Annotated in this window: 66 protein-coding genes (1 of these 66 running past the window's edge); 59 read left to right on the top strand and 7 right to left on the bottom strand. The window is 31.4% G+C overall.

Annotated elements, in window-relative coordinates; translation table 11 throughout:
• The 4 genes from AC061E_RS11355 to tgt all read right to left on the bottom strand — a co-directional run.
• Positions 1 to 714: the 5' portion of an acetyl-CoA carboxylase carboxyltransferase subunit alpha gene (locus AC061E_RS11355; RefSeq protein WP_158730447.1), read on the bottom strand. It extends 240 nt beyond the left edge of the window; only the first 714 of its 954 coding nucleotides appear in the window; its start codon is at positions 712 to 714; its stop codon lies off the left edge, out of view.
• A gap of 115 nt (positions 715 to 829) precedes the next feature.
• Positions 830 to 1,717, bottom strand: a complete 888-nt coding sequence (locus tag AC061E_RS11350) for a DMT family transporter (RefSeq protein ID WP_478286340.1) — start codon at positions 1,715 to 1,717, stop codon at positions 830 to 832.
• The gene (locus tag AC061E_RS11345; RefSeq protein WP_478286339.1) at positions 1,704 to 2,792 is read right to left on the bottom strand and encodes an LptF/LptG family permease; all 1,089 of its coding nucleotides are present in this window, start codon (positions 2,790 to 2,792) and stop codon (positions 1,704 to 1,706) included. The genes AC061E_RS11350 and AC061E_RS11345 overlap by 14 nt, the downstream gene beginning before the upstream one ends.
• Before the next feature lie 73 nt (positions 2,793 to 2,865).
• A complete protein-coding gene (gene tgt / locus AC061E_RS11340; RefSeq protein ID WP_221917131.1) occupies positions 2,866 to 3,996 on the bottom strand; it encodes a tRNA guanosine(34) transglycosylase Tgt in 1,131 nt (376 codons plus the stop codon).
• A gap of 198 nt (positions 3,997 to 4,194) precedes the next feature.
• On the opposite strand from tgt, the gene AC061E_RS11335 reads away from it, so the two are divergent.
• The 4 genes from AC061E_RS11335 (at position 4,195) to AC061E_RS11320 (ending at position 7,434) form a co-directional block, all read left to right on the top strand.
• Positions 4,195 to 4,365, top strand: a complete 171-nt coding sequence (locus AC061E_RS11335) for a hypothetical protein (RefSeq protein WP_478286338.1) — start codon at positions 4,195 to 4,197, stop codon at positions 4,363 to 4,365.
• A 12-nt stretch (positions 4,366 to 4,377) separates the two neighbouring features.
• Positions 4,378 to 4,692, top strand: a complete 315-nt coding sequence (locus tag AC061E_RS11330; RefSeq protein WP_478286337.1) for a hypothetical protein — start codon at positions 4,378 to 4,380, stop codon at positions 4,690 to 4,692.
• Between the two features lie 18 nt (positions 4,693 to 4,710).
• Complete coding sequence (locus AC061E_RS11325; RefSeq protein ID WP_478286336.1) at positions 4,711 to 6,093, top strand: NAD-dependent succinate-semialdehyde dehydrogenase; 1,383 nt, start codon at positions 4,711 to 4,713, stop codon at positions 6,091 to 6,093.
• Positions 6,094 to 6,390: 297 nt separating this feature from the next.
• Positions 6,391 to 7,434, top strand: a complete 1,044-nt coding sequence (locus AC061E_RS11320) for a tyrosine-type recombinase/integrase (protein WP_478286335.1) — start codon at positions 6,391 to 6,393, stop codon at positions 7,432 to 7,434.
• A 292-nt stretch (positions 7,435 to 7,726) separates the two neighbouring features.
• Here AC061E_RS11320 and AC061E_RS11315 read toward each other — a convergent pair whose 3' ends face one another.
• Positions 7,727 to 8,158: a hypothetical protein gene (locus tag AC061E_RS11315; RefSeq protein WP_478286334.1), complete on the bottom strand. Its 432-nt coding sequence runs from the start codon at positions 8,156 to 8,158 to the stop codon at positions 7,727 to 7,729.
• Positions 8,159 to 9,520: 1,362 nt separating this feature from the next.
• Here AC061E_RS11315 and AC061E_RS11310 point away from each other — a divergent pair.
• The 3 genes from AC061E_RS11310 (at position 9,521) to AC061E_RS11300 (ending at position 11,443) form a co-directional block, all read left to right on the top strand.
• A complete protein-coding gene (locus AC061E_RS11310) occupies positions 9,521 to 9,727 on the top strand; it encodes a hypothetical protein (protein ID WP_478286333.1) in 207 nt (68 codons plus the stop codon).
• Positions 9,728 to 9,763: 36 nt separating this feature from the next.
• Positions 9,764 to 10,900 (top strand): DUF723 domain-containing protein, encoded by a 1,137-nt coding sequence (locus AC061E_RS11305; protein WP_502306422.1) that lies wholly within the window; start codon positions 9,764 to 9,766, stop codon positions 10,898 to 10,900.
• 291 nt (positions 10,901 to 11,191) lie between these two features.
• Complete coding sequence (locus AC061E_RS11300; protein WP_478286130.1) at positions 11,192 to 11,443, top strand: hypothetical protein; 252 nt, start codon at positions 11,192 to 11,194, stop codon at positions 11,441 to 11,443.
• Here AC061E_RS11300 and AC061E_RS11295 read toward each other — a convergent pair.
• Positions 11,426 to 11,638: a hypothetical protein gene (locus tag AC061E_RS11295; protein ID WP_478286131.1), complete on the bottom strand. Its 213-nt coding sequence runs from the start codon at positions 11,636 to 11,638 to the stop codon at positions 11,426 to 11,428. The two genes, AC061E_RS11300 and AC061E_RS11295, sit on opposite strands and share 18 nt — an antisense overlap.
• Positions 11,639 to 11,640: 2 nt before the next feature.
• The gene (locus tag AC061E_RS11290; protein ID WP_478286132.1) at positions 11,641 to 11,862 is read right to left on the bottom strand and encodes a hypothetical protein; all 222 of its coding nucleotides are present in this window, start codon (positions 11,860 to 11,862) and stop codon (positions 11,641 to 11,643) included.
• Positions 11,863 to 12,203: 341 nt separating this feature from the next.
• Between AC061E_RS11290 and AC061E_RS11285 the strand changes: the two genes are divergently transcribed.
• The 52 genes from AC061E_RS11285 to AC061E_RS11030 all read left to right on the top strand — a co-directional run.
• Entirely contained in the window at positions 12,204 to 12,503 is a 300-nt protein-coding gene (locus AC061E_RS11285) for a hypothetical protein (RefSeq protein WP_478286133.1), read from the top strand.
• A 619-nt stretch (positions 12,504 to 13,122) separates the two neighbouring features.
• A complete protein-coding gene (locus tag AC061E_RS11280; protein WP_478286313.1) occupies positions 13,123 to 13,851 on the top strand; it encodes a hypothetical protein in 729 nt (242 codons plus the stop codon).
• 174 nt (positions 13,852 to 14,025) lie between these two features.
• Positions 14,026 to 14,586, top strand: coding sequence for a hypothetical protein (locus AC061E_RS11275; protein ID WP_478286331.1), 561 nt, complete (start codon positions 14,026 to 14,028; stop codon positions 14,584 to 14,586).
• Positions 14,587 to 15,240: 654 nt separating this feature from the next.
• Positions 15,241 to 16,242 (top strand): IS30 family transposase, encoded by a 1,002-nt coding sequence (locus AC061E_RS11270; RefSeq protein WP_478286137.1) that lies wholly within the window; start codon positions 15,241 to 15,243, stop codon positions 16,240 to 16,242.
• A 179-nt stretch (positions 16,243 to 16,421) separates the two neighbouring features.
• The gene (locus tag AC061E_RS11265; protein ID WP_478286303.1) at positions 16,422 to 16,994 is read left to right on the top strand and encodes a hypothetical protein; all 573 of its coding nucleotides are present in this window, start codon (positions 16,422 to 16,424) and stop codon (positions 16,992 to 16,994) included.
• A gap of 187 nt (positions 16,995 to 17,181) precedes the next feature.
• A complete protein-coding gene (locus AC061E_RS11260; protein WP_478286128.1) occupies positions 17,182 to 18,102 on the top strand; it encodes a hypothetical protein in 921 nt (306 codons plus the stop codon).
• 727 nt (positions 18,103 to 18,829) lie between these two features.
• Positions 18,830 to 19,945, top strand: a complete 1,116-nt coding sequence (locus AC061E_RS11255) for a hypothetical protein (protein WP_478286330.1) — start codon at positions 18,830 to 18,832, stop codon at positions 19,943 to 19,945.
• A gap of 180 nt (positions 19,946 to 20,125) precedes the next feature.
• Complete coding sequence (locus AC061E_RS11250; RefSeq protein WP_478286329.1) at positions 20,126 to 20,584, top strand: hypothetical protein; 459 nt, start codon at positions 20,126 to 20,128, stop codon at positions 20,582 to 20,584.
• Positions 20,585 to 21,621: 1,037 nt separating this feature from the next.
• Positions 21,622 to 22,500 carry a hypothetical protein gene (locus AC061E_RS11245; RefSeq protein WP_478286328.1) on the top strand — a complete coding sequence of 293 codons (879 nt, stop codon included), beginning with the start codon at positions 21,622 to 21,624 and terminating at the stop codon, positions 22,498 to 22,500.
• A 168-nt stretch (positions 22,501 to 22,668) separates the two neighbouring features.
• The gene (locus tag AC061E_RS11240; RefSeq protein ID WP_478286327.1) at positions 22,669 to 23,271 is read left to right on the top strand and encodes a DUF6985 domain-containing protein; all 603 of its coding nucleotides are present in this window, start codon (positions 22,669 to 22,671) and stop codon (positions 23,269 to 23,271) included.
• 288 nt (positions 23,272 to 23,559) lie between these two features.
• Positions 23,560 to 23,913 carry a hypothetical protein gene (locus AC061E_RS11235; RefSeq protein ID WP_478286326.1) on the top strand — a complete coding sequence of 118 codons (354 nt, stop codon included), beginning with the start codon at positions 23,560 to 23,562 and terminating at the stop codon, positions 23,911 to 23,913.
• 235 nt (positions 23,914 to 24,148) lie between these two features.
• Entirely contained in the window at positions 24,149 to 24,652 is a 504-nt protein-coding gene (locus AC061E_RS11230) for a hypothetical protein (RefSeq protein WP_264564819.1), read from the top strand.
• Positions 24,653 to 24,964: 312 nt separating this feature from the next.
• On the top strand, positions 24,965 to 25,363 hold the full coding sequence (locus AC061E_RS11225) for a DUF3805 domain-containing protein (RefSeq protein WP_478286325.1): 399 nt from the start codon (positions 24,965 to 24,967) through the stop codon (positions 25,361 to 25,363).
• A gap of 169 nt (positions 25,364 to 25,532) precedes the next feature.
• On the top strand, positions 25,533 to 26,024 hold the full coding sequence (locus AC061E_RS11220; RefSeq protein WP_478286312.1) for a hypothetical protein: 492 nt from the start codon (positions 25,533 to 25,535) through the stop codon (positions 26,022 to 26,024).
• Between the two features lie 187 nt (positions 26,025 to 26,211).
• Positions 26,212 to 26,694, top strand: coding sequence for a hypothetical protein (locus AC061E_RS11215; RefSeq protein ID WP_478286324.1), 483 nt, complete (start codon positions 26,212 to 26,214; stop codon positions 26,692 to 26,694).
• Between the two features lie 154 nt (positions 26,695 to 26,848).
• Positions 26,849 to 27,340, top strand: coding sequence for a hypothetical protein (locus AC061E_RS11210; protein ID WP_478286312.1), 492 nt, complete (start codon positions 26,849 to 26,851; stop codon positions 27,338 to 27,340).
• Positions 27,341 to 27,520: 180 nt separating this feature from the next.
• Positions 27,521 to 27,751, top strand: coding sequence for a hypothetical protein (locus tag AC061E_RS11205; protein ID WP_478286323.1), 231 nt, complete (start codon positions 27,521 to 27,523; stop codon positions 27,749 to 27,751).
• Between the two features lie 4 nt (positions 27,752 to 27,755).
• Positions 27,756 to 28,094 carry an SMI1/KNR4 family protein gene (locus AC061E_RS11200; protein WP_478286322.1) on the top strand — a complete coding sequence of 113 codons (339 nt, stop codon included), beginning with the start codon at positions 27,756 to 27,758 and terminating at the stop codon, positions 28,092 to 28,094.
• Positions 28,095 to 28,322: 228 nt separating this feature from the next.
• The gene (locus AC061E_RS11195) at positions 28,323 to 28,967 is read left to right on the top strand and encodes a hypothetical protein (protein WP_478286321.1); all 645 of its coding nucleotides are present in this window, start codon (positions 28,323 to 28,325) and stop codon (positions 28,965 to 28,967) included.
• Positions 28,968 to 29,128: 161 nt separating this feature from the next.
• Complete coding sequence (locus tag AC061E_RS11190) at positions 29,129 to 29,566, top strand: hypothetical protein (RefSeq protein ID WP_478286320.1); 438 nt, start codon at positions 29,129 to 29,131, stop codon at positions 29,564 to 29,566.
• Between the two features lie 210 nt (positions 29,567 to 29,776).
• Positions 29,777 to 30,331 (top strand): hypothetical protein, encoded by a 555-nt coding sequence (locus AC061E_RS11185; protein WP_478286319.1) that lies wholly within the window; start codon positions 29,777 to 29,779, stop codon positions 30,329 to 30,331.
• Between the two features lie 187 nt (positions 30,332 to 30,518).
• Entirely contained in the window at positions 30,519 to 31,439 is a 921-nt protein-coding gene (locus AC061E_RS11180; protein ID WP_478286128.1) for a hypothetical protein, read from the top strand.
• Positions 31,440 to 32,149: 710 nt separating this feature from the next.
• Entirely contained in the window at positions 32,150 to 32,677 is a 528-nt protein-coding gene (locus AC061E_RS11175; protein ID WP_478286318.1) for a hypothetical protein, read from the top strand.
• 126 nt (positions 32,678 to 32,803) lie between these two features.
• Complete coding sequence (locus tag AC061E_RS11170; RefSeq protein WP_478286317.1) at positions 32,804 to 33,856, top strand: DUF4062 domain-containing protein; 1,053 nt, start codon at positions 32,804 to 32,806, stop codon at positions 33,854 to 33,856.
• A 1,599-nt stretch (positions 33,857 to 35,455) separates the two neighbouring features.
• A complete protein-coding gene (locus AC061E_RS11165; protein ID WP_478286316.1) occupies positions 35,456 to 36,061 on the top strand; it encodes a hypothetical protein in 606 nt (201 codons plus the stop codon).
• A gap of 166 nt (positions 36,062 to 36,227) precedes the next feature.
• Positions 36,228 to 36,539 (top strand): hypothetical protein, encoded by a 312-nt coding sequence (locus tag AC061E_RS11160; RefSeq protein ID WP_478286315.1) that lies wholly within the window; start codon positions 36,228 to 36,230, stop codon positions 36,537 to 36,539.
• A 22-nt stretch (positions 36,540 to 36,561) separates the two neighbouring features.
• Positions 36,562 to 36,897, top strand: coding sequence for a hypothetical protein (locus AC061E_RS11155; protein WP_478286314.1), 336 nt, complete (start codon positions 36,562 to 36,564; stop codon positions 36,895 to 36,897).
• Between the two features lie 192 nt (positions 36,898 to 37,089).
• Complete coding sequence (locus AC061E_RS11150) at positions 37,090 to 38,091, top strand: IS30 family transposase (RefSeq protein WP_478286137.1); 1,002 nt, start codon at positions 37,090 to 37,092, stop codon at positions 38,089 to 38,091.
• 149 nt (positions 38,092 to 38,240) lie between these two features.
• Positions 38,241 to 38,774: a hypothetical protein gene (locus AC061E_RS11145; protein ID WP_478286140.1), complete on the top strand. Its 534-nt coding sequence runs from the start codon at positions 38,241 to 38,243 to the stop codon at positions 38,772 to 38,774.
• 599 nt (positions 38,775 to 39,373) lie between these two features.
• Positions 39,374 to 39,952 (top strand): hypothetical protein, encoded by a 579-nt coding sequence (locus tag AC061E_RS11140; protein ID WP_478286310.1) that lies wholly within the window; start codon positions 39,374 to 39,376, stop codon positions 39,950 to 39,952.
• Positions 39,953 to 40,222: 270 nt separating this feature from the next.
• On the top strand, positions 40,223 to 40,522 hold the full coding sequence (locus AC061E_RS11135; protein ID WP_478286133.1) for a hypothetical protein: 300 nt from the start codon (positions 40,223 to 40,225) through the stop codon (positions 40,520 to 40,522).
• A gap of 162 nt (positions 40,523 to 40,684) precedes the next feature.
• Entirely contained in the window at positions 40,685 to 41,413 is a 729-nt protein-coding gene (locus AC061E_RS11130; protein ID WP_478286313.1) for a hypothetical protein, read from the top strand.
• A gap of 153 nt (positions 41,414 to 41,566) precedes the next feature.
• On the top strand, positions 41,567 to 42,058 hold the full coding sequence (locus AC061E_RS11125; RefSeq protein ID WP_478286312.1) for a hypothetical protein: 492 nt from the start codon (positions 41,567 to 41,569) through the stop codon (positions 42,056 to 42,058).
• 244 nt (positions 42,059 to 42,302) lie between these two features.
• On the top strand, positions 42,303 to 42,638 hold the full coding sequence (locus AC061E_RS11120; RefSeq protein ID WP_158730507.1) for a type II toxin-antitoxin system HigB family toxin: 336 nt from the start codon (positions 42,303 to 42,305) through the stop codon (positions 42,636 to 42,638).
• A 40-nt stretch (positions 42,639 to 42,678) separates the two neighbouring features.
• On the top strand, positions 42,679 to 43,242 hold the full coding sequence (locus AC061E_RS11115) for a helix-turn-helix domain-containing protein (RefSeq protein WP_478286311.1): 564 nt from the start codon (positions 42,679 to 42,681) through the stop codon (positions 43,240 to 43,242).
• A gap of 147 nt (positions 43,243 to 43,389) precedes the next feature.
• Positions 43,390 to 43,947: a hypothetical protein gene (locus AC061E_RS11110; protein ID WP_478286129.1), complete on the top strand. Its 558-nt coding sequence runs from the start codon at positions 43,390 to 43,392 to the stop codon at positions 43,945 to 43,947.
• 1,751 nt (positions 43,948 to 45,698) lie between these two features.
• Positions 45,699 to 46,277 carry a hypothetical protein gene (locus tag AC061E_RS11105; RefSeq protein WP_478286310.1) on the top strand — a complete coding sequence of 193 codons (579 nt, stop codon included), beginning with the start codon at positions 45,699 to 45,701 and terminating at the stop codon, positions 46,275 to 46,277.
• Between the two features lie 158 nt (positions 46,278 to 46,435).
• Positions 46,436 to 46,981 (top strand): hypothetical protein, encoded by a 546-nt coding sequence (locus AC061E_RS11100; protein WP_478286309.1) that lies wholly within the window; start codon positions 46,436 to 46,438, stop codon positions 46,979 to 46,981.
• Positions 46,982 to 47,142: 161 nt separating this feature from the next.
• On the top strand, positions 47,143 to 47,676 hold the full coding sequence (locus AC061E_RS11095; protein WP_478286140.1) for a hypothetical protein: 534 nt from the start codon (positions 47,143 to 47,145) through the stop codon (positions 47,674 to 47,676).
• Between the two features lie 186 nt (positions 47,677 to 47,862).
• Positions 47,863 to 48,297 carry a hypothetical protein gene (locus AC061E_RS11090; protein ID WP_211516865.1) on the top strand — a complete coding sequence of 145 codons (435 nt, stop codon included), beginning with the start codon at positions 47,863 to 47,865 and terminating at the stop codon, positions 48,295 to 48,297.
• Between the two features lie 21 nt (positions 48,298 to 48,318).
• Positions 48,319 to 48,699, top strand: coding sequence for a YbbC/YhhH family protein (locus tag AC061E_RS11085; protein WP_478286308.1), 381 nt, complete (start codon positions 48,319 to 48,321; stop codon positions 48,697 to 48,699).
• 170 nt (positions 48,700 to 48,869) lie between these two features.
• Positions 48,870 to 49,523, top strand: coding sequence for a hypothetical protein (locus AC061E_RS11080; RefSeq protein WP_478286307.1), 654 nt, complete (start codon positions 48,870 to 48,872; stop codon positions 49,521 to 49,523).
• Between the two features lie 160 nt (positions 49,524 to 49,683).
• Positions 49,684 to 50,427 (top strand): carboxypeptidase-like regulatory domain-containing protein, encoded by a 744-nt coding sequence (locus AC061E_RS11075; RefSeq protein WP_478286306.1) that lies wholly within the window; start codon positions 49,684 to 49,686, stop codon positions 50,425 to 50,427.
• A 181-nt stretch (positions 50,428 to 50,608) separates the two neighbouring features.
• Positions 50,609 to 51,118: a hypothetical protein gene (locus AC061E_RS11070; protein WP_478286305.1), complete on the top strand. Its 510-nt coding sequence runs from the start codon at positions 50,609 to 50,611 to the stop codon at positions 51,116 to 51,118.
• Between the two features lie 190 nt (positions 51,119 to 51,308).
• A complete protein-coding gene (locus tag AC061E_RS11065) occupies positions 51,309 to 51,872 on the top strand; it encodes a hypothetical protein (RefSeq protein ID WP_478286304.1) in 564 nt (187 codons plus the stop codon).
• Between the two features lie 659 nt (positions 51,873 to 52,531).
• Positions 52,532 to 53,533 carry an IS30 family transposase gene (locus AC061E_RS11060; RefSeq protein WP_478286137.1) on the top strand — a complete coding sequence of 334 codons (1,002 nt, stop codon included), beginning with the start codon at positions 52,532 to 52,534 and terminating at the stop codon, positions 53,531 to 53,533.
• Positions 53,534 to 53,712: 179 nt separating this feature from the next.
• Positions 53,713 to 54,285: a hypothetical protein gene (locus AC061E_RS11055; protein ID WP_478286303.1), complete on the top strand. Its 573-nt coding sequence runs from the start codon at positions 53,713 to 53,715 to the stop codon at positions 54,283 to 54,285.
• Between the two features lie 230 nt (positions 54,286 to 54,515).
• On the top strand, positions 54,516 to 54,854 hold the full coding sequence (locus AC061E_RS11050) for a type II toxin-antitoxin system RelE/ParE family toxin (RefSeq protein ID WP_478286302.1): 339 nt from the start codon (positions 54,516 to 54,518) through the stop codon (positions 54,852 to 54,854).
• Positions 54,855 to 54,858: 4 nt separating this feature from the next.
• On the top strand, positions 54,859 to 55,170 hold the full coding sequence (locus AC061E_RS11045; protein WP_078226418.1) for a helix-turn-helix domain-containing protein: 312 nt from the start codon (positions 54,859 to 54,861) through the stop codon (positions 55,168 to 55,170).
• Positions 55,171 to 55,382: 212 nt separating this feature from the next.
• Positions 55,383 to 56,384 carry an IS30 family transposase gene (locus AC061E_RS11040; protein WP_478286137.1) on the top strand — a complete coding sequence of 334 codons (1,002 nt, stop codon included), beginning with the start codon at positions 55,383 to 55,385 and terminating at the stop codon, positions 56,382 to 56,384.
• A gap of 152 nt (positions 56,385 to 56,536) precedes the next feature.
• The gene (locus AC061E_RS11035) at positions 56,537 to 57,073 is read left to right on the top strand and encodes a hypothetical protein (protein WP_478286301.1); all 537 of its coding nucleotides are present in this window, start codon (positions 56,537 to 56,539) and stop codon (positions 57,071 to 57,073) included.
• 181 nt (positions 57,074 to 57,254) lie between these two features.
• The coding region (locus AC061E_RS11030) for a hypothetical protein (protein WP_478286300.1) at positions 57,255 to 57,671 on the top strand (417 nt) is incomplete at its 3' end.

Genomic DNA, 57,671 nt, shown 5'->3' with positions numbered 1-57,671 from the left:
CTCCCAACTTTTCCATAAAATAGACGAACACGATTCTGGCGAAATAACAGAGTACCATGTATTTTCCATCATGTATACCTTGTCCCCTACTCCTATTCCTAATGCGCCACCTGATGCACCTTCACCTACAATAATAGTAATAATTGGCACTTTCAAGTTAATCATCTCAAAAATGTTTCTAGCAATAGCTTCTCCTTGTCCGCGCTCTTCAGCTTCAAGACCTGGATAAGCTCCTGGAGTATCAATAAGTGTTACCACTGGGATACCAAATTTCTCTGCCATTTTCATCAAGCGCAATGCTTTTCTATAACCTTCTGGATTTGCCATCCCGAAATTACGAAACTGACGCATTTTAGTATTGATTCCTTTTTGTTGACCAACAAACATAAACGATTGTCCATTAATTTGTCCAAGTCCACCTATCATGGCTTTGTCGTCCTTAAATCCTCTATCTCCAAAAAGTTCTAAAAAAGTCCCTTTGGTAAGATTCGTAATATGCTCTAGAACATAAGGCCTATTTGGGTGTCTAGAAAGCTGAACACGTTGCCAAGCCGTTAAATTTTTATAAATATTCTTTTTTGTCTCTTCTAGTTTCTTGCTTATTTGTTTGCAAGTATTCGTTACATCAACATCTGATTCTTCACCAATAATAAGACATTTGTCCAATTGCTCTTCAAGTTCTTTTATTGGAAGCTCAAAATCTAAATATTCCATAGGATTTTTGCGTTTTTGTTTTTATTTCGAACAGCAAATATAAAATTTTAAATCGTTCAAAAAGGTAAATTTACTATTTATGTGAAAAATTTTGATTCCTAAAGCATTACAAAAGCTATGCTGTTTTGGATTTCTGGTAGTGTTTGATCACTCCATTAAGTATCACAGTAATGACAATTATTATGGCGCCAATGTAAAACTCAAAACTCATTTTTTCTTTGCCACCCAATATAAAATATGCCAAGATTATCCCGTACACAGGCTCTAAATTTGTGGTAAGCATTACGGTATATGGCGTGAGTTTTTGCATTACTTTAACCGAGGCGGTAAAAGCATAAGCGGTACACACTGAGGCCAGTATTAATATTAGAATCCAATTGTTAACTGTCATTTCAAAAAAAGCGGCTGTAAACTTTCCTTGTATAAAAAAGTAGGCAGATATAAACACAACTCCAGCTACAAACTCATAAAAAGAAATAACAGAAGGATCATGGTTAGCGATTAATTTCCCGTTCATCAAGGTAAATAAAACACCTAGCAATATAGATACAAGTGCATACAGCATCCCATCAAGATAGTTGATTTCTACTTGCATAATTAAGGCCAATCCCGCTATAATTATGAGTCCAAAAAAAACTTCATACCACAAGACTTTTCTGCCATAAAACAAGGGTTCAAGTATAGATGCAAAAAAAGCACCAAGTGAAAACACCGATAATGTTATGGATACATTTGAGACATGAATAGCTTTAAAGAAAAAGATCCAATGCAAGGCAATCAACAATCCTACAAACATTAATTTCAATAACGATTTTACTGGAACTTTAAAAGATTTTTTTGAAATCACTAAAAAAGCTGCTATAAAAATCCCTGCAAATAACATCCTGAACCATACCAATGCATCAGCAGATATAGTAATTAAAGCGCCCAAAATGGCGGTGAAACCCCAGATAAAAACAATTAAATGGAGGTTTAAATAACTTTTTAAATTATCGTTTTGCATTGCGAAGTAAATAAATGGCTAAAATTCCAAAAACAATATTGGGCAACCATACGGCTAGTAATGGAGGAATGCTGGACTTCTCTGCTAGTACACCAAAGATTTTATCAAAAAACACAAATGAAAAAGCAAGTGCAATTCCTATGGCTAGATTGGTTCCCATTCCGCCTCTTCGTTTCATGGATGAAACAGCGACTGCAATAATGGTTAAAATAAATGCTGAAATGGGTACACTATATTTTTTATACAAGACTACGAGATATACATTTATGTTTGAAGAACCACGCTCGCGTTCTTTGTCTATAAAAGCATTCAGTTTACCTAAACTTAAGGTCTCTGCTATATACACTACTGGTGTTAAATCCTCTAAGTCAAATTCAAAAACGGCTTTCTTTTCTGGGAGTTTTACAATAACATCATTTAGTGGGCCTACCGTTCTTTTCGTATAATCATATAAGGTGTACGTGCTGTCTTTTGGGTTCCAAGTAATTCTACTGGCTGTAATTTTATGCACTAGTTTATCCTTTTTAAAACGCTCTAATGAAAAATTAAAAGCCGTTTTAGTCTCGGTATTAAAACTGTTTACATAAATAAAATCGGTATCATTTATTTGCCTGTACACATCAGTATTATCGCCTCTCATGGCTTCTTTACCGCCTCCTTTTAAGTACATGTACCTAAAATTATTAAATCCTTCACTAGCGGATGGAACCACAAAAAATCCCATCAACAAAACAAATACGGATACTATAGAAGCACCCATAATGTAAGGCCTCAAAAATCGTGTAAATGAGATTCCTGAACTCAGTATGGCAATAATCTCAGTATCATTGGCAAGTTTTGACGTAAACCAAATCACCGATAAAAACAAAAATATAGGAAAAAGAGAATTGGCAAAATAAACTGTAAAATTGTAATAATAAAGCGCTATTTCAACAATAGGAACTTTATTTTCAAGCAGTTTATTAATCTTCTCAGATACATCCACCACAATCCCTATTGGAATAAACAACAACAACATTACCGCAAATGTGGCTAAATATCTTTTAAGAATGTATTTGTCTATTATTGTAAGCATAATTTAAATTATGAATTATGAATTGTACATTATGAGCTACAGGCTAACTCATAATTTACAATTCATAATTATTTTATAGTCGTTGGCTCATGTTTTTAACCATCATCTCTTTCCAAGGCTTAAAGTCTCCTGCTAAGATGTGTTTTCTAGCCTCGCGCACTAACCACATGTAAAATCCAAGATTGTGAATGGTAGCAATTTGTTTTCCTAAGTATTCATTTGCTGCAAAAAGGTGACGCAAATAGGCTTTTGTATATTCAGTATCTACAAAGGTGATTCCCATTTCATCAATGACTGAAAAATCAGCTTCCCATTTTTTATTTTTAATGTTTATGGTACCATGAGCCGTAAATAACATTCCGTTACGGGCGTTACGTGTAGGCATCACACAATCAAACATATCAATACCCAACGCAATATTTTCAAGTATGTTAATTGGCGTTCCCACACCCATTAAATATCTTGGTTTATCCTCAGGTAATATTTCACACACTACTTCGGTCATGGCATACATTTCCTCAGCTGGTTCCCCTACAGATAAGCCGCCTATGGCATTACCTTGTTGGTTAGAATTGGCAATATATTCAGCTGATTGTCTTCGTAAATCTTTATATGTACTTCCTTGAACAATTGGGAAAAAAGTTTGCTCATACCCGTACTTAAACGGTAGCGTGTCTAGGTGATTGATACAACGGTCTAGCCAGCGGTGCGTCATTTTCATAGAGCGCTTGGCATAATTGTAATCACAAGGATAAGGCGTACACTCATCAAATGCCATGATGATATCAGCACCTATTGTTCGCTGAATTTCCATAACATTTTCAGGCGTGAAAAAATGGTAAGAACCATCAATGTGAGATTTAAACTTAACGCCCTCTTCCTTAATTTTTCTATTGGCACTCAAAGAATATACTTGGTACCCACCAGAATCAGTCAAAATATTGCGATCCCAGTTCATAAACTTGTGTAAACCACCTGCTTTTTCAAGAATTTCAGTTTGTGGACGCAAGTATAAGTGATAGGTATTCCCCAGAATAATATCTGGATTAATATCGTTTTTTAATTCCCTTTGGTGTACTCCTTTTACAGAAGCAACAGTACCTACAGGCATAAAAATTGGCGTTTCAATCACACCGTGATCTGTTGTAATTGTTCCCGCTCTGGCCTTAGATAGCGGATCATTTTTTAATAAATCAAACTTCATATAACTTTTTTACTGTTGGCAAAGATAACAGAATTACAATTTGGGAATACCGAATTCTGATTTTTTAATACTGAATTCTTGTTTTGAATGAATAATAGCACTTATGACAAGAATATTATAACTTAATTTAGAAATGCTGTAACACTCTTAAAGTAAAAAATACTGATCTTTGGAGTAGTATTAAAACACCCTAAAATCATGCAAACGGTACTCAAAAAAATCATTCCTTTAGTTCTAATCTCATTCTTTTTTACAAGTTGCTCGGTAATTGAAGGTATCTTTAAAGCAGGAATGGGAGTGGGCATATTTATAGTCATTGCCGTAATAGCAGTGATCGTTTGGATTATTAGCCGAATTACAAAAAAATAAAACATAGAAATCATGAAAAAGGATACCACTAAGGTTGCTGCCGAAAGTTCTAAAAGTACTATTGAGAAAAACCTGGAAAAATTAGAGTATCCAGCCACCGAAGATATTTTTGTTCAATTGGACCAAGATAAAGAAATGGATATAGATGCGATTCCAAATAATAAAAAATTAGAAAATAAACCAGAACTTTGGGACGAAAATGCGTTGCCAACACAAGGAATTGGTAGTGATTTAGACATTCCCGGTTCAGAACTGGATGACGCTCAAGAACAAGTGGGCAGTGAAGACGAAGAAAATAATTTTTACAGCGAAAGCGACACCAAATAATCCCTTAAAAACATAATTATGGCTATCAAATCCGTTAATCCATATACTTTAGAAACGCTAAAAACGTTTGACGAAATTACAGATTCTCAGTTAGAACAAGCAATTGACGATGCACATGACGCTTACCTAGACTGGAAAAAAACAAGCTACGAAGAGCGTGCAGCATTACTAAATAAAATTGCTGCTACCTTTCGATCAAAAAAGAAAGAATTATCTGAAATGATCACCACCGAAATGGGGAAATTAATTGGACAATCAGAATATGAAATTGAATATTGCGCCAATATTTTTGAATATTATGCCAAAAATGGAGCTGAATTTTTAGCCGATCAAAATATAACTACCGCAGTAGGTGAAGCCGTTTTGACCAAAGCGCCTATTGGTGTTATTCTTGCCGTTGAACCTTGGAATTTTCCTTTCTATCAAGTTGCCCGCGTGGTTGCTCCAAATTTAATGATTGGGAATACCATCGTACTCAAACATTCCTCAAACGTGCCGCAATGTGCCCAAGCATTTCAAGATATTTTTACCGAAATACAAGCTCCAAAAAGTTTATACACCAACTTGTTTTTATCTTCAAAAAAGATTGAGAAACTAATTGAAAATCCTAAAATTCAAGGTGCTTGTTTAACTGGAAGTGAAAAAGCAGGCGCATCACTAGCACAATTTGCTGGAAAAAACATTAAAAAATCAGTACTAGAACTGGGCGGAAATGATCCGTTTATTGTTTTGGAAGATGCCGATATTGACCGTGCAACCGACTTAGCAATTAAAGGCCGAATGATCAATAACGGACAAAGCTGCGTGGCTTCAAAAAGATTTATCGTTTTAGAGCAAGTAGCCGATGCGTTTTTAGAAAAATTCACTAAAAAAATGGAAGCCTTAAAACTGGGCGATCCCATGGACAAAGAAACACAACTGGGTCCATTATCCAGTCAAGATGCCCTAGACACCTTATTAGAACAAGTAAACACCACCATAAAACAAGGCGCAACGGTTATTACTGGTGGAAAGCAAGCAAATTTAAAAGGAGCTTTCATGCAACCTACCATTTTAACCCATTTAAAACCAGATATGCTCGCGTTTCAAGAAGAATTATTTGGTCCTGTAGCCAGTTTTTATCGCGTAAAAAATGATGAAGAAGCCATTGCATTGGCCAACGCTACTCGATTTGGTTTAGGAAGTTCCATTTTTTCAAAAGACATGGAAAGAGCAAAAAATATGGCCAAACAAATCGATTCTGGAATGGTTTTCATCAATCAACCCACAAAATCAAACGAAAGTTTACCCTTTGGCGGAACAAAAAGATCGGGTTATGGTAGAGAACTTTCAGCATTGGGGATGGATGAATTTGTAAATAAGAAATTAATTCATGCCGTTTCAGAAACCGACATCCTATAAATCAATCCACATTTTAAGAGTCCCACTTCGGTGGGATTTTTTTTGGTACTGGTAAAAAAACAAAATCCAAATCAAAAAACACCTTCCTACACTACATTCCCACAAAATAGCATTCATTTCCTTTTGGGTGTACCCCTACGTAAAAACTTCGGGTCGGGCTTTCGGCTTTATCTTTCCGTTACACTACAAGGATATCGCCTCTATCCCTTACACAAAAAAAAGACACCCCTTCATTCTACAAGATGGAGTACAAATCTTAAAAAAAATTGTATCTTTAAACCCCAAAAAAAAGACACAATGAACTGGAAAGCAGCACCCTTAATAAACAAAGACGAAAATAGAATTGCACTCTATTTTGAAAAAAACCAAGATCTTATTCAACAAGTCAAGCAAATAAGTGGCGCTAGATGGAGCCAACAAAAAAAACTATGGCACATACCCGATACTATTGAAAACAGAATCCAGTTTCAAGTACAACCAGACCCCACACAGCAAATTTCTCTAGAAGCAATTCATTATTTAGAAAAATTCAAACAATGGTTGCAATCCAAACGCTACAGCCAAAACACCATTACCACTTACTCTGAGGCCTTAAAAACATTTTTGCTCTTTTTTCCAGAAAAAAACATCCCCGACATTAACAATAATGATGTAATCCTATTCAATAACAACTACATCCTTAATAAAAAATTATCTGAATCCTATCAAAACCAAATTGTAAACGCCATCAAACTCTTTTTTAAAATAGTAATGGACACTAAAATTGACATTGACAAAATACATAGACCAAAACGCGCCAAAGTATTACCCAATGTACTGAGCAAGGCAGAAGTAAAACTAATTTTGAATGCCCACAGCAACCTCAAACACAAAACAATGCTTTCCTTGATTTATAGTTGTGGCTTACGCTGTGGTGAATTATTAGCACTGCAACCCGTTCATATCGATTCCAAAAGAAACTTGGTTTTACTAAAAAAAGCAAAAGGTCAAAAAGATCGCATTGCTCCATTGTCGCCCAAAATTTTAGAAATGCTTCGGGAATATTATATCATTCACAAACCCATGAAGTACTTATTTGAAGGACAAATCAAAGGTCAACCCTATGATGCCAGAAGTTTACAACTCATATTGAAACAGGCGCTTAAAAAAGCAGGAATAACAAAGCCCGCCACTTTGCACTGGTTGCGACATAGTTTTGCTACACACTTACTAGAAAGTGGTACCGATTTACGCTACATTCAAGAATTACTAGGGCATAGCAGCAGTAAAACTACCGAAATTTACACGCACGTAAGTACGAAAAGTTTGCAACAAATTAAAAGTCCGTTTGATGATTTATAAGAGAAATTTACTATATTTGAAAAAACAAAAAGCGAAACAAACCTTCGCCAATCTACCCAAATTTGGGTATATACACGAAAGTTTGTTTCGCATATATACTAGTTAGCAAACAGCTTGAGAAAATCCGAAGAAAACTAAAACGGAAAAATAGCAGTTTTATAGCGTTACTAAATAAAAAGTAACAGAAAATGAAACAGAGTGAAAAAACCCAAGCAGAAAATACTCGGGAATTAATTATTAAACCGTTACCTTGGTTTGTTACAGGTGGAAACCCTGTAGCAAAAGGGTTGTGCTATGACACTTTATTATACTCAGACAGAAAAGTATCAGCTATTAAATCCACATCCAAATCTATGTAAGTTAAAGGTAAACTAACACCGTTTGGAAAAGTTAAAACTACATCTTTTATATACTCTTTAACATAGTTTGCGTGATAACCTAAGACTTTTAGAAAATCTTCTTTAGAAAAATCTTTGGCGTGTATATTCACTTCAAAAGGCGAAACTATATCGAAACGACAAAAGTGTTCTGAATTATCAACAGAAACAGTATAAGAAGTTACAGCAGTGACTTGAGAATAGTTTTCAGAAGAGTTTTTCTCTTCAAAATCATAATCTCTTTTCTCATTAAACTCTGAAAAATTGGTTTGTGGAAAGTCGGATTTTAAATGATAGGTTGGTTGAGTATTTTTATCAACTGTTGGTAGGATAACTAATTTTGCCATAGTAAAATATTTTTTGCCAAAAGTACTAAAAAGAATTATATTTGGAAAGGAAAATAGTAATAAATAAAAAGCCGATTTGCTAACAGCGGTTTTGAGATAGTGGGGAATTAGTAATAAATTTAATGTCGGTTTTGTGTTTGGAAGATTAGTCTTGAACTGAATGTTTTTGGCTTTCTTTTCCCCACCATCACAAAGCCGCGGGACGTTAGCGTTTATTGCTCCGTGGAAATCGATCAATTTACGTTAATCAGAAATGAAAAATTGAAACTAATCTGCTCCTATCTACCGCCGAAAATCGAACGGAATTAATTGCGGATCTTCGAAGTCGAATTTCAAAATAGAATTTGAAAGTCGATTTTTTTTGCGGATTTTTTCTGTCGATTTTTTTGAGGTTTAAATGAACTTTATTCTCCAAAATTTGGTCTGATTGAAAGTGTTTTTTTGCGGTGGATTTTGAAAGTGGATAAACTTCCGCAATTGGAATAGAATATTTGAATAGATAATCAAAGGTGCTCAACCAGCGTGTCGCAACAATCGCTAACACACGCTACAAGCAATTTGGGCATTTGGCTTAATTTGAAATTGGTTTTGTATTTGGAAGATTAGGCAAATCCGAAGAATGGTCTTAATTTAGTCCCAAACTGCTTGTAGCGCGGGGACGTTATGGGTAAGTTGTGAAGAAAATCAGATTTTTCAAGACCTTTAGTTGAAAAAAAACTTGAATTTTATGCTTTGAAAATGAAAAGCAAAAACTTGAAATACTGAACTTGAATATTGGAGTTTCTAACTGAATCCGAAATGCAGAACTTGAAATTGAAAACTTGAGTTTCAGATTTTCTAAACTGAATTTGAAATTCAGAACTTGAAAAGCGAACTTGAATTTCGCAGTTTCTAAACTGAATCTGAAAAGTAGAACTTGAATATTGGAGTTTTAGTAGAAATAAAAAATCGTTTTGATTCTCAAATTGAGATGAAAAAGCGAGAATAAATTTGGCTGAAATTTAGATTCGAATTTGGCTTTTAATTTGCCAATAATTGGATGAAAATCGATTGAAAAAGGGAATGAAATTAGCTGAAATTTGGGCAAGAATTGGGTTTTGTGTCAGCCAAAAATAGGTTTAAAATCGATTAATAATTAGGAATATCGGCTAGAAACAACCTACCCATAACAGCCGTTTGGCGTGATTGGGGTTTTAGGCTGAATTTAAAGATGGTTTTGTACTTGGAAAATTTGTGTATAACCGAAAGATTACGCATCTTTATTCCCCAACCACGCCAAGCGCCAAGACGTTACCTGCAAGTCTGCCGAATGGGGAGAAGAGTAATTTTATTGAGAGATAATGTAACCTAAAAATAAATAATATGGAAAATTTTAAAAGTTTGAACAAATATTATGACGACCTGAAATCAGGTTATCCAAAACTAACGGATTTTGAATTGCTTGCGATTGCTGTCCAAATTCAACGAAACGATATCTTAATTGCAGGTCTAACCGTTTCACAATTAGATAAGCATCCATCGGCTTTGGAAAAAATCGCGATTTTGTTAGATGAAAAACAAGAAAACTAAACTACCTCTAATATTCAATTTCTAAGTAAATTGGTAATGTCAAAAAAAATAAATAGTGAGGAAATAATACTACGTTTCAAGCAAACTCATGGTAACAAATATGAGTATCACAATGTTTCATTTTCAAAGATGAAAGGAAAAGTTGAAATAATTTGCCCAATTCATGGATCATTTTGGCAAACTCCCGACCACCATATCCGCGGAACAGATTGCCCAGATTGTGGTCGGTTACAACAAGGGAAATTAAGAAAGGAAAATTCTGCTAAAAGTTTTATTTTGAAAGCAATTTCAGTTCATGGAGAAATTTATGATTACACGGATTTTGAATATAATGGCAACAAAACAAAAATAGAAATCATTTGTCCAACACATGGAACTTTTAAACAAACGCCAAGCAATCATCTTTCTGGATTTGGATGTCCTAAATGTGGACGAGAACGAACCGAAAAGTCCCGAAAATTAAGCATAGAGGATTTTTTCAATAGATGTAACGAAGCACATAATAATTTCTTTTCGTACCCAATCAAGGATTATATAAATCCAGAATCAATGATTTTAGTAGTCTGCCCAAAACATGGAAAGTTTTTGATTAAAGCCAGAAATCATTTGTGGATTAAGCAAGGTTGCAGTAAGTGTTTTGAAGAAAACCGTGGTATAAATACGCGAATTTCATGGTCTGAGTTTATTCAGGGAGCGATAAAATGTCACGGAAATACTTATCAATATGACCAATCATCTTTTCTAATGTTATCGGAACCTGTTCAGATACATTGCAAAAAGCATGGATGGTTCGAACAACGCGGTCATAGACATTTATCTGGCCAAGGATGTCCAACATGTGCTCGGCAACTACATCGTGGAAAATGGAAATCAGAGTTGTTACCACAAGAATTAAGAGATATTAATTGTAATCTCTACTATTTCCGTTTAACTGGTAATTCTGAGGACTTTTACAAAATTGGAATCTCGAATGATGTTCACAGAAGAAGAATGACAATTGAACGAGAATCGGGTTATTCCATAGAAGTCGTTTCTATTTTATCAGGTACATTGTATTCAGTCATGCAATTGGAAGAATCCCTTCATGAAGAATATGTTGAGTATTCTTATTTGCCAAAAAATCAATTCCCTGGATATACGGAATGCTTTTCAATAGATGTATTTGCCAAATAATGAGCTGTTTAAAAATTGAAAATTGCGACATTGAGAATATTTCAAGGACAAATAGTAATCAAATGACCTGCAGGTAACACACGCTACAACGGATTTGGGCAATTGGCTTAATGGAAAGTTGGTTTTGTATTTGGGATGATTTGGCAAATCCGAAGAATAGGCTTAATTTAGTCCCAAACCCGCTGTAGCGCGAGAACGTTAGCAAACAGCTTAAGAAAACCGTACAGAAAAGACTAAAACGGAAAAAATTAGCAGTTTGTAAAGCGTTACTAAATAAAAAAAAGTAACAGAATGGAATACAAACCAACAGAAGAGCAACTCCAAAAATGGGGCGAAAAAATTGCAAAGTCCTTGTATGGGTTTACTAAAGATGATTTAGAACCATTATTTGAAAAGTACGTTTTACCAATTTACATAATGTGCGCAAGAAAACCTAATCAGGAAAGTAAGTGGAAAATTGTAAACCGTGAAACAGGAGAAGAATACCCTTTAGAAACAGCTAGAAAAGAGTTAATAGAACAGAAATTAGTTAATTGGAAATAGTTCACTTTCAGGAATAGCAAATTCATCTTCTCCATCAGGGTATTCTTTATATAGCCAAGCGATTCTTTGAGCAGGTGTTCTATCCCAACGAGATATTAAAATAACTGTTGTTTCTAACTTTGAGTTAGGGTTTATAATTTTTAAAATATCTCCTTCTTGATATTTCGGTACTTTTGGTTCAGACTTTTTAGCCATAATTATTTTTTTAATTTTAATTCAGAGTGGTAGACTAAATATTCTTTTTTTGTTTCAACATCTCTAATCCAATAGTTTTCTATAAAAGGTCTATCTTCAAAACTTCCGTCCTTATTTGGTAGAACATCTATAACTTGATACGAAGCGTCAGAAAGGATACCATTACGGGAAGTGTAAGATACTAAATCATTAACAGTAAATTCACAAGAACCAAATTTATGCATAGTAAAAAAGTTTTGCCGAAAGTACAAAAATAAACTATATTTGGAAAGGAAAATAGTAATAAAAAAATAAAGCCGATTTGCTAACAGCGGTTTTGCAAGATGCGGACAACGGTCTTAAAACAAACATAATTTTGTACTTGCGAAGTACAGTGAAAAATATAAATAATAGGTAATGCGAGTTCCGCACCTCGCAAAGCCGCAAAACGTTGGCAGTAAGTTTACCGCAGAAGAAGAAAAAAAATGGAAATGGAAAATAAGAATTTTAAAAGAATATTTTTTTAAGTTTATTATTATGTTCAATAGCAGTAACTTATTTTTACTTTTTTTCTGCAAGAATTCAAGTGGAAGTTTATAATAAAACTGATTTTGATATTGACTCTTTGAAAATTGAAGACAAATATTACGAAATAACAAAGCGAAAATCGATAGTTATTAATTGTAGAAAATTAACAATACAAGACAATTTGCCTTTTGGAACTCCAGAAGGAATAATTAAAAATATGCAACGTGATACAATAACTTATCCTCTTTGTGGAACAGGAATTGAAAAAATAAGAAGTGGAAAATATAAATTTGACATTGAAGCTGAAATTGGAAAAGATTATTACAAACTTAATTGGAAAGAACATAAACAGCATTGAAAAAACCTACTGCCAACACACGCTACAAGCAATTTGGGGATTTGGCTTAATTTGAAATTGGTTTTGTATTTGGAAGATTTGGCAAATCCGAAAATAGAGCTTAATTTAGTCCCAAACTGCTTGTAGCGCGGGGACGTTGGGGAGCAGTTGTGCCGAAATTACGCAGATAAAAACAATTAGAAAATAAGCACACGTTCCGCAAGAAGTTTAAAAGCAGAAGCGTGAAAATTGGAATTTATCAGCAGAAACTTGAAAATTGTAATCTGAAAAGCAGAAGCGTGAAAGTTGGAATTTATAAGCAGAAACTTGAAAATTGTAATCTGAAAAGCAGAAGCGTGAAAGTTGGAATTTATAAGCAGAAACTTAAAAAGTTGGAACCTGAAAAGCAGAAGCGTGAAAAGTAGAAACTTGAAAAGCAAAAGTGTTATCACTTTGTGGATATTCGCAATTTCGACAAAACAACCGCTCCCCAACACACGCTACAAGCAATTTGGGCATTTGGCTTAATTTGAAGTTGGTTTTGTATTTGGAAGATTTGGCAAATCCGAAAATAGGGCTTAATTTAGTACCAAACTGCTTGTAGCGCGAGAACGTTAGCAGATATATTAAAAAAAACGAGATGTATAAAGAATCATTTAAAGATTTAGTTAATATTGCAAAAAATAAATCTGAATTACAGAGCAATAATTTATTAAATAAACCAAACCCTTTTTACATAGGTTTTGGTAATCCAAATTCTAAAATATTAATTGTAGGACAAGAAAAAGCTATAAGAGCAGAAAACGAAATTCAAATTAAAGCTGAATCTTCTGAAAATCCCAAACAATGGTATTATTTGATTGAAAATATGATTGAAAATTTAGATTATAAATTTTATTTTGATTATTATTTTAAAAATCCTTTACACCCATATGATGGAAAACCATCAAGAGGTAATACTTGGTTACAGTATCAAAAATTGATAAATCTTATTTTTCCCGAATATATTTCAGAAAGAAATAATAATTTTTTATTAAAGTCATTCATTACTGAAATTAATCATCAAGTTTCACCAAAGCAATTGGGAAATAAAGAGGACGAAAATAGAACGACAATTAACGAACATATTTTCTATAAAAGTTTTAATGTAACTATTTTAGCAATTGGAAGTTATTTAAAAAAATCTGAAATCGAAAATCGATATAACGTTAGTTTCTTGGAAGATTTGTCAAAACCAAGACAAAGATTTCTGTTATTCACAAATGAAAGTGAAAAAAGAATTGTTTTAAATATAAGACAATTAAGTAACGATATAAGTACAGAATATTTAGAACGTATATCAGAACAAATAAAAAAATACATCTGCTAACACACGCTACAAGCAATTTGGGTATTAGGCTTAATTTGAAATTGGTTTTGTATTTGGGAATTTTGGCTAATCCGAAAAATAGCGCTAATTTAGTCCCAAACCGCGTGTAGCGCGGGAACGTTGGCGGTAATTTTGCCTCCGAAAAGACCGAAATTGAATCAAACCAAATATGAAATGATAAAAAATTTAATAATATTCCTTTTAATTGTTTTTGAATCAAATATTCTTTTTGGACAAAATGAATGTGTTAACAAAACTGAAATTAAACAATTAGGTGTAGAATTTTGTTTGCCTGATAATAATTGGACAATTGAAGAAGAAGATGGATTAAAATTTATTTCATTACATAAATCAACTTTATACTCTGGAACTAAGACTTATTCACTTAAAATGGAAAAACTTACTAAAGATTTATCTGTAACAGAATATTTTGAAAAACAACAAGCAGATTACATTAACACAAAAGATTATAAAGAGAATGTTGTTTCGAAAGGGATAAAAGAAATTAAAGGCAAATCTTTTTACTATTCTAAAACACACACTATCTATAAAAGCAATAATATAATGAAAAACTCATATGCAGTTACTTATTATTATTCGGAAAATAAAATAGGCTATTCGTTAAGTTTAGTTGTTAGTGATGAAAATATAGATAGTTGGAACGAAACAGAAACTTTAAAAATTTGGGCTTCATTTAAAATAATATCATTGCCGGAAAATTCAGTAATGGAATAAAAAACTACCGCCAACACACGCTACAAGCAATTTGGGTATTAGGCTTAATTTAAATATGGTTTTGAATTTGGAAGATTTGGCAAATCCGAAGAATGGGCTTAATTTAGTCCCAAACTGCCTGTAGCGCGAGAACGTTATGGGCCAGTTGTGCCGAAATTACGCAGAAGAAAATAATCTGAAAAACAAGCGTTTAATTTATGTATAAACTTACAAAGCAGAAGCGTGAAAGTTCGATTTTGCCAGCAGAAGCGTGAAAAGCAGAAACTTCAGAGTTGGAAGCGTAAAAGTAGAAACTTGCCAGTAGAAGCGTGAAAGTAGAAACGCAGAAATCTGAAAGTTGAAGTGTAAAAACAGAAACTTGCCAGCAGAAGCGTAAAAATTGAAACACAGAAAATTACGAAACAAAAACGTTAAAACTTTGCGGAAATTCGTAATTTCGACAAAACAACCGGCCCATAACAGCCGCTACAAGCAAGCTGGGCATTTGGCTTAATTTAAAGATGGTTTTGTATCAGCCGAGATTAGTTTTTAACCGAAAGTTTTAGGATTTTTTAACCCCAGCCTGCGTGTAGCGCCAAGACGTTAGTAGCCATTATAGCGCAGAGTCAAGAATCTAACGCAATTTTATAACCAAAAAATGTATAAAATTGTAGTATGAAAACAGCTTACAAAAGACTCAATCGTGATCATAGAATTGAGATTGAAAAACTAATCGCTTTGGGCAAAAATAACAAACAAATTGCCACTACTCTATCGGTTCATCCAAGCACCATTTCCAGAGAACTAAAAAGAGTCAAAAATGAACCTTATGACAACCTAAAAGCAGAAGCAAATTATGTCTATAATCTAATGGATAAACGCTTAGGAACATCCAAAATTAACAGCAATCCAAAACTCAAAAATTTTGTATATTCACAGTTGGAATTACATTGGTCTCCAAAGCAAATTTCAGATGCTTTAAAACAATTTTATCCCTTTGATCCAACTATGCAAATCTCGCACGAAAATATCTATTATCACATCTATATTCAACCTAAAAAAGAGGTCGAAAAACTACTAATTTCTCAACTTAGACAAAAAAGAAAATACAGAGGAAATACCCGAAGAGGTGCTGATAAAAGAACCACAATTAAAGACCCCATTCGCATTGATGAACGACCTGCCGAAGTGCTCACTCGCGAGATACCTGGTCACTGGGAAGGCGACCTAATACTGGGAAAAAACAGAGAAAGTGCTATTGGGACTCTGGTAGAAAGAACCACTCGATTTTTAATAATTGTACCCTTGAAAAAGAAAGACTCAACAACCGTGAGAAAAGCTTTTGAAAAGGAGTTTAGAAAGCTCCCAGACAACCTAAAACTATCTTTGACTTATGATAACGGAACCGAGATGGCGCAACACAAAACCTTTACTAAAAATTCCAAAGTAAAAGTCTATTTTGCCCATCCCTATAGTCCCTGGGAAAGACCCACAAATGAAAATACGAATGGGTTAATTAGAGACTATTTTCCCAAAGGAACTGACTTTAATTTAATATCAAAAAAGCAACTCAAAGAAGTACAAAATCAGCTCAATGAAAGACCTCGAAAAACACTCGAATACGAATCGCCACTAAATACAATTAGTCGATTATATATGAACCAAAATTTCATCTAATAATTAGGTATAGTCAAAATAAATCGTAGCTTTATTTTTTGAATTTAGAAAGCCTAAAGACAATCAAAATTTGGCTTTCTGAATTTAAAAAATAAAGCAAAACTCTAAAGCAAAAAATTGCGATAGAAACTTGAATCCGCCACTCGCAGAATCGCAAAAAAGAAAAAAATTATAAAAGAATGACAAATATTAATAGAATTATATTCAAAATACATTTTTACATTTTGAGCTTTGTCATCTTAAATTTCTTGTTTCGTTTGATAACGAATTTCGGGATAAATAGCAACCTTATTTTCATTTTAAAAATTCTGATTTATATTAGCGGAAGCTTGTTATTTTTTCTCAATAGAAAACCATTTAAAAAAATCTTAGTTTATTATTTCTATTACTTACTATCTATTCTAATTGGAATTTTATTTTGGCTTTTTGGCGGAATATTTTTAGCAATATTATCTTCATTATTTCTGAAACCTATTTATCCAAATGATATTAAATATCAGAAGGGAAATTTAAAGATTTACTCCTCTTTTAATGGATTATTTGCACGTTGTTGCGAATATGAAATAACAGAAAACAAACTTTTGATATTTGAAAAGTATTACGGAAAAATTAAACTAGATGGACAATTGGAATCTGGAAAAAGTGAAATAAAGATTATTAATAATCAAGTTCATTATAAACATAAAGTTATAAACTTTAACGGGGAAAATAAAATTGAAGCTGATACAATTGAAAAGATTGAAATTGAATAAAAGTACTACTGCTAACAGGCGTTTGGCAAGATTGCGAATTTTGTAGTAAATTCACGTTTACTTTTCGCAAGAAATTTTATCTTTGATAGAAAATAATCGGTTCCGAAGTTCGCAACCTCGCCAAGCGCCGGGACGTTGGCGGTAAGTTTAACACGAAATCGTAAATTCAATAACCCATGATAAAAAAATGAAAAAACTTCTTTACATACTTTCCCTATTTTGTTTTTTGAATTCGTTTGCTCAAACTATGATTAAAGTTGAAACCTATGATGATGATGAAAAACACAAATATTTTTTACCCCATTTAATAGATGAAAACGATATGGGAAGCAGTCTAGGAACTGAAGATGACAATGGTTTTTACAGTCTAAAATATTTGAAACTAGACAGCCTAAAAACTTATCGATTATATCTTGATGATTCTCGATTTATAAAGGTCGATAAAAAATTAAATTTAAAAAACAATGATACTTTAATTGTAAAATTACAACCTAATCCAAACTACAAACCCAAAACCTTCTCCAAAGATGTAATATTAATCAATTGCCCGTTTTATGATGTTTATCCGTATATGCCAAAAATAGCTACAAGACTTGATGATTTACCTTTAAAGGTATCTCAAAAAGTTAAAGATTATCTTTTATCTAGAGTTGGAGAAAAGTTTTATAAACAGATTTATTTCAAAGAAGGAAAAATAATTGATAGCATTTTTTATAAAAGACATAACATGGAAACACGATACCTTTATATTTTATGTTTTTCATTTTCAAATATTGAAAAAGGAATTGGCGAATATACTTCTAACATTGAAGTAGATGAATTTGGTAAAATTATTAAAGACATTGATTTACCGATAAAAAATCCTTTAATAAATAATATAATTTCTTTACAAGAAACAAAAAACAAAGCCGTTAACCGTAAATTCAATGTTAAAGAAAAAACAAAAATAGAATTGAATTACGATGTAAGTAAAAATATATTGGTTTGGAAATTCACAAATGAAGATTATAAATCAAATAATACTTTTCTTCAAAAAATATTAAGATATAATGCTCATAATGGAAAGTATTTAGATTCAAATATTGCTGAAGGACAATGGATTGAATAAAACCTACCGCCAACACACGCTACAAGCAATTTGGGTATTAGGCTTAATTTGAAGTTGGTTTTGTGTCAGGAAGATTTGGCAAATCCGAAAAATGGACTGAATTTAGTCCCAAACTGCTTGTAGCGCGAGAACGTTGGTGGCAAGTTGCGCCGAAATTACGCAGGTAATTTCGATTTGGAAATAAAGTTCACAACTCGCAGAAACTAAAAAAATAGAAACGTGAAAGTTGGAATTTGCCAGTGGAATCGTGAAAAGCGGAAACTTAAAAAGTGTTGCGCCAAAATTGAAAACAGAAAAGTACAAACGTGAAAGTTGGAATTTGCCAACGGAAACTTGAAAAGCGGAAACGTGAAAATTGTTGCGCTTAAAATTGAAAACGGAAAAGCAGAAGTGTCAAAGTTGGAACTTGTCAGCTGAAGCGTGAAAAGCAGAAACTTGAAAAGCGTTGCTCCTAAAATTGAAAGCGAAAAAGTAGAAGCGTGAAAATTGGAATCTGAAAAGCAAAAGCGTGAAAACTTTGTGGAAATTCGTGATTTCGACAAAACAACCAGCCACCAACACACGCTACAAGCAATTTGGGTATTAGGCTTAATTTAAAGTTGGTTTTGTATTTGGAAGATTTGGCTAATCCGAAAATTGGGCTTAATTTAGTCCCAAACTGCTTGTAGCGCGGGAACGTTGGTAGCTATGTTAAAAACCGAAGAATAAATCAGAAAACATTAACTAAATGAATAGATTTCAACATTCGTTCTATCAGATTTCTCATCAAAAGCCTGAGAATAAATTTGAAATATTATTTAATGAGATTAAAAAGCAAATTGACATTTATAATCGTCAATATCTACTAACGCTAAAAAGTTACATAAAAGAATGGCAAGGAGAAATTAGTAGCAAAAACGAAACCTATAAAACTCAAAAAGAAATTGCCGAAAAAATTTATGCCGAAACTTTTGATGGGAATAAAGATGATGATTCAGCTCATAGTTATGCAATGCATATTTCAGGATTAGAAACTCTTGAATATTTGCACTTTAATACAATAGAAGAAATTGACAATGAGTATAAGAATTTTTTAGATTTATATAGTAAATCAACTCTAATAGCATTATACTCTCTGAATGAAAGTAAACTAAATGAAATCTCAAATATTGCTTCTGAAATATTTCAAAAAAAAATAAAACCTTCTCATTTCAATACGCGAGATTATTTAAATTCTTCAATTCAATACTTAGAACTTGTAATAGAATTAGAAACGGATAAAATTGAAAAATATATCTCAAAACTAAAAGATATTCAATTCTTGAGAAATAATATAGTCCATAATATCTCTATATTTTCAGAGATTAAAACTATTACAGAGATTTCCAATAAGCACAAAGAATCTTTGAATTTTAATCCCGAAAATCAGTATTTAAAAATATCAAATTCAAAATTTATTAAAGATTTTTTTAGTTTGCTGAAAGAATTTTATAAAGATTTATTTTGGATTATCGACAAAAAACAAAACTCTCAAATAATTAAAAATGGACTTATACATTGGTTAGGTTTAATAGATAATAAAATTTCAATTGAAGATTTTAAATTTAATAAATTTTCAAATAATGAGAAACAAATGCACTTTAAAGTAATAACTTTTAATGCAGACATTCCAAATTTTGAATGCAGAATAACATTGAAAAAATCAAAAGAAAAATCTTTTGATTTAATTAATCAAACAGATAATGAAAAAATTACGGATTTCTTTAAATACGAAAAAGAATTAAATGGCTACTTTTTAGAGAGTATATTTATTCCTTTTAATATTGACGCTGAAAACTTTGAAATTAAATTAATGGTCTACTAATTACGTGTAAAAACACAGCTACCAACACACGCTACAACGGATTTGGGCAATTGGCTTAATGGAAAGTTGGTTTTGTATTTAAAATGATTTGGCAAATCCGAATAATGGGCTTAATTTAGTCCCAAACCCGCTGTAGCGCGGGAACGTTGTATGCTATGTTACCACAACAAAACTTAATAGATGAATTGGATAATTAGAAATACTAAAAAAATTAAATTTCATACTAATTTAAGTGAAACTTTAAAACCCATTTTGGATAATATAGAAAACTATAACTGGTTTTTATGTGATTTAGATTTTATGACTAACAAATCTTTGCCGATAAATTTTGACGAGGATTATTTTAAATTAAACAATGAAGAGTTTCTAAAAATTGTTAATTCTGAAACTCAAATAATTTGGGGTGTAATATCAGCTGTTCCGAAAAATATTGAAATTGAAATTGATGAGAATAACTTGCCATTCGTTGAAGGAAATGATTTGGTTTGGGGAAATGGTAATCTTCAAGTAAATAATTCCGAAATAGAAATAATTGCTTTTGATAGTTCTTATACAATCGTAAAGTTTAAAAACCAATCTTTGTCTGAAAAATTTAAAAATTACTTTGACGAAGCAATTGAATTGGAGAAATTTAAATAAACACAGCATACAACAGGCGTTTGGCAAGATTGCGAATTTTGTAGTAAATACACGTTTATTTCTCGCAAGAAATTTTATCTTTGATTGAAAATAATCGGTTCCGTAGTTCGCAACCTCGCCAAGCGCCGGAACGTTAGGGTGTATAGCTCCGTTGAAAAGACACAGCCGACATCAATGAGACGTTTTGCAACTGAAAAAATAATAATGAACTAGCTAGCGTGCCGACGCAAATCAAGCCCAGAATCTGACATCGAAATGCGAAAGAAAAGCAAATTTGAATCACTTTGCGGAAAACAGAAAGCGGAAAAATTTTTCGATTTTTTTTTGAGTTTTAATTGAAAAACATAATTCCGACGACAAACACAAAACAGAAAAGCTACCGAAATTGGAACGGATGAACTTTGGTGCTTTTCAAACGTGTCGCTACACACCCTAACACACGCTACAAGCGATTTGGGCATTTTGGCTTAATGGGAAAATTGGTTTGTATTTGGAAGTTTTGGCTAATCAGAAAAATAACGCTAATTTAGTCCCAAACCGCGTGTAGCGCGGGAACGTTATGGGCCAGTTGTGCCGAAATTACGCAGAAGAAAATAATCTGAAAAACAAGCGTTTAATTTATGTATAAACTTACAAAGCAGAAGCGTGAAAGTTCGATTTTGCCAGCAGAAGCGTGAAAAGCAGAAACTTCAGAGTTGGAAGCGTAAAAGTAGAAACTTGCCAGTAGAAGCGTGAAAGTAGAAACGCAGAAATCTGAAAGTTGAAGTGTAAAAACAGAAACTTGCCAGCAGAAGCGTAAAAATTGAAACACAGAAAATTACGAAACAAAAACGTTAAAACTTTGCGGAAATTCGTAATTTCGACAAAACAACCGGCCCATAACAGCCGCTACAAGCAAGCTGGGCATTTGGCTTAATTTAAAGATGGTTTTGTATCAGCCGAGATTAGTTTTTAACCGAAAGTTTTAGGATTTTTTAACCCCAGCCTGCGTGTAGCGCCAAGACGTTGGCAGTAATAGTCCCAAAAAACAGAACGAAATGAGTTACGATTTATACTTTTTTAAAAGAAAAGAAAGCAAATTAACTGAAAAAGAAGTTGAAGATTATTTATCTGAAAATTTAGTTACAGAAGAAAAAGGTCAATGGCTTTTTCAAAATAAAGACACAGAAGTTTATTTCATAATTGAGAAAAGCGAAACTGAAATTGACGAAGAAGAAATTGAGTTTGTAGAAAATTACGAAGATTTTGAAAGTTTAAATTTTTCTTTCATTTTGATTTTTTTGCGCCCAAGTTTTTTTGGAACTGAAGCATTTTTATTTATTGAAAAAATAATTAATGATTTAGATGTTTACATTACAAATCCTCAATCTGACAAAGAAATCCCTTATCAACCTAAAAAAGAGGAATTGTTTGAAAATTGGAACTCAACAAACTTAAATTCAAGTTCTGAACATTTTGGAGAACAAAACAGTTATTTAGAATTTGAAAAATCTAACGAAATTTGGAAATATAATTTTCAGAGAAATGAAATCCAAGAAAAACTTGGCGAAAATTATTTTGTGCCAAAAATTTTCTTTTTCAAAACAAAAGCAGAAAATAAAGTAATTACAGTTTCAAGTTGGACAGAACATATTCCAAACTTAATTCCAAATTCTGACTATTTTTTACTAACCAAGATTTACACAAAGTTTTTCAGAAAAATTCAAGAAAATATACTTATTTCAAGAGAGAATTTGGAGAATAGATTTGGAGAATATTTTAATGATTATGAATATTCAAATTGTAAAATTATTCATCCTGAAAACGCAAAAAAAATTAAGGATTTATTCAATTCAACAAAATCAGAATTAAAACTTGAAAATTTTGCAGAAAGAGTACAAATTGAAAACTTGTTTAACGAAAAACCAAGAACATAAAACTACTACTGCCAACACACGCTACAACGGATTTGGGCAATTGGCTTAATGGAAAGTTGGTTTTGTATTTGGGATGATTTGGCAAATCCGAAAATAGGGCTTAATTTAGTCCCAAACCCGCTGTAGCGCGAGAACGTTAGTGGCTAGCTTAAGAAAAAACGACAGACGATGAGCATTGAAATTACTTCAAAAATAATTGGACAACTAAGACAAGAAGAAAATTTTTCTGATTGGTGGAAAAGTGGCGAAATTGAAATTCCGTTTTTTGACAAAGAAAAATTATCCATAATATTTATGGATTTTGAACCCGAACACGACAAAACATTTATTGCCGAAGCTGACCAAGCTTTGACATCCTTTTTGAAATTAAACTCTGACGATAGAAACGCAATTTCCAACCTTGCTTATAAAAACTGTATGGACTTTTTAGAAGCAGTTGAAATTGACTCAGCGGACGAAGTATTAAGACAAATAAAAAACAAAAACGAAATTTGGAATTTCATTCAACCATCTGAAATTTATGTAACGAGACGCCCTTACAATGAACGAGACATTTATATTCAAATTGCTTGTGAATGTGATTGGGAACAGGAACACGGACTTCAGCTTGTATTTCGGCAAGGAAAGAAATTAACGAGAATAAGTGACCAAGACGGACATTTGACAGAAGCAGACGCTTATGGAAAACCGGATTCAAAAGATAAATTGTTAAGTCAATTTGACCAAAAAGAAAATAAAACTGAAACTGAGTGGTGGAAGTTTTGGAAATAAAGCCAGCCACTAACACACGCTACAAGCAATTTGGGTATTAGGCTTGATTTGAAAATTGGTTTGTATTTGGGAGATTTGGCAAATCCGAAAATAGGGCTTAATTTAGTCCCAAACTGCTTGTAGCGCGGAAACGTTGTGCGTCAGTTTCGAGCGACAGAAAACCGAAAGAAAAATTAAATTGAAATAACTAAAAATTGAAAATTGAACAGAAAAATATTTATAATTCTCATAATAATTATTACATTTTCTTGTGAACAAAAATCTAATAACAAACTAACAAAATTAAAAATGAACTTAACAGAAAACGTTGAAATTAAAACAATTATTGAAAGTTTAAAAACTGGAATGATTGAATATATCGAGCCAGGAGAAACTGAATATACTGAAAAAGATGTTGAAAAATGTATGAAATTAATTGATACATTTTTAACTGAATTAGCACAAACCGAAAACAAAGAAAATGGAATGAAAGTTGTTGAGAAAGTTGTTCTGAAATTAAATGAACTAAATGAAAAATGTGAATACGAATTAATCGAAACAGATCAAAGAGAACAACTTGCAGAAATAATAATTTTGGCAGGAAATCTTAAAGGTTATAATGAAAAAGATGAAGATATCACCGAAGAATGGAGAGAATGGTAAAACTAAAACAGAATTGTAAATAAAAACCGAACGCACAACAGCAGTTTGGCAATATGGCGGGTTTTGGGCTTAATTTGAAGTTGATTTTGTACTTGCAAAGTCAGTGTTTAACCGAAAGTTTAGGCTTACTTAATCCGCCACATCGCCAAGCTGCAAAACGTTATGGGTTACTTGTGCCGAAATGACGCTGGAGAAAACAATCAGGAAGTTGTATTCACTAAAAAAAACTATCTAAATGAAGGACTACGTTTGTCTATTATTATTCATATTTCCATTTATAATGAATGGACAAAATTTATCAGATAAAATTGAAAAATCTACTTTAAGTTTTCGAGAATTGTTTCTAGAAAAAGATTTTGAAACACTTTCAGATTTTGCAACACCAAAACTAATCGAATATTTGAAAACAAAACAAGATTTAGTTTTCTTACTAACGGAATTGAGTAAAAATTATGAAGCAAAAGGAGTTAAAGTCACAAACATTTCATTCGGGAAAAACTCTGAAATAATTAGTTATAAAAATCAACTACAATGTAGTATTCCTTTCAGTTTGGAAATGGAGGACGCTAAAAAGAAAGTGAAATTTACAGCTGGTTTAGCACTGATTTCGTTTGACAAAGGAGAAACTTGGTTTTATACTTTTAAAGTCGAAAAAGACCCAATAACAAATAATGAAATATTAGATTTGGATGCCAGAATAATTATTGACGAAAGAAATCAAATTATCTTTAACAAATAAAAAAAGTTGGCATCTGACAATAGAAACTTAAAAAGTTTACGGTTTAATTGTAATTTCGACTAAAACAAGCAACCCATAACACACGCTACAAGCAATTTGGGTTTTAGGCTTAATTTGAAGTTGGTTTTGTGTCAGGAAGATTTGGCAAATCCGAATAATGGGCTTAATTTAGTCCCAAACTGCTTGTAGCGCGAGAACGTTAGCAGATAGTGCAGAAAAAATCCGTAGAAAAAGAAAACCAAAACAGAAATGAAGCAATTTTTAACTCTTATAATTCTTGTTTCTTTTAGTAATTGCGGGAAAAATAAAAAAATGAAAAAATTCAATTCCGAATATAATTATTTTGTAAACATTCCTGAAAATTGGAGTGAATATGAAACTGATGAAAAAAACACAAATGCTTTTTTTGACACAACTCAATGGACGGGAAATTTAAGAATAACTCCAATGAATTATGAAATCAAAAATGCAAAGGAATTTTTAAGAGAAATATTAAGAGAAGAAAACGGCCAAAATATAGATTGGAAAAATATACAAGGAGTTTACTATGTTGAAAATGCAAAAAATGAAGAAATAAATTATTGGATTTTAATCGAAAAGAACAAACTTTACATTTGCTCTTTTACTGTTGGAAATCTTAACGGAAAAAACGAAATTGAAATGGAATTGAATAAAGTTGCTGAAATACTAAAATCAATTAAAACTGAATAAAAGCACCATCTGCTAACACACGCTACAAGCAATTTGGGTATTAGGCTTAATTTGAAATTGGTTTTGTATTTGGGAATTTTGGCTAATCCGAAAAATAGCGCTAATTTAGTCCCAAACCGCGTGTAGCGCGGGAACGTTACCAGCAAGCAACTAAAAAAGAGAAACTTAAGTGAAAGTTCAAAAAATTACATTTATAATTTACATTATATTGGCAATTGTAATTGTTTGGCTGACTTATGGCTGGTTGAATCCAAATTATGAAAAGTGTTTTAGGCAAAATTCTGAAGAATTTGCAGAGAATCGTATTGAATTTGAAAAACTAATTAGAAATATAAAAACTCAATATTTGAAAGTCGAACCAAATCCTAATTTAACAGAATTATCGAAGAAAATATCTGAAAATTATGAAGAAGAACTTGATAAAGTTGGAATAGAAAGCGTGGAAATAAGTTCCCAAGAAGACCTAAATTGTTCCGAAAAACTAACTTTTACATTCAATGTGAAATCTGGTTATAATATTAACAAACTGCGAAATGTACAAATCATTTATTCGCCTTGTAATGAAGAAACTGAAAAAGATTATCATTCCAATTCAAACCATATTGACATTAATGGCGAAGGAAATAATTGGTTTATTTTTTCGGACACAGACTACATATAAATTGCCAGCTGGTAACAGCTACTACAACGGATTTGGGCACTTGGCTTAATGAGAAGTTGGTTTTGTATTTGGGATGATTTGGCAAATCCGAAAATAGGGCTTAATTTAGTCCCAAACCCGCTGTAGCGCGGGAACGTTAGTGGCAAGCTTACGTGAAAAGCAAGAAAACAAGAACTTAATCCAATAAATGAGAAAGCTTATTAAAATATTAGTTGGAATAATAGCAGTCTATTTTTTGGCTGTACTTGCATTTGCTTACGAAGAAAACTACAGAGAATTAATCCGAAATCTATTTCAACAATTAACAGAAAATAAAATTTCATTTAAGAATTATGGAAAGTATTTTCACTTTGCAAGTGGTGAATTTATTTCAGCATTTTTAATTTTTATAATTTCAATAATTTTATTGTTAAAAAGGCAAGAAAATAGACAACGCATAAAAAATATTTCACTTGGCACGTTGCTTATAATAATTTCGACAATTATTTTTTGCTACATAGATGCTAATGGAAAATTAATTGAATGTACTGCTTGTGACGATGGAAAAAGAGTTTTGGCTTTTAATGATTTAAACTATGATTTGATATTTATTTCAAGTTTAATCTTTGGAATTTTGCCAGCAATTGTAACAGAAATCAGAAATCGCAACAGAAAAAAAGCCAGCCACTAACAGCCACTACAACGGATTTGGGCATTTGGCTTAATGGAAAGATGGTTTTGTATTTGGGATGATTTGGCAAATCCGAATAATGGGCTTAATTTAGTCCCAAACCCGCTGTAGTGCCAGAACGTTACCAGCAAGCAACTAAAAAAGAGAAACTTAAGTGAAAGTTCAAAAAATTACATTTATAATTTACATTATATTGGCAATTGTAATTGTTTGGCTGACTTATGGCTGGTTGAATCCAAATTATGAAAAGTGTTTTAGGCAAAATTCTGAAGAATTTGCAGAGAATCGTATTGAATTTGAAAAACTAATTAGAAATATAAAAACTCAATATTTGAAAGTCGAACCAAATCCTAATTTAACAGAATTATCGAAGAAAATATCTGAAAATTATGAAGAAGAACTTGATAAAGTTGGAATAGAAAGCGTGGAAATAAGTTCCCAAGAAGACCTAAATTGTTCCGAAAAACTAACTTTTACATTCAATGTGAAATCTGGTTATAATATTAACAAACTGCGAAATGTACAAATCATTTATTCGCCTTGTAATGAAGAAACTGAAAAAGATTATCATTCCAATTCAAACCATATTGACATTAATGGCGAAGGAAATAATTGGTTTATTTTTTCGGACACAGACTACATATAAATTGCCAGCTGGTAACAGCTACTACAACGGATTTGGGCACTTGGCTTAATGAGAAGTTGGTTTTGTATTTGGGATGATTTGGCAAATCCGAAAATAGGGCTTAATTTAGTCCCAAACCCGCTGTAGTAGCGGGACGTTGGCAGTAATTATCCGAAAAATGAACGCAAACGACATCTAACAATGGAGAAAAATAAAGATAGAACTGAAATTGCAAGCGATGTAAGTGGAAACAGAGATGGAATTGGTGTGGAAATTTTTCGAAATAATGAACTTTTAATAGAAATATTTAGAGATGACACCAAACTTACAAGAACAGTAACTTTATGGAAGCAAGATATCCCTTTAGAATTAATTGAAGAAAGTATTCAAGACTTTAAACAAAACATTCCTTGGGATTTTATACAATATTAAAATTATGCCATTTCCTATAGAACCAAAATACATAAAAGAAGCCGAAGTTGAATTGGGAATTGAATTCCCAAAATCCTTCGTCGAAAAAATGGAAAAAGAAAACGGCGGAGAATTTTCAACCGATGAAGATGATTGGACACTATATCCATTTTTTGACAAATTAGATAATAAAAGAATTAGCCGAACTTGTAACCACATTATTTTAGAAACCAATCAATTAAGAGAAATAGAAGACTTTCCAGAAAATGGAATTGCAATCGCAGAAAATGGTTGTGGAGATAATTTAATTATGTTGCCGTTCGAGGAAAATCAAACAAAAATAAAAGAAAAAATTTATGTTTAGTTACACGAAACTGGAGAGATTATTGAAATTGCAAATTCAATCGAAGACCTAATTGAATGAAAATAACTACTGCCAACACACGCTACAAGCAATTTGGGTTTTAGGCTTAATTTGAAATTGGTTTTGTATTTGAAAGATTTGGCAAATCCGAAAATAGGGCTTAATTTAGTCCCAAACTGCTTGTAGCGCGGGGACGTTAGTGGCTATATTACCAAAAAACAGCAGAAAATGAGAAACAAATGCCATTTTTTATTATTAATTTTATTTACGACAAATTTCTATTGTCAAATTCCGAATATAGAAAACAATTATTCTAAAAGCGACTCCTTAACTAATCCTTTATTGAAAACATTTTTAAAAGAATTTGAATTCGTTTTAGCATATTCAGATGTTTGTTGCTCGAAAGAATACAAAATCATAGGTTTAAAAAATGGAAAATGGAATAGCTGGACGTATTCAGATAATTTTATTCAATGGACTAAAAAGAAAGGAGAATCGGAAATAAAAGTTGATACAATTAAAACTGGAACATTTTTGGAAGGCGAAAAAGGAAAAAAAATCAAAAAAAACAATGTAAAAAAATTATTAACTAAATTATCCGAAATTGGATTTTGGGAATTAAAAAACGATTCTTTAAACCAATCAAGAGTCATTAAAACTTATATCGAAGATGGCGAAACAATTAATAGAAAAGCAATTATAACAGATGGAACTAACTATGTTTTTGATTTAATTTCAAAAAATAAGTTTAGAAAAATTCAATCTTATTATCCTGAATATTTTGTGGAATTATTCCCTGATATGATCGACAGAAAGAAATTTATAGAAAGTAGAGATTATTTTCTAAATTGGTGGAAAAAATACAGCCACTAACACACGCTACAAGCAATTTGGGGATTTGGCTTAATGGAAAAATTGGTTTGTATTTGGAAGATTTGGCAAATCCGAAAATAGGGCTTAATTTAATCCCAAACTGCTTGTAGCGCGAGAACGTTAGCGGTAATGCTCTGAAAAAATAACGCAAAAACACTATTATGAAAAAAATACACCAAATTATTTTGACTTTTTTATGTTTAGTTTTATCGTCTTGTCAAAATAACTCGCTCAATGGAAAAACATTATCGGGACTTGAGGAAGATGAATATTTTGATGCTGCAAACCAGCACTTTCAAACAAATTTAACTTTTAAAAATGATAGCGTAATAGTTGAACGAAATTCAGTTTCGATAACAACAAATGAAAAATCAGCTTTCAAAAAAACTGGTGAAATGTATCGTTACAAAGGAGCGGTTAAAAAGAATGGAAATAAATTGAGTTTTGTTGCTGTTGAATATAAATGTAATGATTGCCCACCAATAGTTGAAGTTGGAGAAAATGGTGATATTAAAGATGTTTTAGATAAAAAAAAATATGAAGGTTACATGACAAAAAATGGGGCGAAGTTTAACGGAATAGAATTTAAAGAGAACTAAGCACTACCGCTAACAGCTAGTAAGCAATAGTCGGGAATTAGGCTTAATTTGAAGTTGGTTTTGTACTTGAAAAAATAGTGATTATCCGAAATAATAGCTTTATTTAGCCCGACCATCGCCTACTAGCGGGACGTTAGCGGTAATGCCCCCGCATAGGAGGAAATTTATCTGTTCAAAAATGAAGCCTATTTGGAATATTAAAAAATAATAATGGAAAAGAAACTCAGAATATATACACCAAAAAGCTCATTCGAAATTGACAAACGTTTATTAATGGCAATGACTTTATGGTCACTACCCTTTTTATTTAATTTTGCAAAATCAATATTTCCTGCAAATGAAGAAAACCTTGATTTACTGGGTGTGTTTTTTGTAATAATTGCTTTTCTATACTCCCTTTATTTCATTATAAGTAACTGTTTTAAATGCGAAACCACTAATGGCGAATTTACTGGATATTTGATTATAGACTCCGAAAAAATCACTTGTAATGATGACGTTTACACAATTTACGAAATTGAAAAAATAGCCATTCTAAGTGATTACTATCGTGGGAAATTTAATGGAAATATAAGAGCTTGGGAACGAAAAAAATCAAATGGCGTTAAAAATTACATCGAGATACATAAAAAAGATGGAGAATTTAAAAAACATTTTTTTCTTCAGACTAAAACAGAAAATATAAAAATGTTTTCAGATGAAATCAGAACTTATTATCGATTTGGTAAATTAGGAGAACAGAATTATAAAAATATCGTTGACTGAATGCACTACCGCTAACACACGCTACAAGCAATTTGGGTATTAGGCTTAATTTGAAATTAATTGTGTATTTGGAAGATTTGGCAAATCCGAATAATGGGCTTAATTTAGTCCCAAACTACTTGTAGCGCGGGGACGTTGGCGGTAAGTTTAACACGAAATCGTAAATTCAATAACCCATGATAAAAAAATGAAAAAACTTCTTTACATACTTTCCCTATTTTGTTTTTTGAATTCGTTTGCTCAAACTATGATTAAAGTTGAAACCTATGATGATGATGAAAAACACAAATATTTTTTACCCCATTTAATAGATGAAAACGATATGGGAAGCAGTCTAGGAACTGAAGATGACAATGGTTTTTACAGTCTAAAATATTTGAAACTAGACAGCCTAAAAACTTATCGATTATATCTTGATGATTCTCGATTTATAAAGGTCGATAAAAAATTAAATTTAAAAAACAATGATACTTTAATTGTAAAATTACAACCTAATCCAAACTACAAACCCAAAACCTTCTCCAAAGATGTAATATTAATCAATTGCCCGTTTTATGATGTTTATCCGTATATGCCAAAAATAGCTACAAGACTTGATGATTTACCTTTAAAGGTATCTCAAAAAGTTAAAGATTATCTTTTATCTAGAGTTGGAGAAAAGTTTTATAAACAGATTTATTTCAAAGAAGGAAAAATAATTGATAGCATTTTTTATAAAAGACATAACATGGAAACACGATACCTTTATATTTTATGTTTTTCATTTTCAAATATTGAAAAAGGAATTGGCGAATATACTTCTAACATTGAAGTAGATGAATTTGGTAAAATTATTAAAGACATTGATTTACCGATAAAAAATCCTTTAATAAATAATATAATTTCTTTACAAGAAACAAAAAACAAAGCCGTTAACCGTAAATTCAATGTTAAAGAAAAAACAAAAATAGAATTGAATTACGATGTAAGTAAAAATATATTGGTTTGGAAATTCACAAATGAAGATTATAAATCAAATAATACTTTTCTTCAAAAAATATTAAGATATAATGCTCATAATGGAAAGTATTTAGATTCAAATATTGCTGAAGGACAATGGATTGAATAAAACCTACCGCCAACACACGCTACAAGCAATTTGGGTATTAGGCTTAATTTGAAGTTGGTTTTGTGTCAGGAAGATTTGGCAAATCCGAAAAATGGACTGAATTTAGTCCCAAACTGCTTGTAGCGCGAGAACGTTACTGGAGACTTGTGCCGAAATTACGCAGATAAAAACAATTAGAAAATAAGCACACGTTCCGCAAGAAGTTTAAAAGCAGAAGCGTGAAAGTTGGATTTTGCCAACAGAAACTGAAAAGCAGAAGCGTAAAAATTGGAACTTGCCAGCAGAAACATGAAAAGTTGAAAACTGAAAAACGGAAGCGTTAAAATTGGAATTTGAAAAGCAGAAACGTGAAAGTTGTAATCTGCCAACAGAAACCTGAAAAGTGGAAAACTTGAAAATTTTTGAGCAGAATTTTAAAACGAAATGTAAATAATTGAAAATAAAACGTTGAAAATTACGAATCGAAAATCACAAACGTGGAAGTTGGATTTTGCCAACAGAAACGTGAAAAGTTTGCGGTTTAATTGTAATTTCGACAAAAACAAGCCTCCAGTAACACACGCTACAAGCAATTTGGGTATTAGGCTTAATTTGAAGTTGGTTTTGTGTCAGGAAGATTTGGCAAATCCGAATAATGGGCTTAATTTAGTCCCAAACTGCTTGTAGCGCCGGAACGTTAGCGGTAACCTTAAAAAAAAACAGCTTCGGAAATGAAATTGACTATTAAAAATCGCGATACTGATTTGAAATCTGAAAAATTTGACATGATAATTCCGTGTGAAATTTCATCATGTCAAAAGACTTCATATGTTGACTTTGAATTCGAAGAAAAAGAAAGTCAGAATATAACTGGGAAATTTTTACTTAATGATGACGCTGAAGAGTTAACAGAATTTAACTTTTATCACTTTAAAAACACTAAACTTATTTTCTTCAGATTTATGTATCAATGGGGAATAATTGATATAGAAAAAAAGCAACTTAAGAGAAATGAGCTAGATAAATCATTGGATTTACCTTTTTTTTATTTGCATGAAAATTGTATTTTAATAGTAGATGATTTATTTGCAGAAACTATAACTTTTGACGGTGAATCTGTCGATAGAATTGGAAACGAACAACCTTATGAAATAACGGAATATGAAAATTATTTTGAGTTTGATATTATTGGAGTTGAAAAAAGAAAACTAATGAAAAAGGCTACCGCTAACACACGCTACAAGCAATTTGGGTATTAGGCTTAATTTGAAATTGGTTTTGTATTTGGAAGATTTGGCAAATCCGAAAATAGGGCTTAATTTAGTCCCAAACTGCTTGTAGCGCGGGAACGTTAGCAGAAAATTTTAAAAACCAAAAAAGAACATATGTCTAAACCTAGAATATTTATAAGCTCAACTTGCTACGACTTAAATGACGCAAGAAGCGAACTAACAAATTTTTTAAATAGTTATAATTTTGAAGTCTTAAACTCTCAATTAACAAATTTTGGTGTTTCGCCAGGTTTACATTCTCATACTGCTTGTCTAGAACAAGTAAATTATGCTGACTTTTTTATATTAATAATAGGAAAACGTAGAGGCGGAACTTATATTGGAACCGAAAAATCGATAACTAATGAAGAATATAAATTAGCAGTAAAACGAGGAATACCAATAATGATCTTTGTTGATAAAGTTGTAGAAACAGTAATGCCTATTTATAAAAAAAAACCAACAGCCAATATGTCTAGTTATGTTGATGATGTTAGAATATTTCACTTTGTTGAATATATAAAATCATCTTCTTCTGATAATTGGATTTTTCCATACGAAAATGTAAATAATATTAAAGACACAATAGTTGCTCAGTTATCATTCTATCTTTTATTATTTTCTAAAAGCTTAATAAGCCAAAAAACAAAGGAAAAAAGTATTGATAGTTCCAAACTTTCATATGTTGAATTTCCGTCTAATATAGATGAAATAACTAGTAAAAATATGGAACAAGAAGAAGAAACTGCTTTTCGAAATGGAATAAAAGAATTACACTTAATTCTAAAAAGCATTCTTAGCTCTGAAGGGAATAATGACAATAAACTTGAAAAAATAAAAGTTCTTTGGGTTATTGCTAAGTATGGAGAAATATCTTGGGATTGGGAATATTTTGAAATAGATAATAATCTTTTTAAAGATTATGCTTGGAGCACAACAAAAGGTGAACGTGTATTTACTCAATTAAAAATTTTCGGAGCTAAAGGTGAATATGATATAGATGAAGATTTACGAAAAACTACAATTAGACTTAGCTTTGACAAACAATCAGATGATTGTCATATTGCTAATGCTTTAAAAATAGTTGTAACAGATTTGATTGAAAAATATGGGGAAGATAGTTTAGAAATTTTTCAAAAAGCTGATTTCAGGATTTACCTCAAATAAATCTTCTGCTAACACACGCTACAAGCAATTTGGGTATTAGGCTTAATTTGAAATTGGTTTTGTATTTGGAAGATTTGGCAAATCCGAATAATGGGCTTAATTTAGTCCCAAACTGCCTGTAGCGCGGGGACGTTATGCGTGAGTTGCCGAAATTACGCAGATGAAAACAATCAGAAAATAAACTTTTGTTTCCGCAAGAAGTTTACAATGCGGAAGCATGAGAGTTGGAACTTGCCAGCGAAAAGTTGAAAAGTTTAAACGTGAAAAGCAGAAGCGTGAAAGTTAGAATTTATCAGCAGAAACTTGAAAAGTTTAGACCTGAAAAATAGAAACCTGAAAAGCAGAAACTTTATTTTTTTGCACAGAGTTTTAAAAAGAAAAGAACGTTTTCAAAATAATGAACCGAAAATCAGAAACTTGAAAATTGGAATTTGCCAACAGAAGCGTGAAAAGTTTACGGTTCAATTGTAATTTCGACAAAACAATCCCCGCATAACACACGCTACAAGCGATTTGGGCATTTGGCTTAATGGGAAAATTGGTTTTGTATTTGGAAGTTTTGGCTAATCCGAAAAATAACGCTAATTTAGTCCCAAACCGCGTGTAGCGCGGGAACGTTATGCGTGAGTTGCCGAAATTACGCAGATGAAAACAATCAGAAAATAAACTTTTGTTTCCGCAAGAAGTTTACAATGCGGAAGCATGAGAGTTGGAACTTGCCAGCGAAAAGTTGAAAAGTTTAAACGTGAAAAGCAGAAGCGTGAAAGTTAGAATTTATCAGCAGAAACTTGAAAAGTTTAGACCTGAAAAATAGAAACCTGAAAAGCAGAAACTTTATTTTTTTGCACAGAGTTTTAAAAAGAAAAGAACGTTTTCAAAATAATGAACCGAAAATCAGAAACTTGAAAATTGGAATTTGCCAACAGAAGCGTGAAAAGTTTACGGTTCAATTGTAATTTCGACAAAACAATCCCCGCATAACACACGCTACAAGCGATTTGGGCATTTGGCTTAATGGGAAAATTGGTTTTGTATTTGGAAGTTTTGGCTAATCCGAAAAATAACGCTAATTTAGTCCCAAACCGCGTGTAGCGCGGGAACGTTACAGGGCAGTTATGCCGAAATTACGCAGATGAAAACAATCAGAAAATAAGCATTGATTTCGCAAGAAGTTTACAAAGCAGAAGCGTGAAAATTGGAATCGATAGCAGAAGTCGGAAAGTTGGAATCTGAAAATAGAAGCGTAAAAAGCAGAAACGTGAAAATCGGAATTTGCCAACGGAAACTTGAAAAGCAGAAACTTGATTTTTTTTGCGCAGATTTTTAAAACGAAAAGAAAATATTTGAAATAATGAACCGAAAATTACGAGCAGAAAAGCAGAAACGTGAAAATTGGATTTTGCCAAAAAAAGCGTGAAAGTTTTGTGTGAAAATCGTAATTTCGACAAAAATAACCGCCCTGTAACACACGCTACAACGGATTTGGGCAATTGGCTTAATTTAAAAATGGTCTTGTATTTGGAAGATTTGGCAAATCCGAAAATAGGGCTTAATTTAGTCCCAAACCCGCTGTAGCGCGGGAACGTTATGTATAACCTTATGACAGAAATTACCCAAGACATAAAAGACGGACTTAACCTTGCTTTAAACGAAGCAATTATTGTCGGACTTGATTATGACAAGGAACGCAAAACTGTTTACCTTACTTTTTATCCTATTGCTATTCAACAAGACGGGACAATACCCAATGACAATAGATTTCTTTTTGCTTTTAGAAACGTTGGACGACTTGCTTCTTCATTAACTCTTGACATTGAAAATGAAGCTACTAAATTCGACCCAAACGAACTTTCTGACCAAATGAGTGAATTTAAAAACGAATCACTTTATGGTTGGGAATTTATAGACAACTCTGAAGAGTTAGTTTTCAAGCAATGGAAAGACAATGTAAGTTTTGATACAATTATTACTTCCGGCTTTGAAAAACAACATACAATTGACCTTTTTCAAGAAGATAAATACAGCAAAAAGACAATTGACATTAGAATATGGTTTGACAAAATAGAAATATTTGACAGCAACTTAAAGCCGTTTGACACACAAACTTTCATTGACAACGGCAAAAGGGGTTGGGACAAATTGTACAAAGATGGTTGGACAACCACAGAAGCAGAATTAAAAGGAAAACTAATAATAAACGAATGAAAAGAAAGGCTATACATAACACACGCTACAAGCAAGCTGGGCAATTGGTTTAATTTGAAGATAGTTTGTATTTGATACATTTGTTTTTAACAGAAAGAATACGCATCTTTAATCCCAGCCTGCGTGTAGCGCGGGAACGTTACCTGTCATTTTGAAAAACCAAAAAGTGGAAAAAGAAGAAATAAAAGGAGAATTTGAAGTTATTAATAGTTTTGCAATAAGAAGTAGAAATGAATTCTATTTGATTGGCGAAATTAGAGAAGGAATTGTTGAAGTGAATTGGTTTTTGAATATTCCATTTAACCAATCTTTATCATTAACTGTTCGAATAAAATCAATTGAAGAAGTAGAAATTTCAAGCGAATCAAAAAAATATAAACTCATAGTTGTTAATGCAGATTCAGAATTACTAAATCTACTTTTAGGATTACATATTGGGAGTGAATATTTAAATATAACAATTGAAGGACAAGATTAATGAAATTTTTAATTATTCTAAAATGCTGACTAAAAAACAAATTCTAATTTTATTTCTCATATCATCCGAACCAGGAATAAGAGGAATAAGCTCATTAATGAAACTTTTTGACAGAGCCGATTTTCCTTCAAATATTTCATCGAACTTGAATGAATTACTTAAAAATAACTTAATAACAGTTTTCGAAAATTTTGACAACGGAACAGCAAAAAATTATAAGATATCTGAAAGCGGAAAAAACTTTTTGATAGCTAATTTTAATGATTCGGAAATAATTGAATTTGTAGAAAATATGGACGAACCAAAATTAATTTTAGAAATTACAAAAGCATACATAAATAAAAAAAACGACAGGTAACACACGCTACAAGCAATTTGGGTATTTGGCTTAATATGAAATTGGTTTTGTATTTGGAAGATTTGGCAAATCCGAATAATCGGCTAAATTTAGTCCCAAACTGCTTGTAGCGCGAGAACGTTACCAGCTATATTACCGCAGAGTCAAGAATCTAACGCAATTTTATAACCAAAAAATGTATAAAATTGTAGTATGAAAACAGCTTACAAAAGACTCAATCGTGATCATAGAATTGAGATTGAAAAACTAATCGCTTTGGGCAAAAATAACAAACAAATTGCCACTACTCTATCGGTTCATCCAAGCACCATTTCCAGAGAACTAAAAAGAGTCAAAAATGAACCTTATGACAACCTAAAAGCAGAAGCAAATTATGTCTATAATCTAATGGATAAACGCTTAGGAACATCCAAAATTAACAGCAATCCAAAACTCAAAAATTTTGTATATTCACAGTTGGAATTACATTGGTCTCCAAAGCAAATTTCAGATGCTTTAAAACAATTTTATCCCTTTGATCCAACTATGCAAATCTCGCACGAAAATATCTATTATCACATCTATATTCAACCTAAAAAAGAGGTCGAAAAACTACTAATTTCTCAACTTAGACAAAAAAGAAAATACAGAGGAAATACCCGAAGAGGTGCTGATAAAAGAACCACAATTAAAGACCCCATTCGCATTGATGAACGACCTGCCGAAGTGCTCACTCGCGAGATACCTGGTCACTGGGAAGGCGACCTAATACTGGGAAAAAACAGAGAAAGTGCTATTGGGACTCTGGTAGAAAGAACCACTCGATTTTTAATAATTGTACCCTTGAAAAAGAAAGACTCAACAACCGTGAGAAAAGCTTTTGAAAAGGAGTTTAGAAAGCTCCCAGACAACCTAAAACTATCTTTGACTTATGATAACGGAACCGAGATGGCGCAACACAAAACCTTTACTAAAAATTCCAAAGTAAAAGTCTATTTTGCCCATCCCTATAGTCCCTGGGAAAGACCCACAAATGAAAATACGAATGGGTTAATTAGAGACTATTTTCCCAAAGGAACTGACTTTAATTTAATATCAAAAAAGCAACTCAAAGAAGTACAAAATCAGCTCAATGAAAGACCTCGAAAAACACTCGAATACGAATCGCCACTAAATACAATTAGTCGATTATATATGAACCAAAATTTCATCTAATAATTAGGTATAGTCAAAATAAATCGTAGCTTTATTTTTTGAATTTAGAAAGCCTAAAGACAATCAAAATTTGGCTTTCTGAATTTGAAAAATAAGGCAAAACTCTAAAGCAAAAAATTGCGATAGAAACTTGAATCCGCCTACACTAAATGAACACAGAAGAAAGAAATTTAAAGATAAAAACATTGCGAAAACTGGAAGAAAGAAAATTAAAATTACCTGAATTAATCTCTTTTATTTCCTCAATTTCAGAAAAAATAATTTCAGAAAATGAAATTTTAACAATCGAAGAAATTGAACAGAAAGCAATCGAACTTAACGGAACTGATTTCAAATTTAACTACTTAAATTTAAGTTTTACAGAAGATGAAATTAGAAATCTTACAAAAACGCTTCTAACTCTTAAAGAGGAATTATCTAAAGAAAACTTTCTTAAACTTTACCGTTTTACAGAAATAGCAATTTTGAAAATAGAAACTAAATTTATAATTGAAAATATTGTCGAAATTGTAAAATTTGACGGAGATTCATTTTCTATTTATGACAAAGATTTTAAAAATGGTTTTTGGATTGACTATTCAAAAGATTATTGGTTCAAAAATAACAAAACAGAAAATTTATGGATTTATGAGTTGAGAATATTTGGAAAAGACTGGATAAAATTAATAAGTGCGGAAATATAAATACAGCTGGTAACACACGCTACAAGCAATTTGGGTATTAGGCTTAATTTGAAGTTGGTTTTGTGTCAGGAAGATTTGGCAAATCCGAAAAATGGACTGAATTTAGTCCCAAACTGCTTGTAGCGCGAGAACGTTACTGGAGACTTGTGCCGAAATTACGCAGATAAAAACAATTAGAAAATAAGCACACGTTCCGCAAGAAGTTTAAAAGCAGAAGCGTGAAAATTGGAATTTATCAGCAGAAACTTGAAAATTGTAATCTGAAAAGCAGAAGCGTGAAAGTTGGAATTTATAAGCAGAAACTTAAAAAGTTGGAACCTGAAAAGCAGAAGCGTGAAAAGTAGAAACTTGAAAAGCAAAAGTGTTATCACTTTGTGGATATTCGCAATTTCGACAAAACAACCGCTCCCCAACACACGCTACAAGCAATTTGGGCATTTGGCTTAATTTGAAGTTGGTTTTGTATTTGGAAGATTTGGCAAATCCGAAAATAGGGCTTAATTTAGTACCAAACTGCTTGTAGCGCGAGAACGTTGTGCGTCACTTTCGAGCGACAGAAACTGATTAAAATAAACGATAATTTTTAAAGTAAATGAAATATGAAATTTAAACTGAAATGCTTTTTGTTTTCATTATCACTATTGTTTTTTTGCTCTTTTATTGGAAATCAAATAAATAAAGAAACAGAATTTTCAAAAACTTGCTTGAAAATCAGTAGCGAATTTAAAACGCAAAATGATCACGGTCATATATACAATAGGAAAACTGAAAAGTATTTAAGTTTACCAGAATTTAGTAAAATATTAAAAAGCGTTTCAAAATATGACTTAGAAAAAAACGTAAAATATAAAGTTGAGAAAAATAACATCGGAAAAATTGAAAAAACAATTTGGCTAAGCACTTTGAAAAAAGCAAAACTTGTAAGTGTTGAAAAGTTAATTTTTAAAACAATAATAGAACAAGAATATCAAGGAAAAAAGTATAATAATGAGTTTGTAATAATTGATTATATAATTACTAGAAATGAATTACCAAAAAATATACGACTAAGAATTATGGAAAATAATTTCGAAAAAATTTCTATAGATGATGTTGAATATTATGGAGTTTTTGAAAGTAGAATATTAGGAATCGATGATGCTAAAGACGAATTTGACAAATTGCTAGAGAAAAAATAAAAAGCGAACGCACAACAGGCGTTTGGCAAGATTGCGAATTTTGTAGTTAATTCACGTTTATTTCTCGCAAGAAATTTTATCTTTGATAGAAAATAATCGGTTCCGAACTTCGCAACCTCGCCAAGCGCCGGAACGTTGGCAGTAAGTTTACCGCAGAAGAAGAAAAAAAATGGAAATGGAAAATAAGAATTTTAAAAGAATATTTTTTTAAGTTTATTATTATGTTCAATAGCAGTAACTTATTTTTACTTTTTTTCTGCAAGAATTCAAGTGGAAGTTTATAATAAAACTGATTTTGATATTGACTCTTTGAAAATTGAAGACAAATATTACGAAATAACAAAGCGAAAATCGATAGTTATTAATTGTAGAAAATTAACAATACAAGACAATTTGCCTTTTGGAACTCCAGAAGGAATAATTAAAAATATGCAACGTGATACAATAACTTATCCTCTTTGTGGAACAGGAATTGAAAAAATAAGAAGTGGAAAATATAAATTTGACATTGAAGCTGAAATTGGAAAAGATTATTACAAACTTAATTGGAAAGAACATAAACAGCATTGAAAAAACCTACTGCCAACACACGCTACAAGCAATTTGGGGATTTGGCTTAATTTGAAATTGGTTTTGTATTTGGAAGATTTGGCAAATCCGAAAATAGAGCTTAATTTAGTCCCAAACTGCTTGTAGCGCGGGGACGTTAGCAGATATATTAAAAAAAACGAGATGTATAAAGAATCATTTAAAGATTTAGTTAATATTGCAAAAAATAAATCTGAATTACAGAGCAATAATTTATTAAATAAACCAAACCCTTTTTACATAGGTTTTGGTAATCCAAATTCTAAAATATTAATTGTAGGACAAGAAAAAGCTATAAGAGCAGAAAACGAAATTCAAATTAAAGCTGAATCTTCTGAAAATCCCAAACAATGGTATTATTTGATTGAAAATATGATTGAAAATTTAGATTATAAATTTTATTTTGATTATTATTTTAAAAATCCTTTACACCCATATGATGGAAAACCATCAAGAGGTAATACTTGGTTACAGTATCAAAAATTGATAAATCTTATTTTTCCCGAATATATTTCAGAAAGAAATAATAATTTTTTATTAAAGTCATTCATTACTGAAATTAATCATCAAGTTTCACCAAAGCAATTGGGAAATAAAGAGGACGAAAATAGAACGACAATTAACGAACATATTTTCTATAAAAGTTTTAATGTAACTATTTTAGCAATTGGAAGTTATTTAAAAAAATCTGAAATCGAAAATCGATATAACGTTAGTTTCTTGGAAGATTTGTCAAAACCAAGACAAAGATTTCTGTTATTCACAAATGAAAGTGAAAAAAGAATTGTTTTAAATATAAGACAATTAAGTAACGATATAAGTACAGAATATTTAGAACGTATATCAGAACAAATAAAAAAATACATCTGCTAACACACGCTACAAGCAATTTGGGTATTAGGCTTAATTTGAAATTGGTTTTGTATTTGGGAATTTTGGCTAATCCGAAAAATAGCGCTAATTTAGTCCCAAACCGCGTGTAGCGCGGGAACGTTACCAGCAAGCAACTAAAAAAGAGAAACTTAAGTGAAAGTTCAAAAAATTACATTTATAATTTACATTATATTGGCAATTGTAATTGTTTGGCTGACTTATGGCTGGTTGAATCCAAATTATGAAAAGTGTTTTAGGCAAAATTCTGAAGAATTTGCAGAGAATCGTATTGAATTTGAAAAACTAATTAGAAATATAAAAACTCAATATTTGAAAGTCGAACCAAATCCTAATTTAACAGAATTATCGAAGAAAATATCTGAAAATTATGAAGAAGAACTTGATAAAGTTGGAATAGAAAGCGTGGAAATAAGTTCCCAAGAAGACCTAAATTGTTCCGAAAAACTAACTTTTACATTCAATGTGAAATCTGGTTATAATATTAACAAACTGCGAAATGTACAAATCATTTATTCGCCTTGTAATGAAGAAACTGAAAAAGATTATCATTCCAATTCAAACCATATTGACATTAATGGCGAAGGAAATAATTGGTTTATTTTTTCGGACACAGACTACATATAAATTGCCAGCTGGTAACAGCTACTACAACGGATTTGGGCACTTGGCTTAATGAGAAGTTGGTTTTGTATTTGGGATGATTTGGCAAATCCGAAAATAGGGCTTAATTTAGTCCCAAACCCGCTGTAGTAGCGGGACGTTAGGCGAAACTTTACAGCACCTCTAAAAAACAACTCGTAAATATATAAACACAAAATTTAAAAGTTCGGAAATAATTAGAACTTTTATATGTATATTTGTACTCGATATGGAAATAATTGGAAAAAAGCATTTAGAAAAACTGAAAAGTAAGAATAAGGGAAACATTTTATTACACAATGCAATAGATAAATTATTTGATGATTTAAAAGATAGCAATTGGGACAATAAATTAGATCTTATTAATGAAAGACCCGATGCAGATTGTGTTTATGATGATTTTTATTTTTTTGACATTAATATTCATAGAGTTTTTATATTAATAGAATTTGAAGACGATGAAGCAACGATAGTATGGTGTGGAAATCATGATGAATATGAAACTACATTTAAAAACAATAAAAATACTATTAAGAAATGGTTAAAAAATAAAGGACATATTTAATAAACTCTTTTATAGACAACTTTAGCAACAATTTAAAAAAATGAAAACACAAATAGATTTAAAACAGATATTAAAAAAAGGGCATATTTCTGATGAAATTGGTCTTGAAAGAGCAATGATTCTAGATAGAAAACTTCGATTACTTGTTAAAGATAACCCTGAATTAGCAAACGAAAGAAAACAACTTCGAGCAATTATCAAAGAATATGAAAATAAACATTGGAGTAAAGATTCAATCATTTCTGATGAAAAAATACAAGAAAGTGATTTTGCAGAGTTTATAGCGGAACAAGAAAGAAGATTTTTAGAAAACAGAAAAAATGTAATTAAAGATAAGATTTCCGAACATGGCATAAATCAACAAGATTTAGGTGTAATTTTAGGCCATCGTAAATCTTATATGTCAGAACTAATGAATGGAATTAGCCCTTTTAACAATAGAGATTTAATAATTATTCATCGTTTATTTCACATTAAACTTGAAAATCTAATTCCCACAATTATACCTCAAAAAGATAGAAGTAAAATTAAAGCATCAATATTAAAAATAAATAAACCTAGTCTAAAATTAGCCAAAGTAGATTTAGAAAAAAGCTTCGCCTAACACACGCTACAAGCAATTTGGGTATTTGGCTTAATTTGAAATTGGTTTTGTATTTGGGAATTTTGGCTAATCCGAAAAATAACGCTAATTTAGTCCCAAACCGCGTGTAGCGCGGGAACGTTAGCGGATATAATCGCGACCAAAATTATGGAAAAAGAGAATTGTTATTTAGAGTTTGATTATTTTGAAGATTTGAATTTTGAAGATTTGAAATTCACTTTTGAAAAAATAAAATATTCGAAAAATAACTCAATTGAAACTAACGATAATTATTGGTTAGAAAATTTTCCTAAATATTCCATTGAGAAATTTTGGTTTTTAGATTCGGACTTGAAACCGAATTTTAAAACTGCCGACAAAACAGAATTTAATTGGCACTTTTATTCTTTGATAGAATTATTGAGCATAAATTACGGAATAGAATATATTGACTTAAAGAAAGTAGACAAAAACAAAGGTTTACTTGAATATAATCCTTACGAATATCCGTATGGCGGAATTGACGGAATCGTAATGTTTGTAAAATCTTTTAATTGTATTCCGAAAATAATTCATGATGGTACAAGTGTTTATGAAATAAACTTTGAAACTTCTGAAGTATTTAATATTACAGATTTAGAAGATGAAAACAAACAAAATAGTTCTCTGGAAAAATTTAATGCGGTTAAATTATTATATAAATTCGCAAACAGATTTAAACAATAAAAAATTACATCCGCTAACACACGCTACAACGGATTTGGGCAATTGGCTTAATGGAAAGTTGGTTTTGTATTTGGGATGATTTGGCAAATCCGAAAATAGGGCTTAATTTAGTCCCAAACCCGCTGTAGCGCGAGAACGTTGGTGGCAAGTTGCGCCGAAATTACGCAGGTAATTTCGATTTGGAAATAAAGTTCACAACTCGCAGAAACTAAAAAAATAGAAACGTGAAAGTTGGAATTTGCCAGTGGAATCGTGAAAAGCGGAAACTTAAAAAGTGTTGCGCCAAAATTGAAAACAGAAAAGTACAAACGTGAAAGTTGGAATTTGCCAACGGAAACTTGAAAAGCGGAAACGTGAAAATTGTTGCGCTTAAAATTGAAAACGGAAAAGCAGAAGTGTCAAAGTTGGAACTTGTCAGCTGAAGCGTGAAAAGCAGAAACTTGAAAAGCGTTGCTCCTAAAATTGAAAGCGAAAAAGTAGAAGCGTGAAAATTGGAATCTGAAAAGCAAAAGCGTGAAAACTTTGTGGAAATTCGTGATTTCGACAAAACAACCAGCCACCAACACACGCTACAAGCAATTTGGGTATTAGGCTTAATTTAAAGTTGGTTTTGTATTTGGAAGATTTGGCTAATCCGAAAATTGGGCTTAATTTAGTCCCAAACTGCTTGTAGCGCGGGAACGTTGGTGGCAAGTTGCGCCGAAATTACGCAGGTAATTTCGATTTGGAAATAAAGTTCACAACTCGCAGAAACTAAAAAAATAGAAACGTGAAAGTTGGAATTTGCCAGTGGAATCGTGAAAAGCGGAAACTTAAAAAGTGTTGCGCCAAAATTGAAAACAGAAAAGTACAAACGTGAAAGTTGGAATTTGCCAACGGAAACTTGAAAAGCGGAAACGTGAAAATTGTTGCGCTTAAAATTGAAAACGGAAAAGCAGAAGTGTCAAAGTTGGAACTTGTCAGCTGAAGCGTGAAAAGCAGAAACTTGAAAAGCGTTGCTCCTAAAATTGAAAGCGAAAAAGTAGAAGCGTGAAAATTGGAATCTGAAAAGCAAAAGCGTGAAAACTTTGTGGAAATTCGTGATTTCGACAAAACAACCAGCCACCAACACACGCTACAAGCAATTTGGGTATTAGGCTTAATTTAAAGTTGGTTTTGTATTTGGAAGATTTGGCTAATCCGAAAATTGGGCTTAATTTAGTCCCAAACTGCTTGTAGCGCGAGAACGTTGGGGAGCAGTTGTGCCGAAATTACGCAGATAAAAACAATTAGAAAATAAGCACACGTTCCGCAAGAAGTTTAAAAGCAGAAGCGTGAAAATTGGAATTTATCAGCAGAAACTTGAAAATTGTAATCTGAAAAGCAGAAGCGTGAAAGTTGGAATTTATAAGCAGAAACTTGAAAATTGTAATCTGAAAAGCAGAAGCGTGAAAGTTGGAATTTATAAGCAGAAACTTAAAAAGTTGGAACCTGAAAAGCAGAAGCGTGAAAAGTAGAAACTTGAAAAGCAAAAGTGTTATCACTTTGTGGATATTCGCAATTTCGACAAAACAACCGCTCCCCAACACACGCTACAAGCAATTTGGGCATTTGGCTTAATTTGAAGTTGGTTTTGTATTTGGAAGATTTGGCAAATCCGAAAATAGGGCTTAATTTAGTACCAAACTGCTTGTAGCGCGAGAACGTTGTGCGTCACTTTCGAGCGACAGAAACTGATTAAAATAAACGATAATTTTTAAAGTAAATGAAATATGAAATTTAAACTGAAATGCTTTTTGTTTTCATTATCACTATTGTTTTTTTGCTCTTTTATTGGAAATCAAATAAATAAAGAAACAGAATTTTCAAAAACTTGCTTGAAAATCAGTAGCGAATTTAAAACGCAAAATGATCACGGTCATATATACAATAGGAAAACTGAAAAGTATTTAAGTTTACCAGAATTTAGTAAAATATTAAAAAGCGTTTCAAAATATGACTTAGAAAAAAACGTAAAATATAAAGTTGAGAAAAATAACATCGGAAAAATTGAAAAAACAATTTGGCTAAGCACTTTGAAAAAAGCAAAACTTGTAAGTGTTGAAAAGTTAATTTTTAAAACAATAATAGAACAAGAATATCAAGGAAAAAAGTATAATAATGAGTTTGTAATAATTGATTATATAATTACTAGAAATGAATTACCAAAAAATATACGACTAAGAATTATGGAAAATAATTTCGAAAAAATTTCTATAGATGATGTTGAATATTATGGAGTTTTTGAAAGTAGAATATTAGGAATCGATGATGCTAAAGACGAATTTGACAAATTGCTAGAGAAAAAATAAAAAGCGAACGCACAACAGGCGTTTGGCAAGATTGCGAATTTTGTAGTTAATTCACGTTTATTTCTCGCAAGAAATTTTATCTTTGATAGAAAATAATCGGTTCCGAAGCTCGCAACCTCGCCAAGCGCCGGAACGTTACCAGCTATAATACCGCACCTATGAGAAAACAATTAATCAGTTTGATAATACTTTGCCTTTTTATTTTTTCTTGTAAAAAAGAAAATAATACACGAATAAAGGAAATTGAAATTTTAAGATATGAACGTGCACGTATAGACACTATTTTACCAGTGTTTTATACTTACGTCAATTCATCAGGAGAAGCTTTAGCAGTTGCAGATCTTCAAAAAAATAAATTGGATTATTGCATTTTTAGATTGAATCAGATACCTTCAGATGAATCTTTTAAATATGAAGAAGGAAAATGGAAAGAAGATTTACCAAGTATACAAGGAAGTCGGTATTGCCTTAATGTTATTTATAAAGATAATTCTTCAAAAACAATATATATTGACGATGATAAAGTGTATACTAACTCAAGTTTATTAAAATTCGTAAAGAACACTAGACCCGATTTTAAAAGAAATAGAAAATTTCCATCAGACACATTGATAGTAAATAGTAAAATGAAGCTATTTATAAGTTTTGTAATTCACAATGATTCATCAATTATGCGAAGTCCGCAGATTCCGAAATTGCACTAAATATAATTACAGCTGGTAACACACGCTACAAGCGATTTGGGCATTTGTCTTGTCGGGAAAATGGTTTTGTATCTGGAAGTTTTTGGCTAATCAGAAAAATAACGCTAATTTAGTCCCAAACCGCGTGTAGCGCGAGAACGTTACCAGCTATATTACACTAAATGAACACAGAAGAAAGAAATTTAAAGATAAAAACATTGCGAAAACTGGAAGAAAGAAAATTAAAATTACCTGAATTAATCTCTTTTATTTCCTCAATTTCAGAAAAAATAATTTCAGAAAATGAAATTTTAACAATCGAAGAAATTGAACAGAAAGCAATCGAACTTAACGGAACTGATTTCAAATTTAACTACTTAAATTTAAGTTTTACAGAAGATGAAATTAGAAATCTTACAAAAACGCTTCTAACTCTTAAAGAGGAATTATCTAAAGAAAACTTTCTTAAACTTTACCGTTTTACAGAAATAGCAATTTTGAAAATAGAAACTAAATTTATAATTGAAAATATTGTCGAAATTGTAAAATTTGACGGAGATTCATTTTCTATTTATGACAAAGATTTTAAAAATGGTTTTTGGATTGACTATTCAAAAGATTATTGGTTCAAAAATAACAAAACAGAAAATTTATGGATTTATGAGTTGAGAATATTTGGAAAAGACTGGATAAAATTAATAAGTGCGGAAATATAAATACAGCTGGTAACACACGCTACAAGCAATTTGGGCATTTGGCTTAATGGAAAAATTGGTTTGTATTTGGAAGATTTGGCAAATCCGAAGATAAGGCTTAATTTAGTCCCAAAATGCTTGTAGCGCGGGGACGTTAGTAGCCATTATAGCAAAACAAAAACTGACAATAATTAAATAAAATGAACTTTGATTAGAGAATCATATTTGGAATTGGAACTTATTTGGAAAGATGATGAAATGTTTGAGTTACGAGTGACTGCTTCAAATGGACGTTATTTTGGAATTACAGAAGTTTACGAAACAAGTGAATCATTAGACCATTTTGCCGAATTACTATTTGGATTCCCAAAAAATAATTTAACTCTATTTCACGAAATGGGCAAAAAAAATAGTTACGCCTACTTCTCAATGAAATATTATTGCATCGACAATGCGGGACATTTAGGTATTGAAATTAATCTTGAAGAAAATGTTTCGACTGAATATAGAAATGAAGAGAAAGATAAGTTGAAACTTGAAATAATTGTAGAACCGTCTGCAATTGACAATTTCCAAAAGGCACTAAAACAACTTGCAAGAAATCAAGAAGGGAAAGCAACACTTTTTGGACGAAACAATTAATAATGTAGAAAAACACAACTTATGAATTTAAAAATTATATCTATTATTTTAATTTTTATATGTCAAATTTCTTGTGGACAGACAAAAAACAGTAGGAAAAAATTAGGAGTTGAATATGCAAGAAGCGAACTTAAAGAAGCGCTTTCTAATAACAGTGAAAGACAAATTTTAGTAGATAAAGTTATTACTGATAAGGAAACTGCAATTACAATTTCTGAAACAATTTTATTTAAAATTTATGGGAAGAATAACATAATAAGCCAAAGACCTTATGAAATAAATAAATTTAATGAATATTGGGTTTTAAACGGAACGCTTCCCGAAAATATGAAAGGTGGAACTTTTCTAATAATTTTAAACTCAACAAACGGGCAAATAATTAAATTGACACATGGAAAATAACGGCTAAAAATAAAGCCAGCCACCAACACACGCTACAAGCAATTTGGACATTTGGCTTAATTTGAAATTGGTTTTGTATTTGGGAATTTTGGCTAATCCGAAAAATAATGCTAATTTAGTTCCAAACCGCGTGTAGTGCGAGAACGTTATAGCCAATTTTAAAAAAAACGATGAAAATAAAGAAAATACGAGGACAGAAAAAAATTCATAGACAAATTGAAAAATGGAAATTTAATAATTTGTCGTATAATTTAAGTCTATATCTAGAAAATGAAAGTCATAGAGACTATACTAAAATTTATGTAAGTCCTTTTTGCGATATTTCAATAACAAACAGTGTTATCCCTGAACCGAAAGGAAAAACAAAAAAACTTATCTTATCTTCATTAATAGAAATATACTCTCATTGGGAAGAATTGCTGAAAAAAACAGGCAAACCATACTATTTAAAAATTTGGTTATTTGAACCTAGATTTTCGATGTCTCAAGTTGTTTGTGCAATCGGAGACGATATAGATTATTATAAAAATACTTTTACGCCATCCGATAAAAATATCTTATTAAAAAGTGATCGTTATGGTAAAGAAATGCTATCAAAAATGAAATCTGTTGATTGGAAACCATTTTTGGATGAAGATGTTTTATACGATGATGAAGTTGGAGACAAAGAAATGTATATTTGTGAAAATGATTATCTTGAATCTAGGCGTCGATTTAAAAACATCATGAAGAAAGAACATAGGGTAAAAAAGTTTGAATGGTTAGGTGAGAATCGAGAATGCTATATTTTTAAAAAAGGTGAAGTTTGGTTGGGTGGAAAATAAAAAACGTCGTACAACAGCGGTTTCGCAAGATTTGGGTTTTAGGCTTAATTTAAAGTTGGTCTTATATTTGGAAATTTTGTGTTTAACCGAAAAATCTCGCATCTTTATTCCCCAACCACGCCAAGCGCCAGAACGTTAACTGTTATCTTAAAAAACCGAAATGGAAATAGAAAATTTTAAGAATAGTTTGAAAAGACTAAAAAAATGCAATATGTATTGGGACGAAATGAAACCGAACGAAAACGGTCGATTATGTCAAAAATGCGATAAAACAATAATTGATTTTTCCAAAATGTCGTTTACAGAAATTGCTTTTAAAATGTCTGAAACTAATGAATCAACTTGTGGATTTTATTTACCTGAACAGTTAGCAGAAATTAAACGATCGAAATGTAATGTTCCATTAAGTATTGGATTAACAACTTTAATTGCGACAACATCAATTGCGAATTCCAAAAATAATGAAACTGAAAAACATTTTTCAAATCAAGTTTATGATGATAGTCAAAAAAATAAGCAAATTAATGAACAATCTAAAATAATTAATGATTCAATAATAATAAGTGGTAGAATTGAATATTATGATTTAATCACCAAAATGAACTTAACAGACAGTTATGCCTATGTAATAATTAAAGGTACTAAAATTGGAACTGCATCAAACGAGAAAGGTAATTTTAAAATTAAATATTTACCAAATTTAGAAGTTGAAAAATTAATATTATCAATTGGAGCAATTGGCTTTGAACAAAAAGAAATTGAAATAAAAACTGATAATAAAATTATAGATTTAGGTGTAATTATTTTAACAAAAAGTGAAGCTAAATTGACCGAATTTATTATTACGGTAAAAAGAAGAAATTTAGCAAGTAGAATATGGAGAAAAATAACAAAACCATTTTGATAAAAAGACAACAGTTAACAGCTAGTAAACAATAGTTGGGAATTAAGCTTAATGGAAAAATGGTTTTGTATTTGGCAAATTAGTGATAATCCGAAAATAATTGCTTTATTTATCCCCAACCATCGCCTACTAGCGGGACGTTAGCCGTCAGTTTGGCGGAACGCAGAAAAACCTACTAAAAATGAAAAAATATAAATCGATTTTATTAGCTCTTTTTACATTAATTTCTTGTAATCAAAAAGAAAATCACAGTGAAGAAAATCTGAAAGATGCTAAAACTATTTCAAGTAAAAAAATGAAAATAGAAAAGTTGAAAATTACTGAAACTAGCAAAAATGTAATCGATACAATAATTGTTAAAAGTCAAATTGCAATTATTATTGAACCAACGGAAAAGCAAATTGAAAAACGTAAAAAAGAAGTTGGCGAAGAAGATTTTTATATTGGAGCTGACGATTATATGTTTTACATAAATGAATCAACTAAAACTTTTAATAAAAACAAACTAAAAATTCTAAACATTAAAAATGATAAAATAATCAATTTTGAATTGGAGAACGGAAATAACGCAATTTTAGAATTAAATGACAAGGGCGAATTATGGCAAATATATTTGTTTGACCCAAAATTAAAACCGAAAAAAATCGATATGACAGATTCGGAAAATGAATACAAAAATTATTTTAAGTGAGAAAAACCGAACGGCTAACACACGCTACAAGCAATTTGGGCATTTGGCTTAATGGAAAAATTGGTTTGTATTTGGGAGATTTGGCAAATCCGAATAATGGGCTTAATTTAGTCCCAAACTGCTTATAGCGCGGGAACGTTAGGCGTCAGTTTGCCGGCAATTTGGATATCAAAAGCAAAAAATGATAAAAATGAAAACACTTACTTTAATATTTCTTTTATTTTGGTCACCTTTTTTATTTTCTCAATCATACGATTTAATAAAAAAAGCTGAAAAGAAAATTATTGAAAAAGATTATCCAAAAGCATTAAAACTACTTAATAGAGCTTTACTTGCTGATTATGGATTTTGTGGAACCGCAAAAGTTGAAGCTGAAACTGAAATAAACAGATTGAAATTAAAATTATTTAGTGAAAGCAATAATGAAAAAGAGTTGGTTAAATTTCTTGAGAGTATTGATGAACTTATGGAATTTGAAAATATTTACACACTGGGAAGGATTAAACTTGCTTTAAAAAAATACTCAAAAGAAGAATTAGATTTAAAAATTACTGAATCCTTAAAAAAATCAGACAAAAACATTTGGATAGATTTAAGTAATCTTGTTCAACTAAAATTCGAAGACGGTTATTCATTAAAAATGTTATTAAATTCTGGGGAAGTATGGAAACTAAAAGAAGAAAATAACATTGGATATAATGAAGCATTAATAAAATACTATTCAAATTCCGAATATAAAGTATTGTTAGATTAATACAAAACCGAACGGCTAACACACGCTACAAGCAATTTGGGCATTTGGCTTAATGGAAAAATTGGTTTGTATTTGGAAGATTTGGCAAATCCGAAGATAAGGCTTAATTTAGTCCCAAAATGCTTGTAGCGCGGGGACGTTATGGGCCAGTTGTGCCGAAATTACGCAGAAGAAAATAATCTGAAAAACAAGCGTTTAATTTATGTATAAACTTACAAAGCAGAAGCGTGAAAGTTCGATTTTGCCAGCAGAAGCGTGAAAAGCAGAAACTTCAGAGTTGGAAGCGTAAAAGTAGAAACTTGCCAGTAGAAGCGTGAAAGTAGAAACGCAGAAATCTGAAAGTTGAAGTGTAAAAACAGAAACTTGCCAGCAGAAGCGTAAAAATTGAAACACAGAAAATTACGAAACAAAAACGTTAAAACTTTGCGGAAATTCGTAATTTCGACAAAACAACCGGCCCATAACAGCCGCTACAAGCAAGCTGGGCATTTGGCTTAATTTAAAGATGGTTTTGTATCAGCCGAGATTAGTTTTTAACCGAAAGTTTTAGGATTTTTTAACCCCAGCCTGCGTGTAGCGCCAAGACGTTAGTAGCCATTATAGCGCAGAGTCAAGAATCTAACGCAATTTTATAACCAAAAAATGTATAAAATTGTAGTATGAAAACAGCTTACAAAAGACTCAATCGTGATCATAGAATTGAGATTGAAAAACTAATCGCTTTGGGCAAAAATAACAAACAAATTGCCACTACTCTATCGGTTCATCCAAGCACCATTTCCAGAGAACTAAAAAGAGTCAAAAATGAACCTTATGACAACCTAAAAGCAGAAGCAAATTATGTCTATAATCTAATGGATAAACGCTTAGGAACATCCAAAATTAACAGCAATCCAAAACTCAAAAATTTTGTATATTCACAGTTGGAATTACATTGGTCTCCAAAGCAAATTTCAGATGCTTTAAAACAATTTTATCCCTTTGATCCAACTATGCAAATCTCGCACGAAAATATCTATTATCACATCTATATTCAACCTAAAAAAGAGGTCGAAAAACTACTAATTTCTCAACTTAGACAAAAAAGAAAATACAGAGGAAATACCCGAAGAGGTGCTGATAAAAGAACCACAATTAAAGACCCCATTCGCATTGATGAACGACCTGCCGAAGTGCTCACTCGCGAGATACCTGGTCACTGGGAAGGCGACCTAATACTGGGAAAAAACAGAGAAAGTGCTATTGGGACTCTGGTAGAAAGAACCACTCGATTTTTAATAATTGTACCCTTGAAAAAGAAAGACTCAACAACCGTGAGAAAAGCTTTTGAAAAGGAGTTTAGAAAGCTCCCAGACAACCTAAAACTATCTTTGACTTATGATAACGGAACCGAGATGGCGCAACACAAAACCTTTACTAAAAATTCCAAAGTAAAAGTCTATTTTGCCCATCCCTATAGTCCCTGGGAAAGACCCACAAATGAAAATACGAATGGGTTAATTAGAGACTATTTTCCCAAAGGAACTGACTTTAATTTAATATCAAAAAAGCAACTCAAAGAAGTACAAAATCAGCTCAATGAAAGACCTCGAAAAACACTCGAATACGAATCGCCACTAAATACAATTAGTCGATTATATATGAACCAAAATTTCATCTAATAATTAGGTATAGTCAAAATAAATCGTAGCTTTATTTTTTGAATTTAGAAAGCCTAAAGACAATCAAAATTTGGCTTTCTGAATTTAAAAAATAAAGCAAAACTCTAAAGCAAAAAATTGCGATAGAAACTTGAATCCGCCACTCGCAGAATCGCAAAAAAGAAAAAAATTATAAAAGAATGACAAATATTAATAGAATTATATTCAAAATACATTTTTACATTTTGAGCTTTGTCATCTTAAATTTCTTGTTTCGTTTGATAACGAATTTCGGGATAAATAGCAACCTTATTTTCATTTTAAAAATTCTGATTTATATTAGCGGAAGCTTGTTATTTTTTCTCAATAGAAAACCATTTAAAAAAATCTTAGTTTATTATTTCTATTACTTACTATCTATTCTAATTGGAATTTTATTTTGGCTTTTTGGCGGAATATTTTTAGCAATATTATCTTCATTATTTCTGAAACCTATTTATCCAAATGATATTAAATATCAGAAGGGAAATTTAAAGATTTACTCCTCTTTTAATGGATTATTTGCACGTTGTTGCGAATATGAAATAACAGAAAACAAACTTTTGATATTTGAAAAGTATTACGGAAAAATTAAACTAGATGGACAATTGGAATCTGGAAAAAGTGAAATAAAGATTATTAATAATCAAGTTCATTATAAACATAAAGTTATAAACTTTAACGGGGAAAATAAAATTGAAGCTGATACAATTGAAAAGATTGAAATTGAATAAAAGTACTACTGCTAACAGGCGTTTGGCAAGATTGCGAATTTTGTAGTAAATTCACGTTTACTTTTCGCAAGAAATTTTATCTTTGATAGAAAATAATCGGTTCCGAAGTTCGCAACCTCGCCAAGCGCCGGGACGTTGGGCGACAGCAAAGCGCAACCTAAAAAAACGATAACATTTGTTTCTTAAAAAGGAAACTTATATCTTTACAGAAAATATAAGATTAGTGAAAAATGGATTATAAATTTAAAGTTGAGTTTCTTGAACCCGTTTTAGAGTTTTTAGAAAATCTAGACCCGAAATCTAGAGAAAAAATACTTTATAATATTTGGAAATCAAGAAGCGTAAACGATAATGAATTATTCAAAAAACTCGATGGAGAGATTTGGGAATTTAGAACTTTATTTAACAAACAATATTTGAGACTTTTTGCTTTTTGGGATAAATCAGATAAAAAGGATACAGTTGTGATTTCTACTCACGGAATTATCAAGAAAACTGACAAAACCCCGAAAGTAGAAATTGAAAGAGCAGAAACATTACGAGTAAAATATTTTAACGAAAAGAAATAAGATTATGAAAACATATAGTTTAGATGAAGTAACAGATAAATTCGTTGGAGCGAAAGGAACAACAAATAGAGAAAATTTCGAAAACGAATTGAAAATTGATTTAATTGGTCAAACAATTAAACAAATTCGTAAAGAGAGAAACTTGACACAAGAACAATTAGGAGAATTAGTTGGTGTGAAAAAAGCTCAAATTTCAAAAATTGAAAATAGCTTAACTGACGCAAGATTTGACACAATAATTAAAGTTTTTAAAGCCTTAAATGCGAAAATTAATTTTAATGTAGAATTGTTAAATCAGAATGTAGCAATCCACTAAAAAAATTGCCGATCGCCCAACACACGCTACAAGCAATTTGGGCATTTGGCTTAATTTGAAATTGGTTTTGTATTTGGGAATTTTGGCTAATCCGAAAAATAATGCTAATTTAGTTCCAAACCGCGTGTAGTGCGAGAACGTTATAGCCAATTTTACCGCAGAGTCAAGAATCTAACGCAATTTTATAACCAAAAAATGTATAAAATTGTAGTATGAAAACAGCTTACAAAAGACTCAATCGTGATCATAGAATTGAGATTGAAAAACTAATCGCTTTGGGCAAAAATAACAAACAAATTGCCACTACTCTATCGGTTCATCCAAGCACCATTTCCAGAGAACTAAAAAGAGTCAAAAATGAACCTTATGACAACCTAAAAGCAGAAGCAAATTATGTCTATAATCTAATGGATAAACGCTTAGGAACATCCAAAATTAACAGCAATCCAAAACTCAAAAATTTTGTATATTCACAGTTGGAATTACATTGGTCTCCAAAGCAAATTTCAGATGCTTTAAAACAATTTTATCCCTTTGATCCAACTATGCAAATCTCGCACGAAAATATCTATTATCACATCTATATTCAACCTAAAAAAGAGGTCGAAAAACTACTAATTTCTCAACTTAGACAAAAAAGAAAATACAGAGGAAATACCCGAAGAGGTGCTGATAAAAGAACCACAATTAAAGACCCCATTCGCATTGATGAACGACCTGCCGAAGTGCTCACTCGCGAGATACCTGGTCACTGGGAAGGCGACCTAATACTGGGAAAAAACAGAGAAAGTGCTATTGGGACTCTGGTAGAAAGAACCACTCGATTTTTAATAATTGTACCCTTGAAAAAGAAAGACTCAACAACCGTGAGAAAAGCTTTTGAAAAGGAGTTTAGAAAGCTCCCAGACAACCTAAAACTATCTTTGACTTATGATAACGGAACCGAGATGGCGCAACACAAAACCTTTACTAAAAATTCCAAAGTAAAAGTCTATTTTGCCCATCCCTATAGTCCCTGGGAAAGACCCACAAATGAAAATACGAATGGGTTAATTAGAGACTATTTTCCCAAAGGAACTGACTTTAATTTAATATCAAAAAAGCAACTCAAAGAAGTACAAAATCAGCTCAATGAAAGACCTCGAAAAACACTCGAATACGAATCGCCACTAAATACAATTAGTCGATTATATATGAACCAAAATTTCATCTAATAATTAGGTATAGTCAAAATAAATCGTAGCTTTATTTTTTGAATTTAGAAAGCCTAAAGACAATCAAAATTTGGCTTTCTGAATTTGAAAAATAAGGCAAAACTCTAAAGCAAAAAATTGCGATAGAAACTTGAATCCGCCTAAAAATCCGAATGAAAAAGACATTTATCTTATTATTTACATTTTTTTTATTTTCTTGTAGTTCAGAATTTAAAGTAATTGAAAAACCAACAGAATACTCCGAAATAATAAAACGAAGACAAATAGTTGGTGCCAAATTTTCTGAAAATGGAGATTGTTTTATGCGTTTACAAAACGTAAAAAGATTTACACCAAACCTTGACGAAATTAAAAATGCCGAAAATATTTTGCGGAAAAATATTCGAAAAACTAATTCAAAAAAAATCAATCAAGGAGACGGTTGTCCAATAATTCATAATAACCTAAATCTTTTTAGAAGACAATATTGGGGCTATTATAACGAAAAGAATGAAAAAGTGATTTACGTAACTTTTAATAAAAATAAACTCAGACTTATAGAAAAGATTAAAGGTTTTCAAAAAGACGAAAGTGATAAATGGAAAAAGGAAAGGGAAAGTTGGGAAGATGGTTGCAGTAATCATTGGGAAATTAAAATTAACTTAACAATAAAAGAATTATTTGAATTTGGAGTTAATGGAATTGGATAAAAAAACTACTGCCAACACACGCTACAAGCGATTTGGGGATTTGGTTTAATTTGAAAATGGTCTTGTATTTGGAAGATTTGGCAAATCCGAAAATTAACGCTAATTTAGTCCCAAACTGCTTGTAGCGCGAGAACGTTAGCAGTCATATTACCAAAAAAGACGAAAATATAAAATTTAAACAATGACAAGAATTATTCCAATTTTAATACTTTTTATTTCTTTAAATATATTTAGCCAAGTTGATTCTAAAAAGTATTTTGAAGATTCTAAAAAATTAATGGATTCTAAAGAATATGAAAAAGCACTAACATCCATTAATTATGCTTTAAAAAAAGACAGTTTAAATAGAAATTATATTATACAAAGGGTTAAGATTCTCTTTTTTAAATCAGATTGCGATAATAGTTTTTTAGAATTGAATAAACTTATTAGTTACGAGAATAATCTTGATGACGAAACAATAGCAATTTTGTGCGAAGTTTCAGATTGTATGGATTATAAGGACATTGCAACAGAAGGTTTAATAACTTACATTGAAAATAAAAAATATCAAAATAATGAAATGATAATTTATTTAGCCATACGATTATGTAATAAC

The organism is Flavobacterium sp. GNP011 (genome assembly GCF_056428925.1).
Note: the sequence above shows the minus strand (reverse complement) of the source record. Positions and strands in the feature narration are given on the sequence as shown.

Bases quoted from the DNA above. Each gene is read 5' to 3' on its own strand.
- AC061E_RS11120 (WP_158730507.1), top strand. From the start codon at position 42,303: ATGGAAATAATTGGAAAAAAGCATTTAGAAAAACTGAAAAGTAAGAAT.
- AC061E_RS11055 (WP_478286303.1), top strand. From the start codon at position 53,713: ATGACAAATATTAATAGAATTATATTCAAAATACATTTTTACATTTTG.
- AC061E_RS11110 (WP_478286129.1), top strand. From the start codon at position 43,390: ATGGAAAAAGAGAATTGTTATTTAGAGTTTGATTATTTTGAAGATTTG.
- AC061E_RS11035 (WP_478286301.1), top strand. From the start codon at position 56,537: ATGAAAAAGACATTTATCTTATTATTTACATTTTTTTTATTTTCTTGT.
- AC061E_RS11045 (WP_078226418.1), top strand. From the start codon at position 54,859: ATGAAAACATATAGTTTAGATGAAGTAACAGATAAATTCGTTGGAGCG.
- AC061E_RS11050 (WP_478286302.1), top strand. From the start codon at position 54,516: ATGGATTATAAATTTAAAGTTGAGTTTCTTGAACCCGTTTTAGAGTTT.
- AC061E_RS11225 (WP_478286325.1), top strand. From the start codon at position 24,965: ATGAAAAAATTCAATTCCGAATATAATTATTTTGTAAACATTCCTGAA.
- AC061E_RS11275 (WP_478286331.1), top strand. From the start codon at position 14,026: ATGATAAAAAATTTAATAATATTCCTTTTAATTGTTTTTGAATCAAAT.
- AC061E_RS11320 (WP_478286335.1), top strand. From the start codon at position 6,391: ATGAACTGGAAAGCAGCACCCTTAATAAACAAAGACGAAAATAGAATT.
- AC061E_RS11305 (WP_502306422.1), top strand. From the start codon at position 9,764: ATGTCAAAAAAAATAAATAGTGAGGAAATAATACTACGTTTCAAGCAA.
- AC061E_RS11280 (WP_478286313.1), top strand. From the start codon at position 13,123: ATGTATAAAGAATCATTTAAAGATTTAGTTAATATTGCAAAAAATAAA.
- AC061E_RS11145 (WP_478286140.1), top strand. From the start codon at position 38,241: ATGAACACAGAAGAAAGAAATTTAAAGATAAAAACATTGCGAAAACTG.
- AC061E_RS11065 (WP_478286304.1), top strand. From the start codon at position 51,309: ATGAAAACACTTACTTTAATATTTCTTTTATTTTGGTCACCTTTTTTA.
- AC061E_RS11245 (WP_478286328.1), top strand. From the start codon at position 21,622: ATGAGTTACGATTTATACTTTTTTAAAAGAAAAGAAAGCAAATTAACT.
- AC061E_RS11180 (WP_478286128.1), top strand. From the start codon at position 30,519: ATGAAAAAACTTCTTTACATACTTTCCCTATTTTGTTTTTTGAATTCG.
- AC061E_RS11345 (WP_478286339.1), bottom strand. From the start codon at position 2,792: ATGCTTACAATAATAGACAAATACATTCTTAAAAGATATTTAGCCACA.
- AC061E_RS11260 (WP_478286128.1), top strand. From the start codon at position 17,182: ATGAAAAAACTTCTTTACATACTTTCCCTATTTTGTTTTTTGAATTCG.
- AC061E_RS11265 (WP_478286303.1), top strand. From the start codon at position 16,422: ATGACAAATATTAATAGAATTATATTCAAAATACATTTTTACATTTTG.
- AC061E_RS11325 (WP_478286336.1), top strand. From the start codon at position 4,711: ATGGCTATCAAATCCGTTAATCCATATACTTTAGAAACGCTAAAAACG.
- AC061E_RS11230 (WP_264564819.1), top strand. From the start codon at position 24,149: ATGAAGGACTACGTTTGTCTATTATTATTCATATTTCCATTTATAATG.
- AC061E_RS11295 (WP_478286131.1), bottom strand. From the start codon at position 11,638: ATGGCTAAAAAGTCTGAACCAAAAGTACCGAAATATCAAGAAGGAGAT.
- AC061E_RS11140 (WP_478286310.1), top strand. From the start codon at position 39,374: ATGAAATTTAAACTGAAATGCTTTTTGTTTTCATTATCACTATTGTTT.
- AC061E_RS11130 (WP_478286313.1), top strand. From the start codon at position 40,685: ATGTATAAAGAATCATTTAAAGATTTAGTTAATATTGCAAAAAATAAA.
- AC061E_RS11190 (WP_478286320.1), top strand. From the start codon at position 29,129: ATGAAAAAAATACACCAAATTATTTTGACTTTTTTATGTTTAGTTTTA.
- AC061E_RS11200 (WP_478286322.1), top strand. From the start codon at position 27,756: ATGCCATTTCCTATAGAACCAAAATACATAAAAGAAGCCGAAGTTGAA.
- AC061E_RS11150 (WP_478286137.1), top strand. From the start codon at position 37,090: ATGAAAACAGCTTACAAAAGACTCAATCGTGATCATAGAATTGAGATT.
- tgt (WP_221917131.1), bottom strand. From the start codon at position 3,996: ATGAAGTTTGATTTATTAAAAAATGATCCGCTATCTAAGGCCAGAGCG.
- AC061E_RS11250 (WP_478286329.1), top strand. From the start codon at position 20,126: ATGAATTGGATAATTAGAAATACTAAAAAAATTAAATTTCATACTAAT.
- AC061E_RS11300 (WP_478286130.1), top strand. From the start codon at position 11,192: ATGGAATACAAACCAACAGAAGAGCAACTCCAAAAATGGGGCGAAAAA.
- AC061E_RS11185 (WP_478286319.1), top strand. From the start codon at position 29,777: ATGGAAAAGAAACTCAGAATATATACACCAAAAAGCTCATTCGAAATT.
- AC061E_RS11040 (WP_478286137.1), top strand. From the start codon at position 55,383: ATGAAAACAGCTTACAAAAGACTCAATCGTGATCATAGAATTGAGATT.
- AC061E_RS11075 (WP_478286306.1), top strand. From the start codon at position 49,684: ATGGAAATAGAAAATTTTAAGAATAGTTTGAAAAGACTAAAAAAATGC.
- AC061E_RS11240 (WP_478286327.1), top strand. From the start codon at position 22,669: ATGAGCATTGAAATTACTTCAAAAATAATTGGACAACTAAGACAAGAA.
- AC061E_RS11335 (WP_478286338.1), top strand. From the start codon at position 4,195: ATGCAAACGGTACTCAAAAAAATCATTCCTTTAGTTCTAATCTCATTC.
- AC061E_RS11080 (WP_478286307.1), top strand. From the start codon at position 48,870: ATGAAAATAAAGAAAATACGAGGACAGAAAAAAATTCATAGACAAATT.
- AC061E_RS11270 (WP_478286137.1), top strand. From the start codon at position 15,241: ATGAAAACAGCTTACAAAAGACTCAATCGTGATCATAGAATTGAGATT.
- AC061E_RS11235 (WP_478286326.1), top strand. From the start codon at position 23,560: ATGAACTTAACAGAAAACGTTGAAATTAAAACAATTATTGAAAGTTTA.
- AC061E_RS11205 (WP_478286323.1), top strand. From the start codon at position 27,521: ATGGAGAAAAATAAAGATAGAACTGAAATTGCAAGCGATGTAAGTGGA.
- AC061E_RS11290 (WP_478286132.1), bottom strand. From the start codon at position 11,862: ATGCATAAATTTGGTTCTTGTGAATTTACTGTTAATGATTTAGTATCT.
- AC061E_RS11170 (WP_478286317.1), top strand. From the start codon at position 32,804: ATGTCTAAACCTAGAATATTTATAAGCTCAACTTGCTACGACTTAAAT.
- AC061E_RS11085 (WP_478286308.1), top strand. From the start codon at position 48,319: ATGAATTTAAAAATTATATCTATTATTTTAATTTTTATATGTCAAATT.
- AC061E_RS11175 (WP_478286318.1), top strand. From the start codon at position 32,150: ATGAAATTGACTATTAAAAATCGCGATACTGATTTGAAATCTGAAAAA.
- AC061E_RS11315 (WP_478286334.1), bottom strand. From the start codon at position 8,158: ATGGCAAAATTAGTTATCCTACCAACAGTTGATAAAAATACTCAACCA.
- AC061E_RS11350 (WP_478286340.1), bottom strand. From the start codon at position 1,717: ATGCAAAACGATAATTTAAAAAGTTATTTAAACCTCCATTTAATTGTT.
- AC061E_RS11060 (WP_478286137.1), top strand. From the start codon at position 52,532: ATGAAAACAGCTTACAAAAGACTCAATCGTGATCATAGAATTGAGATT.
- AC061E_RS11165 (WP_478286316.1), top strand. From the start codon at position 35,456: ATGACAGAAATTACCCAAGACATAAAAGACGGACTTAACCTTGCTTTA.
- AC061E_RS11100 (WP_478286309.1), top strand. From the start codon at position 46,436: ATGAGAAAACAATTAATCAGTTTGATAATACTTTGCCTTTTTATTTTT.
- AC061E_RS11155 (WP_478286314.1), top strand. From the start codon at position 36,562: ATGCTGACTAAAAAACAAATTCTAATTTTATTTCTCATATCATCCGAA.
- AC061E_RS11105 (WP_478286310.1), top strand. From the start codon at position 45,699: ATGAAATTTAAACTGAAATGCTTTTTGTTTTCATTATCACTATTGTTT.
- AC061E_RS11115 (WP_478286311.1), top strand. From the start codon at position 42,679: ATGAAAACACAAATAGATTTAAAACAGATATTAAAAAAAGGGCATATT.
- AC061E_RS11310 (WP_478286333.1), top strand. From the start codon at position 9,521: ATGGAAAATTTTAAAAGTTTGAACAAATATTATGACGACCTGAAATCA.
- AC061E_RS11255 (WP_478286330.1), top strand. From the start codon at position 18,830: ATGAATAGATTTCAACATTCGTTCTATCAGATTTCTCATCAAAAGCCT.
- AC061E_RS11330 (WP_478286337.1), top strand. From the start codon at position 4,378: ATGAAAAAGGATACCACTAAGGTTGCTGCCGAAAGTTCTAAAAGTACT.
- AC061E_RS11095 (WP_478286140.1), top strand. From the start codon at position 47,143: ATGAACACAGAAGAAAGAAATTTAAAGATAAAAACATTGCGAAAACTG.
- AC061E_RS11195 (WP_478286321.1), top strand. From the start codon at position 28,323: ATGAGAAACAAATGCCATTTTTTATTATTAATTTTATTTACGACAAAT.
- AC061E_RS11070 (WP_478286305.1), top strand. From the start codon at position 50,609: ATGAAAAAATATAAATCGATTTTATTAGCTCTTTTTACATTAATTTCT.
- AC061E_RS11215 (WP_478286324.1), top strand. From the start codon at position 26,212: ATGAGAAAGCTTATTAAAATATTAGTTGGAATAATAGCAGTCTATTTT.